Source organism: Candidatus Hydrogenedentota bacterium (assembly GCA_019695095.1).
Lineage (GTDB): Bacteria > Hydrogenedentota > Hydrogenedentia > Hydrogenedentales > SLHB01 > JAIBAQ01.
Genome location: JAIBAQ010000026.1, coordinates 1 through 46,397, shown reverse-complemented (window position 1 = coordinate 46,397; position 46,397 = coordinate 1). Strand labels below are relative to the sequence as shown.

Below are 46,397 nucleotides of genomic sequence, written 5' to 3'. Positions count from 1 at the left end.
GTTCGCTCAAGGCGCTGCGCGCGCGCTGCAGCCGCTTCTTAACGGTTTCGCGGGATAGGCCGGTCCAGTCCGCGATTTCTTCCGTGCTAAGCCCTGCATGGTAATGGAGGGTGAGCACTTCCCGGAAGTCGGGAGTCATCGTGGCAATCTGGGCCCACAGCGCGCGGTGTATGTCTGCGTTTTCCATACTTTCACGGAAGTCCACCACCAGCGTATCTCCCACTTCTTCCAAGGAGCTTCTGCGCCACCGGTTGCGTCCGGCATTCACACTGACGTTGCGCACGATAATCGCCAGCCACGCGGGGAATCGTTCCGGATCGCGAAGACGGTTCAAGGTCGAGAAGGCCTGCAACCATCCTTCCTGAGCGGCGTCTTCCGCGTCCTGATGGTTGCCGAGGCGCGCGAAGGCCACGGCATACGCCATCCGGTTGTATCGCTGAATCAGCGCCTCAAAAGCATGGCGGTTGCCCGCCAGTGTTTTTCGAATGATCTCCGCATCCGATTCCCCGCGTAGCATTGCGATGCGCTCACTTCCCTGTTTGTTGCTTGATGTCGTACTGTCCCTTGGTCATGGATTTCCGTAGCGCTTTCCAGCGTTGCGGGTCGGCAACCTGGTTTGCCTGATCGCTGTTGGTCTTGCCGAGGCTTTCCAGTTTCTGGCTATTGTACTTTGCCGCATTCTCCCGCAGCACACGGGCGTTTTCTTCAAGCACCTGCCGGCTCTGCTGAACTTGTCCCGTGTCGCGAAGCCGGACCGCAGACTCGTTCGTCTCCGTCGCCAACTGAGCCACGACGCATTCCATGACGTCCGCGTTTTCGCCGGCTTGCGCCAACTCGCGCGAGTCCGTGACAGCCACTTGGGTAGTCGCGCGCTTGGTCTCCAGAGTCTTTGTAAGCAAGTCAACGTACTCGACCTTTGCGGCGGCGAGGATGTGTGAGTCGCCAGCCGCAACCTGAAAATCGATACCAGCGAACGCCACACCCGCAACCAGCATTTGGAGCGTTGCACACACACCCAGAAGCCAGTACGTTCGGCCATTGACAATTCCGTGCCTGCTCATACTCTTGATCCTTAGCGTATACGCTTCATCCGAGCGTCTCTGGAAGGGAGTCAACGTGGGGCTGCGTCTGGGGACAATGCACTGTGGATATGCCCCAAGCGGGAGGCTATTCATGGAAAGCATAGTAATCGTAAGCCATTACGCATCAGTTACATGCGGGTATAGAGACATCTTTCCCGTGGTCTCTCCTAAGAAACAGACAGCGTAAGTTGCCTACGCCCTTACAGGGTTCACGTTGGGTGTGGTTGGATCCTGGGGTCTCGATTGGCGTCTGAGGCACGAATCTCACCCCAGGCTAAAGTCTGCACTCAAGAGAGGGGGCTGTTCGCCTGACTACTGTTTCTACCGCTGTAGCCCGCGCTCCCGCAGTTATTCGCTCAGTACAACGCCAAACGGCCGGGGAACAAATACGACAGAACGAGAACCCTGCCTTTTAGGCGCGGCCCCTTGACAGAAACAGGAAGATTTCATATTATGACAGTTGTCGGATTCTTACATATGTATCTAAAGTGACGCCCGTCGCAAGTGGGGAATGAATGTCCGAACCAGAAAGCATTGAGAGTCAAGGGAAGCCTGTCCGTGGCAAGCAACGCGAGTTGCTTCAGCGCGACGCGATGTTCTTTGAGGTCGCGCGCCGAATCTTCCTTGATGAGGGAATTCACGAGCTTACGGTGAGCCGTTTGGCCGACGTCACGGGGTTCAGCCGGGCCACCCTCTATGACCGGTTTGGGTCGAAGGAGGGTCTATTGGTCGAGTTGGGTATTGCGTGCCAGCGGGAACTGCTTGCATCCATGCAGCGGGCGCTTCTATTTCCTGGCCACCCCCGCGAGCGATTGATGGCGGTAAGCGAGGCGATGGCCATTTACAGCGAGCGCTATTCGGACAACATGCGGATTCTGGCCACAATCGGTGACGAATCGATTGCCAAGCGCGTGTCCGAGGTCCAGCAGGCGCAGATGAGGGCCATTGACGCGGACATGTTTCGCGTCCTGTTGACGATTACCCAGGATGCCGTTGCGAAGGGCGATCTTGTGCTACCCGAGGGATTTCGTCCTGAGTCGCTTTGTTTTCTTTTTTGGACCATGGCAGATGGTATAGCCGCGGCAATGCGCGGATCGGCGCCTCTTGAGGAGTTCGCCATAACGGAACCGGTGAAAGAGTTGCTGAAGTGCGCCCAGTGGTTCCTTGATGGATGGGGATGGCGGCCACTTGCGACTGAGTGGGACTACGCCGCCACGATGCGTCGCGCTTACGAGTTCCTGGAGCAGGAGACCCAGACCGAGGCAATTGAATCTTCGCAGCCAGGCTAAGCGAAGACCACGCAATACGGGGGAAAGGGGGATAGGACATTAACTCTGCATTTCGACGCCAGCATTTCTGATTTAGAAGTACCAAGCAGTAACTGGAGGTGTTAGTGATGCGAAAGAGGGGTTTCACGTTAATTGAATTGCTTGTGGTGATTGCCATTATAGGCATCCTGGCGGCCATCTTGCTGCCTGCGCTTGCGCGGGCGCGTGAAGCGGCCCGCCGCGCCAGTTGCCAGAACAACCTGAAGCAATTGGGCGTCATCTTCAAAATGTACGCGGGCGAGTCAAAGGGCGAAAAGTATCCGCATATGCACAGCTATTCGGGGGCGAATTGCGACGAGTTCAATGTCGGGACGGCAGATTGGCCGATCGACACGCAATTCCAGGGGAATGAGTTGTACCCTGAATATTTGACAGACATCAACGTGCTTCTGTGCCCGTCGGCATCGGGAAATAACAGCGTCGAGTGGTATTTGAACAACGATCCGACCACCGACCAAATCCTGCCCTGCAACATCCGGTCCCACGATTATAACTACTGGGGTTGGGCGCTCAGCGACGAACTTGTGTTCGCCGACCCGGTCAATGGGCCGAGTCTCACGACCGTGACCGTCGGGGACGTCAACACGGCCAACGCCGATGTTGTGGATTTCATGACGTTTATCTCGACGGTGCCGAAAGTGGAAGCAACGGATGCCGACAAATTCGACGAAGACTTTGGAGCGGTCCGCCGCCTTCGGGAAGGCATCGAACGGTTCTTTATCTCCGACATCAACAATCCGGCAGCGTCCGCCAAGGCGCAGAGCGACATCTGGATTATGTGGGACGACGTGTCCACCCGAGTGCCCGGTTTGATGAATCACATTCCCGGCGGGAGCAACGTGCTGTACATGGACGGTCACGTGACGTTCTTGAAGTACGGAACCGAATCGCCGCTGTCGGCGGGAATGGTTCAAGTTGTCTCCGGCAATATTCAGTTCTAGTCCAAAAGTCTACGCCGGCGCTTACCGGTGGTGGTCTAACACGCGGACAATCCGCTCAATACTTCGTATGCTCCGGTGAATTCACCGAGGCATCGAGGGGGGGCTGACGGGAGCGAGCAAAAGGGCAGTACGCATTTGCTCGCTCCCGATGCTTTGTAGCGAGCGTGATGCTCCGCTCCTTAGAGCGTCCTTTGGGTGGGGGCTGCGTCTTTGCCTGGGGCGGCGTCCTCATTGTTTCCGCGACTGCATCTTGGGACCTCGGAGGGCTCTGCGGAGGAGCCGGAAGAGGCTTTGCAGGTTTTACGGTTTATGGTATTCTTCGCGGTGTGGCCAGCTTCGCCGGATGGGGCGGTGCTGGCTCTACGCTGCTTGTAGGGTTCTGGGGAAGAACTTGCGGGCATGGAGCGGATATGCCGTAGGGAATCCGGCAGGGGATTGCACCGTTTCATTTGTATTGGAACGCACGGACGCAGGGACCTCCTGGCGGTGCTGGCGAGGTTTTCGCGATGGTGACAGCGCAGGCGAAATGCGTGGGTAACTCTATATTCGTCAAAGAGTTTCACAGCTCGATTGAGGCCTTGGGCGATACGCTTAACGGAGCGCTCGCCAAACTTATCGAACGCGGGTGGATTACGCGCGACCAGATATTCTACGCGCAGTTGTGCCTGGAGGAAGCCCTGGTCAACGCGGTCACCCATGGCAACCACTGCGATGAGCGGCTTTCGGTGCGCATTGAAGTCACTGAAGAAAATGAAGTCTGCGTGATCCGGGTGTATGACCAGGGAGCAGGATTCAATCCTGATTCGGTCACGTTGCCTGGTTGCGATCATATGAACGGCCGGGGCATCTGTCTCATCCGTTATTGCATGGACGAAGTGAAGTACGACAAGAAGGAACATTGCCTGGAGATGCGGATGCGTCGAAAGGCGTTGTGTAAGGAAGGAGCGCCTCATGAGTGAGCAACAGTTGTTGCGTTTTGAAGAGCGAGGCGTGATCACGATTGGCCACATTGACGCAGCGAGCGTCTTGGATGCCCTTAACGTGACGCAATTCGGCAAAGAGGTCCTGGAGTACGCAACCGCGCACCCGGGGCTCAACTTGCTGTTGGATTTCCAGCGGGTGCAGTACCTGTCGAGTACCGTGCTGACGGAGCTTCTGCGGATCCATCAAGTGTGCAAGGATTCCGGAGGCGGTTTGCGCCTGTGCGGGCTCAACAAGGACATACAGCGCGTGTTCGAGATCACGAACCTGGACAAGATGTTCACCATGTACGGGGCGCTCGACGATGCAATCCTCCGGTATGCGCGTTCACTCACGATTGAAGCCGAGGAGCAGGCCTGGTCGCATCTGACTAAGGACGTGTAATGGCGTTGCGGTTCCAGACGCGTTTGAGCATTGCGATGAGCATGCTCATCGTGGCGGCCGTGAGCGCCATGGCCTTCATCGTTCTTCTGGCATCGATAGCCTCCATCGCGGAACACTATCGCCGGTTTGGTCTGACGGTGACCAAGCTTTCGACGCGCAACATCGAGTATGGGGCGTCGCTGCCGGGGCGCGTGATGGACCGGGTGGGTGAGCAGATGGTGGTGAGCGCGCTCATGCTCGCGGAGCTGGTCGATACGGCGGAAAACCAAGCGAAGCTGTCGCCCGAGGCGATCTCGGAGAAGCTGAAGCGGGTGGTCACGGACTCGAAGAGGCTCAAAGGGTATCCACTGATCGACGATCTGTGGGTAACCGACGAGAGTGGGCGCATCTATATCGGCGCGAATCCCGTGCCTCCGCTTCAGATCACGCCAGACCCCGCGCTTAATCCGCAGAGCCACGTTTTTTACCCGCTGCTGGAACCCGGCGCGATGCCCATTGTTCAGGACTTTCAGCCACGCGACTCGGACGGCAAGAAGTTCAAGTATGTGGGCGTCAGCGGCGTCGACAAGCCCCGCATTATCCAAGTGGGCGCAGGTGAGCAACTCGTCGAAGGGATACAATCCGAATTCTCGGTCCAGAATGTACTCGACCGATTCTTCCCTGATTTGGATGTGGCCAGCATGCTTGTCGTGGATTCGTCCGGGACGGTCCTTGCTTCCGTGGGAGAGCAGGATATGCCACGTGAACGTATCGCCGACTCTGGAGTCATTCGGTTTTGCGTTGAATTCCTCAACGACAAGGAGGAGACGCGGAGTTTTCAGACGCGCCCCATCGGGTATGAATTTGGCGTGGTGACCCGGTTGCGGGGAAACGAAGGCGAAAAGCCACGCGCTTTGTATATTCAGCACCGCACCGATGAGGGTCGGCAGCTTATCCGCAGCACGTTTGCCTACTTGTTCGCGCTCAGTGCGATCACCATTCTTGTTGCCGTACTGGTCATCATGTTGCTCAGCCGCGGTTTGTCGCACCCCGTCAAGGTCTTGGCGCAGGGAGCGCGCGAGTTCGGCAAGGGCAACCTCGATCACCGGGTCTCGCTGGACACACGGGACGAGATGCAGCGGCTGGCGACGGCCTTCAACACAATGGCCGATTCGCTGCAGCGTCAGATGCGGGAGATTGAAGAACAGACCTCCGCGAGGGAGCGACTTGAAAGCGAACTCGCCATTGCCGCGGAAATGCAGCGGTCCCTGTTGCCGGAGCAAGCTCCCGCCGTCGAAGGCCTGGAGGTGGCGGGGTGGTCTCATCCCGCGCGCGAGGTGGGGGGCGACTTTTACGATCTTATACCGCTGGGTCCGGGTCGTATTGGCGTTGCCATTGGCGACGGCACGGGCAAGGGATTGCCAGCGGCCCTTCTCACCAGCGAATGTTGGAGCATTTTCCGCGCAATTGCCGAAGATCTCGAATCGCCCGCGGCCGTGCTCTCGAGAACCAACAATGCCTTGTGCAAGCGCGTGGGCGCAAGCGGCCGTTTCGTTACGATGTTCTACATGGTCATTGACGCCAACAACGGTGTATTGCGGTATGCGCAGGGAGGGCACAACCCGCCCATGATCGTGGGCGCCGATTCCGGGCGCATGCAGGCGTTGCGAAGCAAATGGGGTATGCCGCTTGGCGTCGAGGCGGACTGCCAATTTGAGGACCGGGAGGTCCTGCTCGATCCCGCCGACACCATCGTGTTGTATAGCGACGGCATCACGGAGGCCAGAGGAGCGGATAATCGGCTCTACGGAGAGGCGCGGTTCTGCGAAGTCCTGAATGGGTGCACGGGGTTCAGTCTGGAAGAACTCATCGCGCGAGTGCGCAGCGACGTGCAACTGCACACCCAGGACATCGAAATTGCCGACGACATGACCTTGGTTGCCCTCCGGTGGCGCGCTCAGGACGCCCTGCGCGGCGACCCCCCGGATGCAGGCGAGGCGGCCTGAAGACCCAATTGGCCATGCGCGATCGGGAAGGTCTCCTTTTCGCGTCACCCCTCGCTATCGACACGGTCCCCACCACACCGCGCGGGGTAAAGGCTCGATCTATGCTGTCAGGCAATTCATGGCATCTGGCATTGCCGCAACCCCACGTTATGGGTATAGTACGCCCTAATCCGCAATTTGCATCGGCGCGATTGAGCGCCGACGCAAATTGCTCACTTGCAGGACTTTGAGGTTATGCCATAAGGATTTCTCGCGAACACACTCTATTTTGGGAGAACCGCTTTGCTATTCGCCGCAAGTCTCGCAAGCACACCGGTTACGAAATAGGCTAGAGTGTGTTCGTGAGAAATCCGGACTAATGCATTGCGCGATGGGTCCTTCGCTGATGTGCGTTGTCGTTGTACGGGGTTGATGACGGCCTGATTCGCAACGTGGGAAGATGGGATGTCTCTGCGACTGGTAAGCCTACTGGGTCTGTTTGTTCTGATTGGCATGGCGTGGGCGATGTCCGAGAATCGCAAGGCCGCACCGTGGCGCTTGGTGGTATGGGGTGTAGTACTTCAATTCGGAATAGGCATTCTCATACTTCACACATCGTTGCACGACGCTGTATTTCGCGGCATGAAAGTCGTCACCACCGTATTGACCGAATGCACGACCGTCGGGTCGCGGTTTGTGTTCGGGAATCTGGTGGAAGACACGAACATCAACGCGCTGATGGCATTTCAGGTACTGCCGGTAATCATCTTCGTGTCTGCACTCGCGGCAATCCTTCAGCACCTGAAAGTCATTCAAGTCGTGGTGCAGGCCATTGCGTGGCTCATGAAGCGCACGTTGAAAACATCGGGCGCGGAGACCTTTGCCGCCGCGTTGCTCATCTTCACAGGGATTGAGTCGGTTACGGCGGTCAAGGCATACCTTGGCAAGATGACGCGGTCGGAATTGTGCACCGTGATGACCACATTCATGGCGACGATTGCGGGCAGTGTATTGATCATTTATGCCACGTTCGGCGCGGAGCCTGGCCATTTGCTCACGGCTTCATTGATGAGCGCGCCGGCTGCCATTGTCATCTCGAAACTCATGGTGCCGGAAACCGGTTGCCCCGAAACGTCGGGCAATGCGCGCGTGCGCATCGAGACATCCAGCCGAAACGTAATTGATGCCGCGGCGCAAGGCACGTCACAAGGGTTGGCGATGGCATTGCAGGTGGCAGCCATGATCATTGCCTTCATCGCATTGGTACACTTGCTGGACTTGATGTTGTCGGTCACAGGATATACATTCGTCGATGTGCTGGCTGTCGTCTTTCGTCCGTTCGCCTATTTGCTGGGTGTGTCATCCAGCGATGCGGCTACGCTTGCCCAGCTGCTGGGCAAGAAGACGGTGTTGAACGAATTCCTTGCATACCTTGATTTGAAGACCTGTATTGAACAAGGCACGTTGTCGCCACGCGGCGTCGTGATTGCCACGTACGCTCTGTGCGGATTTGCCAATCCTGGAAGCGCGGGAATCATGATTGCCGGGCTTGACGTGCTGGTTCCGGAGCGGCGCGGCGAGGTGTGCGAATTGAGCGTGAGGGCCTTCATCGGCGGCACGCTGGCGTGTTTCATGACCGCCTGTGTCGCGGGAGTTCTTATTCGTGGGTGATGTGCGTATTCCAAAAGCGATGACCATTGCCGGAAGCGATTCGGGCGGGGGCGCGGGTATTCAGGCCGATCTGAAGACCTTTACGGCCCTGGGCGTGTACGGCATGTCGGCGATTACCGCGTTGACGGCTCAGAATACGCAGGGAGTTGCGGGCGTTCATGATGTGCCCGCGGATTTTGTGGCGCTGCAGATCGATCACGTGGCACGCGATATCGGAGTGGATGCCGCCAAGACGGGGATGCTGTCGAACGCCGAGATCATCGAGGCCGTGGCCGAAAGCGTGCGGTGCAATCACATCGATTTGCTCGTGGTCGATCCGGTGATGGTGGCCAAGAGCGGCGACTCATTGTTGCAGGAATCCGCGCGAGAAGCGCTCATTCGCCATATTCTGCCGCTGGCGTACGTGGTGACGCCCAACACGTCGGAGGCTGCCGTGCTTACGGGCAGTCCCATCGAGACCGCGGATGCCATGCAGGATGCGGCCCGCGAGATCTACGATCTGGGGCCGCGTCACGTGCTGATTAAGGGCGGCCACATGAGCGGCGACGTTGTCGAGGATCTGTTGTATGACGGACGCGCGTTTCACACGTTTCGCGCGTCACGCATCGACACCAAGAACACGCACGGAACGGGATGCACGCTGTCTGCCGCGATTACGGCATACTTGGCGAAAGGCAGCAGTACCGTCACAGCGGTAGAAGCCGCGAAGTCTTATGTAACCGAGGCCATTCGGCGCTCGTTGGCATTGGGCTCGGGTCACGGGCCGCTGAATCACGTTTGGCAATTCGGATTATTGGGATAGAGAGCTGCATTCAATGGGAGGGAGCTGGCAGATGAAATACCGTTTGATTCTCGCCGCGGTTGCTATCGCAGTTGGCGTAGCCGTTGGTTCGGCCGCGCAGGAAACCAAATATGAACCGACATGGGAATCGTTGGACACACGTCCACTGCCCCAGTGGTTCGCCGATGCAAAGTTCGGCATTTTCATTCATTGGGGTCTGTATTCGGTGCCGTCGTGGGGACCGAAGGACCAGTACGCCGAGTGGTATTGGAATCACATGCAGGACAAGAATGGGGAGACCTGGAAGTTCCACGAGAAGACATACGGCGCGGACTTCAAGTACCAGGACTTTGTGCCGATGTTCCAGGCGGAACTGTTCAATCCGGACGAGTGGGCCAACGTATTCAAGCGGTCGGGGGCCAAGTACATCGTACTGACGTCGAAGCACCACGAGGGATTTTGCCTTTGGCCCAGCGCGCAGGCGTGGAACTGGAACGCGGTTGACGTAGGTCCTCACCGAGATCTAGCGGGCGATCTGATTGCTTCTGTGCACAACGCGGGCCTGCGCATGGGCTTCTACTACTCCATCTATGAGTGGTACAACCCGCTGTACCTTTCGAATGTCGATCAATATGTCGATCAGCACATGCTTCCCCAGCTCAAGGACCTGGTGCAGCGTTACAAGCCGGATATCGTCTGGCCGGACGGTGAATGGGATCGGCCGAGCGCGGAGTGGAAGAGCACCGAGTTCCTGGCGTGGTTGTATAACGAATCCAACGCGCCGAAAGACGTCGTTGTGAATGACCGCTGGGGCAAGGAATGCCGTAACGTTCACGGCGGTTTCGCGACGCCGGAGTATGGGCACTTGCCGAAAGGCCGCTTGACCGACATGCAGCGATGGGAAGAGTGCCAGGGCATGGGCAAGTCGTTCGGTTACAACCGCAACGAAAGCGCCGAGAACTACCGTTCGGCAACCGAGCTGCTTCATTTGCTCATCGATTGCGCGAGCCGCGGCGGGAACCTTCTGCTGGATATCGGCCCCACCGCCGACGGACGAATCCCCGCCATTATGGAGCAGCGCTTGCTCGATATGGGCAAATGGCTTGACGTTAACGGCGAGGCCATCTATGGCACCACCAAGTGGCGTGAAGTGAGCGACGGAGAATTGGTTCGCTATACGACCAAGGGAGGCGCGGTCTACGCGATTTGCCTGCAGTGGCCGGGGCAGACGTTGACCTTGGCCAATGTGAAGCCCGGCGCGGATGTGAAGGTATCGATGCTGGGCGTGGACTCGCCGGTTGCGTGCAAGACCGCAGACGGCAAGCTAGTGATCGACGTGCCACAACTCACGCCGGACAAGGTTCCGTGCGCGCACGCGTACGTGTTCAAGCTAACGGGAGTCGAGTAACAGCGGAAGGGTCTGCTGTGGGGGGACACAGAGTAGAAGAAGGCTGGCGCGAGTTCCGGGAGCGAAGAGACGAGGATTTGCCCGGGCTCGCGCCGCTGGATGCTGAAACACTGCGGTTTGTCCGTTCGTGGCACAAGCACCCTGCGATAGCCGAAGCGCTCTGCAAAGACGGCCTGAATCTGGGCGAAGCAATAGAGTTCGATCTATTGCAGGAAGTTGTCCCGATTCTTCTTGCGGCCCGAGCAGAACAGCCGTGAAACCAAGCGTACTTTTAAACTTGATTCAAGGCGAGCTTGATTTGAGTGAAGCGCTGTGCGCTCGCGCCGACTTGGAGATCGTCTTGCCGGGGGAGACTCCAAGCACTGAATCCCTGGCGGGCGTCGCAATCGATAGTCTCAAGAAGCGTATGACCGAAGCTCTGGCAGGGGCGAACGGAAAGGCCCTGGCAAACGTGTTGCGGCACGTCTTGGATGAAACACTGCGGCTGTCGTTTGAGGGAGATTTTCCAGAGATCCCGTCCGTCGCGTGGAGGCCGTTGCGCGAAGCCATCGCGCGGATCATGCGCGAGCACGGGTTCATGGTGACCATGCTCCAGTCTGCATTTCATCAGCGTTTGGCTGAGCGCGGCCTCGACTTTCTGGTTACATCCGATGACATGCTGCCTCAAAGCCGTGCTTTGATCGAACTTGCGCATCAAGCGCAGATTCCCACGCTTTGCCGCCAGCACGGCATCATGTGTGGCACCCAGCTGGCATTGCATCATGGACTTCGCACGAAGTACGTTGCCGTTTTCAGCGAGCGCGAGAAGGAAGTGCATGCTTCTTTCAACTTCGACATGGAGCGCATCTTCGTAACAGGGAACCCGCGCTGGGATCGCCTGTGCCGTCCGCCACTCCCGCATGTGCGCGAATCGGCGCGCCGCGCGTGGGGTCTCGATGCAGATCGCCCCGTATTTGTGTACGCCATGACCGATGCAAGCCGTATCTGTGCAACCGCGGCGAAATATCCGTTACATCACATCGACAACACGGCAGGCGTTCTACAGGCGTTTGCCGAATCGGCGCGAAAGCACCCCGAATGGCAGTTCGTTATTCGTCCTCGCCCGACGCCATTCAGCGACATTCGGCCACTGCAGTATTTGTTGAGCGAGGCGACAGCGAATGGATTGTCCCACATTGTTGTCGATCGCCTTCCCGTCTACGAGAGCCTGGCGGCGGCGGATGTGTATCTGTGCACGCAGTCGAACATCGGAATCGAAGCGATGCTGCTTGGACTGCCCGTGATTAACGTGGACTTGGAGGACGCCGGCGCGTGCCTCTATCGGGAGGGGCTGGGACCGCTTTTCCGCGGAGAGGATGCCGTCCTTATCGCTTCGGCAACTGGCGAGATTGCGGAGTGCATGGAGGCGGTATTAACAGACGAAGCGACCCGCGCAACGCTGCTTAAACGGAGGGTGGATAGCGTGCGGCGCTTCAACCATTCCTTGGATGGGAGAGCAACGGAGCGCACGGTCGACCTGATTCTGCGCCTGTTGAAAGAGCACGGAACCAGTCCATGCGCGCGCACACGATCGGATTCCAACCGGGAGAGGGCGCGCCGGGCTGTCGCGCTGGGTGAGGAGCAATTCGGCGCCTCAAAATTGGGGGATGCTCTTCACTCGTTTGCGGCGGCTACCGCGGTTTGCCCCGATTGCGCCGAAGCGTGGAACGATCTTGGAACTGTTCAATGTTCGCTCGGAGAAACGGAGAAGGCCTGGACCTCTGTCCACCGAGCGTTTCACCTTGACCCGTTTATGGAATCGACCCGCGAGAACTTGCGCGCCTTGTCCAAGATTCGCGGAAACGAAGCGGAAGCCGAAAGACTGTTGATGCTGTTTGGCATAGAAGTGTCTACGCTTTCCGCGGGGAGGGGCGTCTGCTCGTCGCCTGCACAGTAGGTCTACTTGGCGCAAGCGGCAAAGACCTCTTCGAGGTTCGCCCTTGCATTCTCAAACTCCTTTGGCGCTGGATCGCCGTTGTCGTCAGGCCAACGAACGAGCTGGATTGAACCGTCGCAGATTTCGATCCCGGTAATATCGCCGTCCGAGAAGCAACAGCATCCACTGTTGAAGTAACAGGGCTTGATGTTCTCTATCTCTGCGAAGGAGTCGGGATGTTGTGCTTGCGCCCAGTTTAGCTTCGCGGAAGCGAGGGCTATTTTCTCTTGCTGCTGAGCCAGTTTGGCGCCTTTCAGCCCTTTCAATCCTGCCTTCAGTTCCTGGAGTTCTTTGGACCGGGTTGCCGACAATGAAGTGGACTCGAACACCGGATGGTGGGTATGGCCGGCTATCATTACGACATCCTTCTTCGTTCTGGCCCACTCGTACATCGCAAGTTCGTGTTCCTTGCGGAGGTTGAAGTCGGTGGCCGGCGTCGCGGACTTGGTTCCAGTGAGACGTTGCCATGTTCCCCACGCGTACCGTACGACGTACTTGCTGAAACTGGCGAAGTCGTCGCTTGCGGGATCTCCCTGATGTCCATGAACGAAGAACAGAGTCCCCAGCGGTTTGCCCTTCTTGAGTACACGAAGTTTCAGTCCTTCTACGACCTCCAGGCCGTCTCCCAAGATGGGTTTGAGGAACTTCATAACCTCGACGTCCTTGCTCCATTTCAGGTCGTGGTTTCCAAAGAACCGGACGTATCGGTTGCCTTCGCTCGCAAACTTCCGCTCCAATTCCAGGGTGTCTCCGTAACGCGCGATTACGTCTTGCGCCTTGCATTCCCAGAGTTCTTCCGCATCGCCCAGAATGAATAGGCTATGTCCTTTTTCAAGGTAGTAGCCGAGGGCGGCATGGTAGGCGCGTTTGCAGTCCCGGAAATCGTCCGCGCCGTCGCCCTTGCCTTTGTGTTGATCGGAGAACACGATGATGCGGGCCGTGTTCAAGTCAATATCGAGCGACTTCGCTTCTACGTAGGCTTTCTCGAGCCGGGACTCCACGTTTGCTTGAGGCATAGTTCCCCCTCCGTCGTTTGCCCTGCAGTAAGACACCCGAATAGGCTACTGCATTTATGATGAATTGGCAATATACGTGATTGGACGAGTACCAGACGACTGGCGGAGGCTCCGTTTCGAGAATTTGACGCGACTGGAGAACTTCGACTGAGCCGTGCGCGGACGTAGCGGTGTGCAGAGACCGGACGTTACGCCGCGCCGCGTGCTTGATGCATTGCGTTCTGCACCATGATGAATTCGCTGACGTTGTGCGGCGTGAGAAGACCCACGAGGTGTCCGTCTTCTATCACGGGCATGGCAGGACAATTGCACTGCTGCAATTGCTGAAAGACCGATTCCAGGGAATCGGTTGGCGCTACAGTCTCAAACGTCGTTTCCATGACGGAACCCGCGGGCGTTGCCGACCCTTCTTCAGCCAGCGCTTTGACCATACCCGCGTACGTCAGGATGCCCAGAAGGCGGCCGTCTTCGACAACGGGGAAGTCCTGTTGAAAGCTCGCAAGGACGTGTTCCACCGCGTTGCTTAGGGGATCGGACGAACGCAAAGTCTGAAACTCGGTGATCATTGCCTGACTAACGGGAAATCCGCCCAGCGAGGATTTGATTTGCGCCATGGACGCCTCGCCCTCCGCGCCGAGCCACACGAAGAGCGCGATGAAGACCAGGAGAAAGTTCTGGGACAACAGGCCCACCAGCCCGAACAAGAGGGCCATCGCTTGACCAACGTTTGCAGCGATACGGGTCGCTCTCGCGTAGGGCATGCGTGTGGCCAGGAGAGCGCGCAACACGCGGCCGCCGTCCATGGGAAATGCAGGCAGCATATTAAATACGACCAACGAGACGTTGACCATTGTGAGCCACGGAAGGAGGTCTCCGCCAACGAGCTTCGGTAAGTGCATGGACTCATCGGCAGGGCCCTGAAGCAACAACAGGGCAAAGCACACGATGGCCAGAACGACGTTGACGGCGGGGCCGGCGATGGCGACGAAGAACTCTTGTTTGGGGTCTTCGGGCATGCGCTCCAATCGCGCCAAGCCGCCGATGGGCAGGAGCGTGATGTCCTTTGTACCGATGCCGAAGTAGCGGGCCATCAGTGAATGGCCAAGCTCGTGCAGGAGCACAATGCCGAATAGAAGCAGAATGGTGGCGATTCCCGCTGCGGCTTTAACGGCGTCGCCGCTCTGGTAAAGGTTCGCGAACCCTATTCCGGCGAGCAAGAGCAGGAACGTCCAATGCAGATAGACGCCGATTCCAAAGATGCGGCCTAATCGCCACGACCATTTCATGGGGCATGTCTCCTTACTTCCGAGTACTGCCCAATTTCAACCATTGAGGATTGGTACGGTATTCCCACCGTCTTTTGCGCGATGCGGCGCCGTTGTCTCGCTTGATTTTACCACACCGATGCAGCGAACCTGCGCTCGTCAGGAAGCGAACAATTTCGTGACAATTTCCGCGATTGCCGAGTATTTTGACAGATAGTCTTCCCGGCTCCGGCGGATAACTTCGAGCGCTTCGGCGCGGTCGTAGACGTGCGTGATTTCGCAGACGGCTTCTTTCGAGTCCGGCGCCTGCTTGTAGGTGAGGAAATAGTGGCGCAGGCGCTCCAGCAGCCGGGGCGGGCACTCGTTAATGTTGCGCAAATCGCCGAAGGCCTCGTCGTTCACCATCACGGCCACGATTTTGTCGTCCGCTTCGTTACCGTCCAGCATGCGAAGTCCGCCAATCGGGATGGCCTGCAGCAAGATGTTGCTCTTGCGAATGGGCTTTTCCGTCAACACACAGATATCGAGCGGGTCGCGGTCTCCCACGATGTCGGGCCGGCCGGTCTTCTGCGAGCAGAAATCCGCCGACCGCGCGCCGCAATACGTCTGCGGGACAAAGCCGTACAGTGTGGGGCACACACTGGAATAGCGCTGGGGGCGATCCACTTTGAGCAATCCGGAATTCTTGTCTATCTCGTATTTCACGGGGTCGGTCGGCGTCATTTCGATATACGTGGTGACGACTTCCGGGGCTTTGTCTCCGATGGGTATGCCGTGCCACGGATGCGAAGTAAAGAGATGTCCCATGACATTGGTGAAATCATCGACAGAAATAGCGGAATGCATGAAATACGGTGTCCTTTGTTGAAGTCGCCTTGCGCGGTTTTCCCCGTTCCGATACAACGCGCGGAGAGGCGGTGGTTATTCCATCGCCGTTTCGCGCTGGCCCGGGGTGTCGTGTATTGCGTAGAATATTCGTCCTCTACAGGCACGGGGAAAGGAATCGATGATGACGCGTATATTCGTGGCGATGCTCCTGCTGGTTGCAGTGTTTGGGGAAGTGGAGGTGGCTTCGGCGCAAGATGCCACGGGGTCTTTCGAGTTGACGGTTCTTCCCGCCGAACATAAGAAGATGACCGATCCCGTCACCGGCGCGGAACTGATCTTCCTGACTTCGAGTCCCGCGAGAGACATTAACCTCTATTTCCACGAACGCTCCTGGTTGTCCGACAGTTCCATGATTTTGTTCACGTCGGAGCGCGAAAACGGCGGGGCCATGGCGTATATCGTCGCCACCGGCGAATTGGTCCGGCTGCAGACGCCCAATGGAGGCATCGGCGCGATCAACGCGGCCAAGGATCGCCCGAGTGTGCTGGGCATACGCGAAAAGTCCATCGTCGAACTTGCGCTGACACTCGAAGTCTCGCCGACACCGGAGACGGTTCCGTCGCGCGTGACGGCCCGCGAGCGAATTATTACGCAGTTGCCGGATCTCAGTCCGCACACGCCCCCTTCGGAAAGTTGCGACGGACGTCACCTGGCGGTGGGCGTCAATTTCCCTGATGGAACTCCGGGGATCATGCTCATTGACGTCGCCTCCGGGGAGGCGCGCGAGTTGTGCCGGGTTGGCACGCCGCCCGGTTACGGAGGCCATGTACAGTGGAGTCAGAGCAACCCCAATCTCCTGAGCTTCGCGGGTAGAACTCCTCGCCTCATGGTTGTCGACATTCGCGACGGGGTCCCCAAGGGTATCTACCACGAGCAGAAAGCCGAACTGGTGACGCATGAGCACTGGTGGATCGCCGACGAACACGGCGATGATCGGATTGTCTTTTGCGGCGGCACGCACCCGAAGCCGACCGAAAACGCGGACGTGAAGGTTATCAACGTGCGAACGGGCGAAGTCCGCATCATTGGTTCGGGTGCGTGGTGGGCCGAAGGCACGCCGGAACAGATCGCGAAGTGGAACTTCTGGCACTGCGCGGGCAGCGCCAACGGCAAGTGGGTCGTCGCCGACAACTGGCATGGCGACATCACCGTCTTCGAGGCGGATACGACCCGTCCTCATCTGCTTACGACGGGCCACCGCACGTACGGAAAAGGTGACCATCCGCATGTAGGGTGGGACCGCAACGGCAGCCAAGTCGTGTTTGCTTCTTCGATGTCCGGCAATACGGACGTGTGTGTCGCGACGATTCCTCCGGCGTGGCAGAAGAAGTGATTGGTCAGCCGCCGGCCTCTTCGACGCCATCGACGATCACGGTGTAGTAATGGTCCTGCTCCTGAACCTCGCCGGTAATCAGGTACGGTCCATGGCTAGCCAGAAGATGTCCAAATAGCTGGTAGGTTTCCGGCCATAAGACGGCTTCGAAGATACCGGATGGATCTTCCAGCGTCAGAAACTTCATGGCCCCGCGTTCTTTCACGGGGGCGCGGCGTTCGGCGACCAGCCAACCGATCAGAGTGACGCACGTGCCTGCGTAGTGGGGCATATCCGCGCAGAGAATCAACGTCCGTTCCGTGAGCAAGGGCAGGTAGTACTCGAGCGGATGCGTCGAAGCGAGCATACCCAGCGTGGTCCATTCCCAATCCATGCGGCGCTTGCGCGAATAGTCCGGCTGTTTCGGTACGAGCACATGCACCCCCGCGTCGGCAAACAACAGGCCGGACTCGGCGTGATGTTCGCGCACGGTTGCAGTGATGTTCGCGGGTGGATTGTCGCGACCCGCGCGGTATTGAAACGAGGAGACGTAGCGGTCTTTCGTGTCCAAGGAATTTCGCACACTCGTCATGCGCGGGTTCTCACCGGTTAGCAGTTTCAACTCCCACAGCAGCGCGGGACGTGTCCGCCCGAAGGAATCGCACGCACCGGATTGAATCAGGATTTCGGCGTCGGCATAGCCGATACCGGTGCGGTGAATGAGAGCGCCCAGCCCGGAGAAGGGCGCTTCATTGCGCCGCGCAAGAATCGCCTCAACGGCGGCGTAGGAAAGGTTGCGCACTTCGACGAAGCCCACGCGAATGGCTTCACCTTCGACGGTGTAGCCGAAACGGCTTCGGTTGACGTCGGGCGGGAGTATCGGAACCCCGAGCCGCTTGGCCTCTTCGAGATATACGGCGGGATGGTAATAACCGCCGCGATTGCTCAACACGCTGGCGAGAAACTCGGCGGGGTAATGCGCTTTGAGGTAGGTGCATTGATACGCAATCTCGCCGTAGGTGCAGGCGTGGGCCTTGCAGTAGGAGTATTTCGCGAAGTTGGCAATGAGCCCCCAAATCTCTTCGGCCACCTCGCGCGATACGCCGTTGGCCGTTGCCTTCTCGATGAACAGTTTCATGTTCTTGGCCATCGCGACGGGATGGCGCTTTTTGGTCATGGCGCGGCGCAACGCGTCGGCCTCGGCGAGGTCCATTCCCGCGATGACGCTCGCGACCTTGAGGATATCCTCCTGATACAGCATCACCCCGTAGGTGTCGCCCAGCACTTGCTCCAAGGAAGGATGCAGGTAAACCGTCGGCTCTTTGCCAAGATGCCGGTCGATGAACCGCTTTTTCATGCCGCTCCCGGAAGGCCCCGGACGCACCAGCGACAGCGTCTTGATCAGCATGTCGGTGTTGTTGGCAAGTGTGTGGCGCAGCAAGGCGCGCATCGCCGGCGACTCGATCTGGAAGCAGCCGATGGAGCGGCCCGCGCGAATGAGATTGGCTGTAAGCGGATCGGGATCGGGAAGGCGCTCGACGTTTACGCGAATGCGCCGGTTGTCCCACACCTTCTGAACGGTCTCGTCGATTACGGTGAGGGAGCGGTGGCCGAGCAGGTCCATCTTCACGAGGCCAAGTTCTTCGATGGGACCCATGTCGTACTGCGTGATGAGGATGCCCTTGGCCGCGCGCTGCAGCGGCACGAAATCGGTGATCGTATGCGGCGCGATCACGAGTCCGCCGGAATGAATCGACAAGTGGCGAGGGAATCCGTCGATAAACTCGCTCATCGCGATAATCGATTTGAGCGGTTCCTCGTCGATGCGCAGGCCGCGGCTTTCGGGCAAGTGCTTTACGACCGCCCGGATGTCCCCCGCATGATAATGCGGCAGTTGCCGCGTCACGGCGTTGGCCTGTTCTTCGGGCATGCCGAAAGCTTTTGCGATTTCGCGCACCGCCGACCGCGCCTGAAACGTGTTGAATGTGGCAATCATCGCGACGCGATCCGCCCCGTAGCGCTTGTACACGTAATCGATCACGTCGTCGCGGCGCCGCCAACAAATATCCAGATCGATGTCGGGACAATCCGTGCGCGACAGGTTTAAGAAGCGTTCGAAGTACAGGTCGTATTTGAAGGGATCGGCCCGGGTGATGCCCAGCGCGTATGCGACCAGGCTGTTTGCCGCCGAACCGCGTCCGACGATGGGGATACCGTGTTCGCGCGCGTGGCGGACGATGTCCGCGACGATTAGAAAATACGGTGCGAATCCCAGCCGGTGAATCACGTCGAGTTCGTAATGCAGCCGCTGGGTCAATTCGGGATTCAACGGCTGGTACCGCGACTTCAACCCGTCGAACGCGAGCTTCCACAAATACGAGAACGGGGTTTCGTTGTCCGGCAACTCCATCTCGGGAAAACGCGGCGTGCCAAATTCGAGTTCGAGGTTACACTGCTCCACGACCCATTCGATGTTGTCGAGCGTCTCCGGCCACTCGCCGTAGAGGTGTTCCATCTCCGCGGGCGACCGGAACCATGCCCCTTCCGGAGCCGTGTCGCCGGGACGCAAAGTGTCGACGGTGGCGTTCAACCGGATCGCCGCGAGTACGCGGTGCGTTGAGATATGACTGCGTTCGAGGAAGTAGACCGGATTGACCGCCACGGGGCGCAACGCGTTTTCGTGGGCAAACGCACGGACCCGCTCCGCCCGATACCGGGAACGCGCATCGCCGTAGTGCGTCACGGCGACAAGGGGGCGCACCCCATGCTTGGTCAACTCCTTTGCCAGCCCGAGGTCCGCCGTCAACACAAGCACGCTGTCGTCGAAGATCTGGTCCGCGAGATCGAAGTCGGGTGTCAGGTGATACGCCGTGACGATCCGGCAGAGTTGGGCATAGCCGCCCCGGTTCCGGGCGATTACTACCGCGTCGCCCAGCGCCGCCCCCAGCAGCGGCTTTATACCTGCCTCGGCCGCCGCCCGGTAAAACGGGACGGCCCCGTACAACCCGGCGGTATCCGTCAGGGCCAGCGCACGCAGACCGTATTCGACCGCGCGGGCCACCAACTGGCGGACCCCTGCGGTGCCTTCCATGAGAGAAAATGTGCTATGTACTTGCAAATGAGTCATTTAAGTCAGATCGCCGAGAGTTTTCGTCTAAACCGCAGTCCAATACTGAATAATAATTCAGTTTTTTGGAATTTTGCCAGTGATTTTTGGCGGCAACGGGTAATGCCGTGCCAGCCCGTGCGTTGTGAGGTGCGCCGCGTGCAGCAGCTCGCTAAAGACCACCCTGAGAACGTGGCGTTATCCGGCTCAAGTACGTACAATCGACACCAACGACAACCTACCGGGCGGCGGGAGAAGAGAATGGCGCGAACGGGATATGTCTTCCGTAAGGAAGGGCTGCTGCACGACACCGGGCCGGGGCACGTGGAGCGGATAGCACGGTTGGAGGCCGTCCGCGATGCGTTTGCCGCCGCAAAGCTGAATCCGCCCGAAATTGCCAGCGGACCGGCCAGTCGCGAGGACTTGCTGCGCATCCACCGCGAAGATCACATCGCGGCCATCGAAAAAACCTGCGCCGAGGACGGCGACTATCCCGATGTGGACACCACCATGGGGAAAGGCTCCTGGGAAGCGGCATTGACGGCGGCGGGAGCGGCCATCGGGGCATGCCGGGCCGTCGTGGACAATGAGGTGGACAACGCCTTTGTGGCGGTGCGTCCGCCGGGGCACCACGCGGAAGCGGACCACGCGATGGGGTTCTGTCTGTTCAACAACGTGGCGATTGCGGCACGGTGGCTGCAGGTCGAAGCGGGTATCAAGAAGATTGCCATTCTCGATTGGGACGTGCATCACGGCAACGGTACGCAGCATTCGTTCTACGAGGACGACACGGTGTATTACGCGAGCATCCACCAGCACCCCCTGTTTCCCGGAACGGGATTCCCAAGCGAGCGTGGAAAGAACAATACGAACCTTAACGTGCAGATGACGTGGGGAAACGGGCCGGGGGAATGGATTGCGGCCATGGAGAAGCACGTCCTGCCGGAGTTCGCGCGATTCGATCCGGATTTTCTGCTGATATCGTGCGGGTTTGACGCGCATCGCCTGGACCCGCTCGCTTCGCAGCGGCTGGATGTTGCCACGTTTGTGCACCTGACAGAGATGGTGAAACCAATCGCAGGCGGAAAGATCGTGTCGGTGCTGGAAGGCGGTTACCACCTTGAAGCGCTCGCCGAATCGGCAGTGGCGCATTTCAAGGCGCTTCAGGCTTGAAGAAATTTGAAATCTCAAATTTGAGATTTCAAATTTCTTCCAAGGGGGAGATGTGAACCAACTGGACAGTTACTTTGGCATTCGCGAGTCCGGGTCCACGATTCGACGCGAGGTCATCGGCGGACTGACTACCTTCGCGACGATGAGTTACATCATCTTCGTACAACCCACCGTCTTGAGCGCAGCAGGCATGCCGTTCGGCTCCGTGCTGATGGCGACGTGCTTATCGTCGGCATTTGCGTGTTTCCTGATGGGGCTGTACGCGCGCTATCCCTTCGCGCTCGCGCCCGGCATGGGCGAGAACTTCTTCTTCGCGTTCACGGTGTGTTCGACGTTTCCCGGCGCGATGGGTTTTTCGTGGCAGGCGGGGCTCACCATCGTGCTGATTTCCGGGTTGTTGTTCATGGCCATCTCCATCTTCGGCATTCGCGAGAAGGTGCTTGTGGTCATGCCGGATTGCCTCAAGGACACCATAGGCCCTGCAATCGGGTTCTTTATTACGTTCGTGGGTCTGCAGTGGGCGGGCATTGTGAAGCTCAGCCCCACCACGATGGTCACTCTAGGAGACCTAACCGCGGGTCCGCCGTTGATTGCGCTCGCGGGGCTCTTTCTTATCGCGGCGTTGATGGCGAAAGGCGTGCGCGGCGCGATACTCATTGGCATTGTGACGACATGCGCGCTCGGGCTATTAACCGGTGTAATGCCGAAGCCCGAAGGAACGTTTTCGCCATCGTTCGAGACGTTCTTTAATCTGGGCTTTCGCGAGCTGATCGAACAGTGGGACAAAGCGCTCATTGCGATTCTGTTGTTCTTCTTTATGGTGTTGTTCGATACCGTGGGCACGCTTGTCGGCGTGGGGCGTCAAGCCGGGTTCATCGGAGAAGACGGCAACCTGCCGCGCGCGCCACAGGCTTTTCTGTCGGACGCCATCGCCACGAGCGTGGGCGCACTATTCGGCACGTCGACGGTAACGAGTTACATCGAAAGCGCGGCGGGCGTCGCAACGGGCGCGCGCACGGGGCTGGCGGCGGTGGTGACGGGGATCTGCTTCATCGCCGCGATAGCATTTGCGCCCATCGTGCATATCGTTGGCGTCGACATCGGCCCAGCGTACTACGGCCTCAAGCCAACCGATCTGCACGTGGCGATGTATCCCGGCGTGGCTCCGGCGCTGATCGTTGTGGGGCTTCTCATGATGGCGCCGTTGCTGCGCGTCAAGTGGGACGATATCACCGAGAGTCTGCCCGCATTTGTGACGATTGCGATCATGGTGTTCGGCTTTGCGATTCACGAGGGCATTTCGGCGGGGTGCGTGTCGTATGCGGGGATCAAGCTGTTCACGGGAAAGGGCAAGGAAGTCCACCCCGTGATGTACGTCATCGCGGCGGCGTTGATCGCGCGCTACGCCTTCTTGCGCTGAAGGTCCCAGAGTTTCGCGTACTTCGTGAACACGCTGAACGCCGCGAGTCCGCAGAGTACGACACCGTGCATGCCGTCGCGAAACCCTTGCCGCAACACGAACATCTTGATGAAACGCAGTATCGGGCGGAACGTGAGATCGGTAAACCGCGCGCGCTTGCCGCGTTCCAGCAGATCTTCCGCGGACCATGTCGTGAACCGCTGAAAGGTCCGGAAATACTCCTCGAAATTGCGCTTCTCGTCGTGGTACATCACTTCATCGATGCGGCCCATCGTGCCGTCGACGTCGATGGTCGCATGCACGCGTTGCACGCGATAGCGGCCCTTCTTCGTGCGAAACAAACGGACGTTGTAGTCGTGGTCCCAGCCGCAATGCATGATCAACTTGCCGAAGAAATACGAGAGGCGCTTGATCTTGTACCCGTCGCAACTGTCCGGCGACTTGATGACTGCCTGAATGCGCGCCGCCAACTCAGGCGACACCCACTCGTCCGCATCCAGCACCAGCGTCCACTCCGTTTCGATCTGCGGGATGGCCCAATTGCACTGGTCTGCCTTGTTCACATACTCGTGCGTGACCACGTGCGACGAGTATTTCCGAGCGACCTCATCCGAGCCGTCCGAAGTCTTCGGGTCAACTATACAAAAGATGTCGTCCGCCCACTGCACACTTTCCAAGCAGCGCGCTAGGCGGTCTCCCGCATTGGGGATGAGGGTCAAGACGGTGATGGTGCTCATGGCGGTATAGTAGCCGAAATGGGATGGGGTTATGGAGTTCTGCGTTTGCGGGGGAGCGCGTGCATGTGTTCCTGTTGTTCTCCACGTGCCATACGTTCATCATGATGTAAGGGCAAGAGTAGAGGAATCGTTCATGAGCGTGCGTGTTGGTCCTGCCGGGTGGTCGTACGACGACTGGAAGGGAGTCGTGTATCCGCCGAGGATGCCTCGCGCATTGCATCCGCTCGAGTACCTGAGCGAGTACTTCGATACCGTGGAGGTCAATTCTTCGTTTTATCATCCGCCGGTGTCGAGGAATTGCATGGCATGGTTGAAGAAGGTGCAAGGCAACCCGCGTTTTATGTTCACGGCGAAGTTGTGGCAGCGGTTCACGCACGAGCGCGGTGCGTGGCCGGGCGAGGCGGAGGTACGGCAGTTTTGCGACGGCATCGCGCCGTTGCACGAGGCGGGTAAGCTGGGTGCGTTGCTCGTGCAGTTCCCGTGGAGTTTCAAGCGCACGCCGGAGAACCGTCAATGGCTGGCGCGGGTGTTGGACACGTTTACCGTGTATCCGCTGACCTTGGAGATCCGGCACGCGTCGTGGAACCGGCCTGAAGTATTCGACGGGCTTGCACAGCGCAGGGTCGCGTTCTGCAACATCGACCAGCCGCTATTCTCGGATTCGCTTGCGCCGACAGCGAAGGTCACGGCGCGCGTGGGATACGTTCGGTTGCATGGGCGTAACGCGGCGGATTGGTTCCGTGAAGATGCGAGCCGGGACGATCGTTACGACTACTTGTACAGTCACGACGAACTTGGTCAATGGCTGAAAAAGATCGAGCGCATTCGGGAGATGGCGAACGATCTCTATGTCATCACGAACAACCACTACGCCGGGCAAGCCATCGTGAATTCGTTCGAACTTCTTGCCGGGTTAGGAAAGAAGTTTACGGCACTGCCGCCCACGCTCGTGGAGCGGTATCCGCGTTTGAACGATTTGCTCGCGTGAGAGCGCGTGGCAGACCTCTTGCCTGCCTCTTCTTCTTTTTTCCAAAAGGCAGGCAAGATGCCTGCCACACACTTTTGGCGCCTGAAATCTCTAGTCGCTGGTCGTGCCGCAGACCAGTTCGCTTTCGGGGATGGCAACGTTGATCTGTGGTTCGTAGACGACAACGGAAGGCGTTCCATCCGGGGCTGAGGCGCGGCGCGTTTCCACCTTGCGCAACAAGTAGCTAGTCTGATCGATCCAGAGCGTCTTGATGGAGCCGTTTGGTGTCTGCCCCTCGACGACATAGCAGTACGAGCGTTCGTACATTTCACTTACCAACAAGCGCGGGTTCTGAAGATCGGTCATGCGTGCTCCGCCGATCAATTCGGGAAGCAGCATTGCCGGGACGATGTGCGCCGAGCCACCCGATACGCCGGTGGCCGCGCCGATTGCCATGTTCAAGCTCATCCGGAAGCTGTCGGTCTTATGCGAATTGGGGACGGTCGCGTCTTTCGCGAGGGCGTCTTGGATAAGTTGCGCGAGCGGGCCATTGTGGTCAACGGTCTGTACTTCTTCACCCGAGACCCACACGATGCAGCAGCGCCACCGGGCGCTTTCGTCGAACCGGAACCGCAACTCGAAGCGGAACCGGTCGGGCCGCACGAAGGCCGTGCGAAACACCATTTCGTCGTGACGCTCGCGACCGTCGTCGGCATAGACCGAGGTCGCCTGCCCCTTGTCTCGGTACGTCTGGCACGTCTCGTAGACGCGCGCCATCTCCGCGAGCACGTCGCTTGCGGTTCGTTCGGTACGGTCCATGAGTTGAGTCCCCCCTTACTTCCTGAGGATTCGCGCGGCAACGGCATCGAGCTTGGCGACCGCTTCGGGATCGCGCGCCTCGGGCGATGTAATCAAAGCATATTCGAGGGCCGTGCGGCACCCGTGCGCGCACGCTCCTCCGCTCTTGAGAATCGGCACAAGCCGTTTGACGAGATCCCGCGCATTGTCCGCGTTGGCGCGCAGCACACCGATGATCTGGTCGACGGTCACGTGATCGTGATCGGGATGCCAGCAGTCGTAGTCCGTGACCATCGCCACGGTCGCATAGCACATCTCCGCTTCGCGCGCGAGCTTCGCTTCCGGCATGTTCGTCATGCCGATGACATCGCACCCCCATTGGCGATAGAGGAACGATTCCGCCTGCGACGAGAATTGCGGGCCTTCCATGACGATGTACGTGCCGCCGCGCTCGGTCTTTACGTCGAGGCCCGAGGCAGCCTTCTCGATGCAGTCGCCGAGGTGCGTGCAGACGGGGTGCGCCATGGAAACATGCGCCACCATGCCCGTTCCGAAGAACGACTTCACGCGCGCGAACGTTCGATCGATAAACTGGTCGACGATGACGAAATCACCGGGATGCAGATTCTCGCGCAGGGAGCCCACGGCGCTGATAGAGAGGATTTGATCGACGCCCACTCGCTTCATCGCGTCGATGTTCGCGCGGAAATTGATCTCCGACGGCGGGATGCGATGGCCCCGGCCGTGGCGCGGCAAGAACACGAGGAGGCTGCCCTCGAACTCGCCAAACAGCAACTCGTCCGACGGCGCGCCGAACGGCGACTCGACTTTCACCCAGCGGCGATTCTCCAGCTCGGCGATGTCGTAGACGCCGCTCCCTCCAATCACACCCAACAGCGGTTTCGTATCGGCCACGGTATTCCCCTTTATGCGAGTTCGGTGCCTTCGTTGATAAGGGCGACATACGCCCCGTACGAATAGCGTTTATTGTAGCGGCGACCGGTCACCTCTTGCACAATTCCGGCGGATTCCAGCATCCTCATGGCCGAGGCTGCGGTAGGCGCAGTCAAGCCCGTGAGACGCACCAGCTCGGGAAGCCCAACTATGGGTCTCGTTTGCAGCGCTTTGAATGCGCGTAGCGCGGTTTCGGCGCGGCGTCCGGCCTCGGATTGAATGCGGATGTTGTCACTTTCGAACAGAGATAGTATCGAGCGCGATAGTTGAACGCAGGAATTGGCTGTTTCGACGATTCCCCGTCCTGCGAAGTGAATCCAGGACTCCCAGTCTCCCTCAAGCCGGACACGTTGCAGCAGTGCGTAATACTCCTGTCTGTTCCGCTTGAAGAAGAGACTCAGGTAGAGCATCGGCTGCGACAATATTCCTGCGCTGCACAATATCAGCGGAAACAGTAATCTGCCGACGCGTCCATTGCCATCGAGAAAGGGGTGGATGGTCTCGAATTGAACGTGGGCCATTGCTGAGCGGACGATGGCCGACACTCCTCCATTCTTTTGACTGATGAAACCCTCCAAGTCCGCTATGAGGCGCGGTACCTCGCGGTTGGGCGGGGGAACGTATACAGCATCGCGTGGTCGGCTGCCGCCAATCCAATTGGGTTCTATTCTGAACGAGCCTGGGCCTTTCTCGCTACCCCTGCCGCTACGCAGCAGAACCGCATGCAGGTCCCGAAGAAGGCTGGCCGTGATGGCTTCCCCTGCGCGAATCCGGGTCATGCCGAGTTCCAGCGCGGCCACGTAATTCGATACCTCGGTCACGTCCACGAGGGGCACGCCCGGCTGAGCATCGCTCTCAAACAGGAGGAAATCGGACAGCGAGGACTGGGTGCCCTCGATTTGCGATGAAAGGACCGCCTCGCGCCGAACGTAGCAGTAGAGGAACAAGGACGAGTCCGACAACTGCGCCACCGCACCGTCCAATCGTCCCAAGGCTACGTGTGCCTCGTCGAGTATGGCCTGCAGGCCCGAATCGATTGAGAGAGGCGGTTCTGGCGGGAGCGGGAATGGAACAAAAGCACGGCACTCATCACCATAGATGACGGTATCTACGAAATTGCCAGTGATTCGTGAGGGCATGGCCGATTGCTCTGATTAGTAAGTTTCTTTAATTTGAAACGGAGCAATTTAAAATATACGCTAAAATTTTAATTTAGACAAGGGACGAAAAGAGTAGGGGTGCATCTTCTGCGTGAAACCGATTTGCAGGACATGGGCTGTGGTTCGACCTGCGTCTAAGAAGAATCAGACCGATCCGCCGGATCTGACTGATCGGTCCTATTCTAAATTTATTACTGGCAAGATTTTAAATGGCTCAGATCACTTCCAGGTAGTCCTTGTCCGGCAGCGCGGGGAACGGCGCGTGCGGTTCGGCCTGGTACCAGTAAGCGACGCTGGCGATGTCGTCTTGGTTGGGAAGGTAGCGGCGGCCGCTGCGCCAGCCGAGTGCCTGGATCGTCACGCGCAGGTCTTGCTCGAAGCGGACCGGGTCCATGATGTGCCAGCGATAGAGGCCGAAGCGTTGCTGCGACTGGTAGGTGCCGTCGGGCCGGATGACCTGGTGCAGCCCGGCGTAGGGCGTTGAGAACTCGGTGTATTTGCCTTCGCGGTCGAAGTTATACGATCCGCAGAAATAGTCCTCCGTGCCGGTGCCGCAGATGGTCGGCCAATCTTTGTCGCCGTCCATGTAAAACTTGATCTCGCCTTCGCCCCACCAGCCGGTGTTGTTCACCTGCCACGCCATGTACGTGCCGACATACTGGCCATGCCCCTTCACGCCGTCGAGGATCGTGTAGACCGACTTGTACGGCAGCGGATTGGTCCGGCGGAACTGCGCGTGGAAATACGCCGCATCCGCAGGCACCTCGGTGAGCGTGTAGTTGATTTGGTAGTAGAGGACCATCTTCTCTTCGTCGATGTTCTGAAACGTCATGCGGCACCGCTTGCGAAACGGCATCTCCCAATAGCAGTTGAAGGCGCTGCCGGGGTTGACGCATACGGGAAGCGAGTTCAGGGGGGCGTACTTGCCCCAACCCATGCCAAAGAAATCGCCGATGGGCACTTCCACACTCGGGGTTTCTTCGTCGTCCCAGTAGATGCGCAGGATGGAATACCGCCAGTTGCCGGTCGGGGTCATCCAAATCTGCTGGATCGCGCCGGGGCCGCCGATGTCGGCGAGTTCGAAGACCTGGCCGGGTTGGATGAATACACACGGGGATATCTTCCAGCCTTGGCCGAGGTCGCGCGCGCACTGCGCCCCTTCGCCCTCCGCCGCCATGCCGCCCTTGCCTTTCTCGCCCGCGAAATTTTCCGGCGAGATCGACCGTGTCTTTGCCTTCGACAACAGCGACAGATTTCCCAGATGCATGCCCAGCCCGTTAAACATGAAGCGGCTCTCCTACGTGAAATGTGGATATCCCCGAGACAAAACGAAGGATATCATAGCGGAATCGGGGAGGGAAATGTAATTACAAGTTCGCAAATACACCGAGGCAGTTGCGCGGGCACGCTGCCGTCTCTGATATTTCTATGGGAACTTGAATTCGACCTTGGTCTCAGCGCCGGACGAGAGTTGAACCTCATGCATTTCGGGAGGACTGGTCCGCCCAAAGCAACTGACCTCGGCCTTCCCCTCGGGAAGTCCCTCAAAGTGGACCTGTCCTTGTGGGTCGACGTCACGCGACGACGTCAAAAATACAAAACCGGAATCTGACTTACATCCGACCAGTACCCTGGAATTATCGACCTCTTCCGGACTGCCCTGGACTAGGACGTTCAATTTCGCGGGGGCGCTTAGCTCAACAGTAAATGGAGTCGAAGCGTCCGCGGGTAGATTAACGCACTTTGGGCCATAGCCTTTCGCGCAGAAGACCACATTCCTGAACTCCGTGGGAAGATTCTTCACGACACACTGTCCGGACTCGTCAGTCCGATACCAACCCTCGCTGAATTCGACGGGCGAGCGAGCATCGGTCAGAGGTGTCAAGCGCCCGATGAAGACACTACATCCCGAAACTGGCCGGCCTTCGGCAACGACGGAACAGGGAATATCCTTAGCCATATCCAAGGCTACAGGTGTGGGCTCTTTGGGAGACCTCTCTTTGACCGTCATGCGCGTGAGAGCATGGCCTTCGGAAAACACAAACAAGGTGTATGGAATAGGTGTCGCCTCGGACAGTCGATATACACCATCCTGACTCTGGAGAGTCTCAATGGTCTCTGGCATTCCCGTGAGCGCGAAAGCGCCGTTGTTACCGGTTTTACCTTCAGTGAACCAGAAGTCGGCAGCATCTCCGATTCCTTCTTTGACACCTACAGAAATTGAGCGAATAGGATCGTTCGAGGCGGTGTCGAAGACTCGAAATTCGGGATATACTTTTGACCAAGAATCTGTAAGGCCACACCCAGCGGCGAGCAAGACCGAAGAAGTCACCAGCGCAATGATCGCTCTCGATGTTCTGCGCGAACGAGCACGTACCGGCGAGGCAGGACTCTCCATAAAACGCAGGTTCTGACCGACTATCATCATTCTTCCCACCGACCTTTACACTTAATGCTCGAATCGCACAATAACACTCATAGAATAAAGGATTACAGATGAAGGAACAACGCCGCGCTTCGGTCCGAGCTACTCCTTACGTTGGATGAGCGGGCGGAGCTTTCTGGTTTACCAGAGTGAGCCCTTCGAGTGTGTTGGGCTTGCGCGGATCGATCAGGCTTCCGACCAAGACTATCGCCCCTGCCGCGAGCATGCCGGGGATGCCGATCCACAGGAAGCTGATGCGTTCCTCGGGCGGGGTACCGTAGTAGAGAATCCAGGGGAGGGTGAGGTTGAGGGCCATACCGACGAGCAGGGCGGCGGTGGCGGCGCGGGCGGTGGCCCAGCGGGTGAGGACGCCGGCGAGCATGACGACGAGCAGCACGCCCCAGAGGGTGCTCCACATGAGGGTGAGTTCCATGACGGTGCTTTCGACGCCTTCGCTGACGCGGGCGAGCGTGGCGGCGAACGCGACCATGACGAACCCCCAGGCCAGGGTGAGGCCTTTCCCAAACCGGATGCGTTTCGATTCGTCTTCGGGCAGCCAGCCGACGCGTTTGAGCAGGTCCATGCACGTGACGGTCGAAAGCGAGTTGATCGTGGCGTCGATGGTGGACATGAGCGCGGCGAGGAGCGCGGCGACGATAAGCCCCGGCAGTGGCGAGGGCAAGTGCCGGATGATGAAGTGCCCCATGACCTGATCGGGTTTGATGCCTTCCGGCAAGGTTTCCCTCGTGTGGTAGTAGTAGAACAAGAGCAATCCGACGGCATAGAACGTGCCCATGATCGGCAGCACCGCGATGGTCTTCAGCCAGATGGCGCGTTTGGCGGCATCGTAGGACTTGCTCGCGAGCAGGTTCTGCACGACGAGTTGATCGGTGCCGTATCCCACACAGGGACCGGTGAGCGCGGTCAGCAGCCAAATCCATAGCGTGTAGCGGACGTGGAGATCGAGGCTGTAGAACTCGGGTTTGGTTACAAGTTCGAAGGTGCGGCCTTGCGCATGGGCATAGCGCCACACCGCGGAAAAGTCGAAGCCGATCAGGTAACTCGCCTTGAAGAAGACCGCCCCGAGTCCGGTGAGGATGACGGCGGTCTGCATGCAGTCGGTGAGCATGACGGCGCGCATGCCGCCAATCATGGTGAAAAGCACCGAGAAGATGCCGACGGCAACCACGCTGAACGTCTTGTCCCAACCGATTAGCGATTCGAAGATGACGGCGGCGGCGTAGAGAGCCGTAGCGGCGGTCAGGGCGCGCATACAGAGGAAGAGGAGGCTGCCGAGTGTGCGCGTTGCGCCGTTGAAGCGGCGTTCGAGGTATTCGTAGCAGGTGAAGCTGTCGGCTCGGTAGAAGAAGCGGAGAAAGAGGTAGACGGCGAGCGGCGTGAACAGCGCGTAGCCGAGCGAGTTGAGGCTGAGCAGGATGCCGTTCTTGAAGGCCTCGCCGGGAACCGCGACGAAGCTGATGGTGCTGAACAACGCGGCGTAAAGGCTGACGGCAACGACGATCCAATGCATGCGGCGTCCGGCGAGAAAGTAGTCGGCGGAAGTGCTGTGGCCGCGGCGAGCGCGCAAGGCGATGAAAACGACAATCGACAAGTAGGCGGCGATGATGAGCCAGTCGCTTGTCGATAGGGTCATCTGAGGCATCAATTCACCTTATTGGCAAGTCGGGGACAGACACGTCTTCGCTGCGCTTGCTTAATTCGCACAAGTCAGGGACAGTCCCGTCTCGCTGCGCTCGCTTGGGACAGTCCCTGAGTTGCGCTCTTCGTCCTCGTTCGCTTCGCTAACGCGATTTGCCCCCATTTGCGTCCCGTGGGTTGTCGCTGTTTCGTGTCGGCGTTGCGCGAGTATACTCTGCTACGGGACCGCAATGCTTTGGAGCCGCGATGGGAGTAACTGGCTGATGACAACTTCATTTAACACGCCTCGCGTCATAGCCGCCATGCTGACGCCGTGCTCGCAACCAGGGCAGCCGGACCTTGACGAATTGGGGCGTTTTGCGCAGGCGCTTGTCGAGAAGGGTTGTGACGGGCTTTTCATCTGCAGTTCGACCGGTGAGTTGCCGTTGTTGGGACGAGCGGATCGCCGCGCGATGATATCGACGGTGAAGCAGGCGGTGGGCAATCGCGCGGCGGTGTACGCGGGCATCAGCGCGATGGGTGTCGCCGACGTGATAGCCTGCGCGCGCGAGGCCGCCGAATCGGGCGCGGACGTGGGTGTGGCGATGGTTCCGTTCTTCTGCAAACTCGCGCCGCGCGAGGTGGAAGCCTACTTCACGGAAATCGCCGACGCGTCGCCGATCCCCGTGGCGCTGTATCACCATGTGCGGATGCCCAGCGAGATCGACTTGGAGACCGTCGCAAGTCTAAGGAAACACCCCAACATCGTCGCTATCAAAGACACTGCGCGCGACGTGACACGAATCGGCACACTCGCGAAAGCAGGCGCTGACGGGTGGGACGTGTACCAGGGATCGGAGAGCATCATTCTCGATAGCCTCGAATGCGGCGCGACGGGCTGCGTAAGCGCTCTGGCCAACGTCGCCCCCGACTGGCATCGCGAGTTGGTCGAGTCTTGGTTGCGAGGCGACTGCGCCGCGGCAGAAGCCGCGCAGAAGAAGATCAACGCTCTGGGTGAGATGTTCTCGTTTGAAGCCGTAGGCCGCAGCTTCGACAACTTTGCACACTCGATCCGGCGTGCCGCCACTCGCAGAGGCTTCCTTAGCGCCAAACACGGTATGATTACGGGTGGAGAGGCTTGCCCCGAGTTTGAGCGGCAATTGGATAAGCACTTCGAGCGGATTGGACTTGCATAACCGAGAGACGTTGAACGTTAAGTCAAACCGAAAGTGAACTATGAGCAACGTGACGACGCAATCGTTAACCTGTGACGTCTTCGTCGCTGGCGGCGGACCCGCCGGGATCGCCTGCGCGCTTGCCGCCGCGCGCAACGGAGCGCGCACCATCTTGTGCCAGGACCGGCCCGTTCTCGGAGGCAACGCATCGAGCGAAGTCCGTATGCACATCGTCGGCGCGGATTGCAGCGGAGGCCGCGGCGTCGAACTCGCCACGGAAGCGCGCGAGGGCGGGATCGTCGAAGAAATCCGCCTCGAAAACGCCGTGCGCAATCCGCAGCGTAGCGCGTCGATGATGGACCTGATCCTCTACGAAAAGTGCCGCGCCGAATCGAACCTTACCCTGCTGCTCAATACGACGGTTGCCGGCGCGCGCACGGAAAACGGGCGCATTGTTGAGGTGCAGGCCGAGCGCCTTTCCACCGAGACGCGGTTCACCATCGCCGCGCAGGTCTTCGTTGATTGCACCGGCGACGGACGCCTCGGCGCGGAGGCGGGTGCGCCGTTTCGCGAAGGACGAGAGGCGCACGATGCGTTCAACGAATCGTTGGCGCAACCGGCGCCCGACCAATTCCGGCTGGGTTCCACGCTGTTGTTCCAGGCGCGCAAACACGACAAGCCCATGCCGTTTGTTGCGCCCGCGTTTGCGCGGAAGTTCACCGAGGAAGACCTCGCGCTGCGTCCGCACGCGACGGCTGTCGACGATTACGGCCATGAATACGGCTACTGGTGGGTGGAATGGGGCGGCACGCTCGACACCATCAAGGACAACGAAGCGATTCGCGACGAGTTGCTCGCGATTCAGATGGGCGTGTGGGACCACATCAAGAACGGCGGTGATCACGGCGCGGCAAACTGGGCGCTCGAATGGGTGGGCTTTGTGCCGGGCAAACGCGAGAGCCGCCGATTCGTCGGCCTGCGCACCCTGACCGAAAACGACGTGATGCAGTCGCATGCGTTTGACGACGCGATTGCATACGGCGGTTGGCCCATCGACACGCATCCGCCACAAGGCATTGACGCGAAAGACGTGCCTCCGTGTGACCAGCATCCAGTGCCCAATCTCTATGACATCCCGCTGCGCTGCTGCGTCAGCCGCGACATCGAGAACCTGATGTTCGCGGGACGCAACATGTCAGCCACGCATATCGCCTTTGCCTCCACGCGCGTCATGGCAACGTGCTTTGTCGTCGGGCAGGGAGTGGGCACGGCTGCCGCGCATGCGAGTGAGACGAAGCAGACCCCGCACCGATTGTTGGATGAACCCAAGGCCATCCGTGCGATACAACAAAGGCTGCTGCGCGACGACTGCTACCTGATTGGACGTATCAACGAAGACGAGTCCGACCTCGCTCGCCGCGCGCGGGTGACCGCGTCGAGCGAACAACCCGATGGACCGGCTATCAACGCTCTTAGCGGGCAGACGCGCTCCGTGCATGGCAAGGGCGGCGCGCCCACGAATCGCGCCCGGTCGGGTTCCCATCGCTGGATGAGCGATCCCGCCGCGGGAATTCCCGCGTGGCTCATGCTGGAGTGGGAGAAGCCAGTGTCCGTGCGCGAAATCCGTTTAGTTTTCGACACCGGACTCCATCGCGTGCTTACATTGAGCCACGCCGACGCCTATACCGCCCGCATGCTGTGGGGGCAACCTCAACCCGAGACCGTCTGCGACTACACGATCGAAGCCCGTGCCGGCGGGCAATGGCGCGCGCTCGATGACGTACGCGGCAACTACCAACGCCTCCGCGTCCACCGACTGACTGAACCCCAATCCATCGATGCACTCCGCATCACCGTCCACCGCACCAACGGTCTCGACCACGCGCGGATCATGGAAGTGCGCGTCCGCGAGTCGTAATAACCGATTCCTCAAGCTTGATTTACTTGCATTTGGGCGTTACGGAGTAACAAAATACCTATTATTCTAGAAGTATGAGTGAATGCATATTGCCCGAATGCCGTGTCTGTCAAGCGAGCATGAGGATGCGCCAATTGATAGGAGCCCACCGCCATGCAACTCGAATCGGCAAGAGACCTGAAGGTGGAACTATCGCAAGAGATCCTCGCAGATCTGGCTGAGGTTGTGCACGCCCGGCCACTCTTTGGTATCTCTGCGCGGGCATGGAGTGTAAGGCCAAGTCCACCCAGCACACTGGTTCTGGGTGTGGCAATGCGCGGCGAAGAGGACTTTGCGTTGGCCGTGCGAGTTCAGCACCGTGCCATGGAAGCCAGTCCCGAAGTCAAGCGAATTGAGAAGAAAGCAAAAGGCGAGGTCGATGTTCGCTATATCGGTTCTGTTCGCAAAAGGACGTTGCCCTGGCATCAACAGCGGCAGCGTCCTCTGAGTATTGGGTGCAGCGTGGGACACTTTGGAATTACTGCAGGTACACTGGGCGCATTCGTCATTCCGCGAGGTGGCGGGGCGGTTGCTCTCCTCTCGAATAATCACGTGCTCGCCAACGAAAACGAAGCTCATAGAGGCGACGCCATTCTGCAACCGGCAAAATTGGATGGCGGCAAGAAAAGGACGGATACAGTTGCCTTGCTCGACAAATTCGAGAAGTTGAAATTCAAAGGCAGCAACTATGTGGATTGCGCCACCGCCATGGTTAGGAGTGGAATTGAAGCGAACCTTGCGAAGCTTACCGGTCTCGGTAAGCTGAAAGGCGTTGGCAATGTCTTTGTGGATGAAGGCCTACGGGTAGCAAAGATTGGTCACACAACCGGTCTGACACGGGGACGCGTGACGGCAATCGAACTGGACAATGTCGTCGTGGGGTATGACAACGGCGATGCCCGCTTCGATAACCAAATCGAGATCGAGGGCGCGGGAAACGAAGCATTTAGCGACGGGGGCGACAGTGGTTCGCTGATAGTGGGAAGCGACCTGCGGGCTGTGGCTCTGTTGTTTGCGGGCAGCGACCAAGGTGGCTCCAACGGCAAAGGCCTGACTTATGCAAATCCGATCCACGAGGTTTTGGATGCGCTGAAAGTGGATTTGGCGCTATAATTGATGCAGAGAACTTCAACAATGAATACATGTTCCCTTGAAGAAGCCCGGAATGCCAAAGCTCGGGTGAGCGATATGTTGCGCGGCGAACGCGACTTGACCGGCGTGGGTATCACACGCGTGGGAAAGGGTTATGCCGTTAAAGTCAATATTGCTTCAGCTCAGAGTGGCAAAATCGTCATCCCGCCTGAAGTTGACGGTGTTCCCGTGTGCGTCGAATTCACTGGACCCATTAAGGCTCGTTCGCGCTAAACGAGAGTAGGCCGGTCACGGGTTTCGCGCTGCCTGGATCTCGCTATACCCTTTTCCGCAAGTAGAGAATCCCTCTACCCTTCAGTCACGAAGCGTGTACTCACTTCTCCTGCCTCTCCGTATTCTCTTGACGCAACCACCACAAGCGTGGTACCATTACCACAGAAATAGCGAAAGGGCCTGCCGTGGCGAAGGAACTCGATGATCTTACGAAGGCCGAGTGGGTCGTCATGAAGTGTTGCTGGCGCAGAGGGAAGTGCACGGCGCGCGAGGTGTACGACGAGGTCGGCCCGAAGAAAGATTGGCAGTATCAGACGGTCAAGACGATGCTGGACCGCTTGGTTCAGAAGGGCTACCTCAAGCTCGACAAGGTCGGACCCATCTGCGTGTTTGCGCCCGCCGTCCCACAATCGAAGGTGGCGGTCCGCGCATTGGACTCATTCGTATCCAATGTACTCGACGGAACCTTGGCGCCCTTGTTCGCGCATTTAGCTAAAGGCCCAAAGCTGAGCGACGAAGAAGTGGCGACGCTGAAGAAACTGTTGGAGCAACACGAAGAGGACATTTAGCGATGGAGACCGTTCAAGGTTTCGCGTCCGAATGGCCACAGTATCTTTGGAGCATGAGCTGGCAAGTCGCGGTACTCGCGGCGTTCGTGTGGGTGGTGTCGTTGCTGTGCCGGCGCGCGAGTCCGAGTTTTCGCTATTGGCTGTGGATGGTCGTGCTGCTGCGTCTGTGCCTGCCCGTGCATATCGGCGTTTCCTTAGGGATCGGCGACGAGGTGCGTTTGGCCGCCGAGCACACGGCGACGACAGTGCTCTACGAGCCCGTTATCGCAACGATTCTGCAGCCGCATCCTGTCAGTTCTCCAGCGGCTTCAAACCTCACCGCCGCTGCCGAATCGCCGCACGATTTCCCGTGGCACACGTTAGTCGCATGGGCATGGTTAGCGCCCGCGGCAGGATTCGCGATGCTCGTGCTGTATCGGCGGTATCGCGTTCAAGGGCTTTTGCGTGCATGCGCTCCCGTTACTCGCCCGGAACTCATCGCGCTTCTGTTGGAATGCGCCCGCAGACTGGGTGTGCGCGGGCAGATAGGACTCGTGACGCTGCCGGAGTCGCGCGGAGGCGGGCCCGCGGTAATCGGCGTGTGGCGTCCCACGATCGTGCTGCCGCCATCGATGGCGAACACGTGGGACATCGAAGACCTTGAACCCATCCTGCTGCACGAACTCGCGCATGTTCGCCGCAACGATTTACTCATCAATGTTCTTCAAATCGTTCTTCAAACGGTCTACTTCTTTCATCCCGTGATTTGGTACGCAAATGCCCGGATCCGGCACGAGCGTGAACTGGCGTGCGACGACCTCGCCGTCCTGCATTCCGGAGGCAGGCAGCGGCGATACGGGCGGAGCATGTTGCGGGTGATTGAGGAGACCCAGGTCACGGCGCCGGCGCTGTGGGTTTCCGGCGCCGGCATAACGGAGCGACGCAATTCGCTCTCCGGGAGGATCCTACGAATGACCGAGAAAACGTATCGGGCCCATAAGCCTCTTGGCCGTCTGTCACTTGCCGCGTTGGCGGTTGTGGCCCTGCTTGGAATCGCCATCGCGGGCGAGAACGCCGTGCAGGCGTCTGCGCCGCTCGAAAAGGCCAAGGCCGAGATGATGGGGCGTGTGGAAGACTTCTTCCTACACAACTTTCGCGACGTGACGAGCCGCAAATCGCTCGAATGGGGCGATGTGACGGCCGACGACAAGGGTAACTCGTCTATCCGGTACAAGTATCAGGCGAGTATCTGGGACAAGCAGACGAAGATCATGAACCAGGTGTTCACGTTTGACGCGAAGGGTGAGTTCGTGGCCGTGAAGGACGAGAAGGGGTTTCCGCAGGACGTTGTGAAGCAGGCGGCTGATACCAGTACAAAAGACGGCCTGCAGGCCCTCGTGGAAGACTTCTTCAGCAAGAACTTCCGAGACATCACGGCGCGAAAGTCCATTGAATGGGGCGAACCCACGAAGGGAGACGCCGGCAACGTTTCCATTCGCTACAAGTACGAGGCCACGATTTGGGATAAGGACAAGATCGTCCAGGACAAGGTCTTTACCTTCAACGCCAACGGGGAATTTGTCTCGGTTGAGGACGCGCAACCGGCAAAGTAAATTCCGCGAAGAAATGCACGAGAAAACCTTCGCTTGCAGGCAGGGGTGAGCTTCGATAGCTCATCCCTGCCTATGTGCAAATACAGATTCCATAAGAACATACTTACTTGGGACTTATGGGCTGGCAGCCTTTTGGAGGCGTCACACATCTTTGAGAAAACCGCCAAAACGCCCGTTTTGTCAAAAGTAAGCTTTCCCGCCCCTATCTCCCAAGGTCAAGCTTTTCCGCAAGAATTCGTGAATGTCCCGCCCGCAGACTCGTCCAACTATACGAGCGGAGCAAAAGAAACCTTGGAGGATTCAACCATGCACGCGACATTGAAACGCGTATTTACTGGGCTTGCCGCAGTTACGGCGCTCCTTTGGAGCCAGACTGCCCAAGCGGATCAGCTCCTCCACGCCCGCGTCAGCTACGAGTCCGGGGGGGCGATGGTCAAGGGCTCCAGCGACGCAGACTGGAGTTATGCAACAAACAACACCCTCATCATGCCGGGCGATACCCTATGGGTAGACAACGACGGCTTGCTTGAACTCGAAATGGCCGGCGGCACGTTCCTGCGCATGGCCGATGGCAGCAAAGCCGAAATTACCCAAGTGCCGCCGAGCGCTCAAGTACGCGGTTGGATTGGCTCGTTTTATGTGCAACGCGTCAACCGCAGCAACGGCGACGTCTCCTTCCGTACCCCGGCCGCAACCATCACGGTAGAAAACGATACCCACGTCCGGTTCGACATCGTCGGCGAAGGCGCGACGACCGTCAGCGTACGCTGGGGCCGCGCCATTGTCCGTGCCGAGGGCGGCGCGCCGGTTACCGCTTCCGCGGGCCAGCGTGTTTATGTTGACCCGGGCCTGCTTCCGTCCGCGCCGGTACCTTTTGACAAGAGCATTGAAGACGAATTTGACGCATGGAACCGTGAGCGAGCCAAGCAATTGGCCCTGGGCGACCAGGCATTGCCGACCTCGATTGCGTCGTCCGCGCCGCCGCTGGGCTATTCTGACCTTGGCAACTACGGCGAATGGGTCAATGTCGATAACCGCCAGTACTGGCGCCCGACCGTTGTCGTCGATTACGTCCCGTACCGCACCGGTTACTGGAGCTATGTTCCCGCGTACGGGTACGTCTGGAACGGCTCGTATCCGTTCTGCTACGTGACGTCGCACTATGGCCGCTGGAACTATATGCCGTCCTACGGGTGGATGTGGTGCTACGACCCCGTGTGGTCTCCGGCGTGGTGCGCGACCGTTCGTTATGGATCGTACTTCTGCTGGACTCCGTATGACATCTACAACCGGCCCTGCACCTATGGCAGCGCGTACTTCAGCGTGGGCGGCATCCGGTTTGGCGTGTTCGGCACCAGCTTCAGCTATGCCGACGAGTTCTTCTACGGGCCGTGTTCGGTGTACCCGGCGACTCAGAACATCTTTGTGAACATCAATATCAACTCTGACGACGTTCATTTCTGGGACATCTATTCGCCCACGTACCACCGGCCGTACCCGAATTATTACGGCGTGAATGCCCTGGCGCGCGAATACAGTCCGCGACGTGTCATCCGTGGGCTTGACGTTTACGGCGACCGCCAAATGCGCGCCTCCGAACGCATAGGTACCTTGGAAGCGCGGTCTGGCCGTGCTCAGTTCCAGACGGTCGATTCTTCGCGGTTCCGCGCGGTTCGCACGTCGTATGCGTCTGCCGACCGGAATGCGCGCACCCGTGAGGTTCGTCTGCCCGAGAGTACGCCTGCGGATTCCAGGACCATCGTTACCCGTGCGCAGCGCGACAGCCAGTACATACGCGCCACGAGCGACCTGAATGCCCGTACGCGCGGCCGGAGCACCAATGCCGATATGGCGGTCGCGCCCGGTACCGGCTCCACCGCGACCAATCGCACCAATCGCACCATGCGGACAAACCGCGAAACGTCTGTCGACACGCGCAGCACCAGCCCAACCGGGTTGGACGAGGCCCTCACGCGCCGGGGCCGCAGCGTGGATGCCAATGCCCCGCAGCGGACCACCACACCGGCTGACGGTGGCGCCGGTAGTGTTTCGCGCAACAGCGTGCGCCAGCGTCAAACAACGCCGCCGGTAGGCGACATCATTGGCGGCGGCTCCTCGGCCACGACGCGTCAACGGCAGACGACGCCCCCAGTCAGTGGAATCACGAATGGTAGCGCGGGCGGCAACAGCGTGCGCCAACGCCAGACGACTCCGCCCGTAGGCGACGTAATCAGCCGTGGAAACGGGAACAGTGGGCGTCAACGCACGACCATTCCGCCGGTGAGCGGCGCAATCGGAAACAACTCAAACGCCGGTGCATCGCAACGGACTCCGATCCGCGACACCACCGCGCCGATTACGAACACGCGCGGCCGGGCGTATACGCCGCAGACAACCACGAGCGCGCCGCAGAGTTCTTCCCGCGTGATGACGATGCCGCGTAACCCGATTCAGTCGACACCGGTTCAAGATTGGTCGCGTCCGGAATCGCGGGTACAGGCTCCCACGCCGCAACGTTTTCAAACGAGCGTGCCGCAGGCGCCGGTAACTCAAGCGCCGCAGTCGATTGCGCGGGAACCGCGTGTCTACACGCCGCAAATCCAGCGCAGGGAAGCGCCTACGTACACGCCGCAGGCCGATAGTCCGAGCTATACGCCGCAACGGTTCGAGGCTCCGCGCAGCATAGAGCGTCCATCGTACCAAGCCCCCGCGCAGCGTTTTGAAGCGCCGCAACGGGTCGAGCGGCCCGCGTTCACGCCGCCGTCGATTTCGAACCGCGTCGAATCCGCGCCGCAACGCCAGGCTCCGTCATTCGAATCCCACGACAGCGGCGCAGGCCGCAGCTTTGACCGTGGCGATAGCGGCCGTGGCCGTGGCCGATAACCATAGAGGAGCAACGAGTCATGCATACGCCCAAGAACTTACTAAACGCGACCCTACGCACCGGCGCGGCGCTCCTGCTCGCCTTGGCGACTCTCGGCTGCCCGGTCGATAGCGGTGACTCCGAATACGACATCGGCTTCGCGGCGGGATTTGCCCAGGATGGCCGCTATTGGGATGGCTACTGGGATGGATGGGACATGATCGACTTCACGCCCATCTACTACGACACGAGCGACATTCCGTATGTCGAATCGCCGCCCTACGACGCCGGGTATTACGATGGAATCTGGTACGCCTACAACGACGGGTATTTCGTCGACTACCACTATGCGTTCATCGTGGGATTCAGCGAAGGCTACGACAACGCATACTGGTCCGACTACCTCGCGTTCCTGGCCTTCGACGAGCACACCGAATTCGAACACGGTGGCTGGGTTGACGGCTACTTCGATGGTTACTCCGAAGGCCGCGTCTTTGGCGCTGCCGACTACGAGCAAGGGTTGCCTTTCGATTGGCTCGATGCCTTGCTTGACTACGAGTCCGGCACCGATCTGTATTTCGACGAAATCGACGTGGGAACCGGAATCTACGGGCCGGTCATCCTGTACGAATACGGCCTCGACCCGAACACGTTGAAGGCGCAAGCCAAGGCCGCGTTGCGCGCGAAGCGCGAACCGTTAACCATCCGGCACAACGGCGAGAAGGTCCGGAAAGCCGATCCTCTTGGCGACTACTTCCGTCCGTTCAGCCAGGAGGCGGCGAACGAGCTAGACGTGGTGCCGTCGGAGAGCCTGCGAGACAGTACCCAATTGCGTCTGACGACTAGCTGGTTGCAGCGCGTCAACGCATACATCAACGCCACGAAGTCTCTGGAGAAACGCACAATCGAACCGCGAGACCGACGCGTAGATATCTAGGACTTTGCTGGTCTTCCTCCCGACAACGCGCCTCCGTCCACCCCGCGGACGGGGGCGCGCCGCTGTCTCAGCTCCCCGAAGTGAGTCTTGACGTATGCATGCTCAGTGCATACACTCATTGGGCGATTCAGACGCATTTCGGTTCCGGGCAAGAAACCGAGTGCAGAAGTCTTTCCGACCTATCAGGGGGAGCAAAACATGTCGTATGCAGATTCCGTTTTTGATCTGGTTCAGCGCCGCGATCCCGGCCAACCCGAGTTTCATCAAGCAGTCAAAGAAGTCCTTGAAAGTCTTGGACCTGTGCTTGAGCGTCACGCGGAGTACGAAGAGAACCACATTCTCGAACGCCTTGTTGAACCCGAACGCGCAATCGTATTTCGTGTGCCGTGGTTGGACGACAAGAACCAGCCCCAGGTAAACCGGGGGTTCCGCATCGAATTCAACAGCGCGATAGGACCCTACAAGGGCGGTCTCCGTTTTCACCCCACGGTGAACCTCGGCATTCTGAAGTTTCTTGCGTTTGAACAAATTTTCAAGAATTCTCTCACCACCCTGCCAATGGGCGGCGGCAAAGGTGGTTCCGATTTCGATCCGAAGGGCAAGTCCGACGCGGAAGTGATGCGCTTTTGCCAATCGTTCATGACTGAACTCTGCAAATACATCGGACCCGATACCGACGTGCCAGCGGGCGACATCGGCGTGGGTGGACGAGAGATTGGCTATCTCTTTGGGCAATACAAGCGCATTCGCAATGAATTCACGGGGGTGTTGACCGGAAAGGGCATCAATTGGGGCGGTTCGTATATTCGCCCGGAAGCAACCGGATATGGCTGCGTCTACTTTGCCCAGAACATGCTCTCGACGCGCGGCGATTCCATCGAAGGCAAAGTCTGCGCCGTTTCCGGCTCGGGGAATGTAGCCCAGTTCACGGTCGAGAAGATCAACGAGCTTGGAGGCAAATGCGTCACGCTTTCCGATTCCAACGGCACGATCTACGATCCCGACGGCATCGACGAGGAGAAACTCGATTTTGTGATGACCCTCAAGAACTACCGTCGCGGCCGCATACGTGAATATGCCGAGAAATTCACCGGCGCGAAGTACATAGACGGCGCGCGTCCCTGGTCCGTCAAATGCGATTGCGCATTTCCGAGCGCGACGCAGAACGAAATCAATGGCGAGGATGCGGCCACTCTGGTGAAGAACGGCTGCACGGTTGTGAGCGAAGGGGCCAACATGCCGACTACGCCCGATGGCGTGAAAGTCTTCCTGGACGCCAAGATTCTTTATGGCCCGGGCAAGGCCGCCAACGCGGGCGGGGTTGCCGTTTCGGGTCTGGAGATGGCCCAGAACTCACAACACACGGTCTGGACGCGCGACGAGGTCAATCGCCGCCTGCAAGACATCATGAAGGCTATCCACGAGCAGACCATGCAGGCCGCACTCGAGTACGGCAAATCGGGTAATTACGTGGCTGGCGCCAATATCGCCGGATTCGTCAAGGTAGCCGACGCCATGCTCGATCAGGGACTGGTGTAATCCCGGTCAGGCTTTTTGGGGCCCGTGGGTGCACGCGACTCACGGGCCCCAATGCAAGGATTGCCGAGATGCCTCATTCCGAAAAGCACTACAGCACGGGAAGTCCCGGTCTGGACCGTGTGCTCCACGGGCTTAGGGCTGGCGACAACATCGTGTGGGAAGTGGGTGGTGTCGATGATTATCGAGCCATGATACTCCCCTTCGCCGCGCAATCCATGGCCCAGGGTAAATCTGTCACCTATTTTCGATTTGCGCGGCACGCCCCGGTACTCGACACGCAAACATGCTCGTGCGTGTACCCACTTCACCCGCAAGCCGGATTCGAGGTTTTTCTTGACGCTATACACATGGTTATCGAGAAGAATGGGCGGGGTGCTTTGTACGTATTCGACAGCCTATCCGACCTCACCGTTGATTGGTACTGCGACCAGATGGTCGGCAACTTCTTCGAACTGACCTGCCCCTATCTCTATGAACTGGATACCATCGCGCACTTCGCCCTGATCAGAGGGGTTCACTCCCACTATGCGCTGGCGCCCATTACCGAGACTACCCAGGTCTTTCTGGAAGTCTATTCGCGCGACAGCAAGATCTTTGTGCATCCGACCAAAGTACAGGGCCGGTCTTCGCCGCATATGTACATGTTGCACCAAATCAGCGGCGACAAGGCGTACCCTATCAGTGAAAGCCATACGGTTTCGGAGATTATGCGCGCGAGCCCGCGCTCGGCGCTTGGGTTGTCCCAATACCAGCTCGGCGTCTGGACACGTACCTTTGTTCAGGCCGAATCGATTCTCGAGCAAGAACGGCTCGGACGCGGTTCTATGGCGGCCGTGCAGGACACCTTCTCCCGCGTGCTGCGTATGGCGATTTCGCGCGATGAGCGCGTTCTCAAACTGGCCGAGAAGTATCTGAATCTTGCAGACATGGTCGCCATAGGAAAGCGGCTGCTTGGCACGGGGCTCATTGGAGGCAAGTCCGTCGGCGTGCTACTGGCGCGAGCGATCCTCATGCGCACGGAACCGCGTTGGGAGTCCCTGCTGGAAGCCCACGACTCGTATTTCATTCCCTCCGACGTGTTCTATACGTTTCTTGTCCGCAACAAATGCTGGGGAATCCGCAAGCAGCAGATTAAGTCCGAGCACTATCTCGACCTCCACGGCGTTCAGGAGGCGCAGCGCCGCGTGCTGGAAGGCCAGTTCCCCCCCCATATGATGAAGCGCTTTGCCGACATGCTCGATTATTTCGGACAGGCGCCCATCATTGTCCGCTCCAGCAGCTTGCTCGAAGACAACTTCGGAAATTCGTTCGCGGGCGAATACGAGAGCGTCTTCTGCGTAAATCAAGGCTCTCCAGAAGTGCGGCTCGACGCATTTGTCGCCGCCGTCAAACAGGTGTATGCCAGCACGATGAGCGCATCCGCGCTCAGCTATCGCGCCCGCCACAATCTCCTGGATCGCGATGAGCAAATGGGATTGCTCGTTCAGCGTGTCTCTGGAGACCTGCATGGCCACTTCTATTATCCGCACGTTGCGGGCGTGGGATTTTCCGTCAATCCCTATGTCTGGAACGAGCACATTGACCCCGAAGCGGGGGTGCTGCGGCTCGTATTCGGCCTGGGCACGCGTGCCGTCGACCGATCCGACGACGACTACACGCGTCTCGTCGCGCTCAACGCGCCGGAACGCTCCCCCGAAACGCAGAGCGATTCCGCCGCGCGCTATTCTCAACGGCGCGTTGACGTGCTCAATATCGAGACCAACGCGCTTGAGACGCAGGAATTCTCCGCCGTCGCCTCCGTCGCGAAGGATGTTCCTCTTTCACTCTTTTCGGCACAGGATCGCCGCCAAGTCCGCGAGGCGCGTGAGCGCGGCCTCACCGCCAAGCCGCCCCCCATTGTGCGCTTCGACCGATTGCTGTCCGAGACGAATTTCGTGCAAGACATGCGTGACATGCTTCGAACCGTGGCCGACGCGTACGAGTATCCCGTCGATATCGAATTCACCGCCAACTTCCGCCCGGACGGAACCTATCGAATCAACCTGGTTCAGTGCCGTCCTTTTCAGGTGCATGGCGCAATCGGTCTTGACAATGCCCCGGAGCAAGTGCCGCCCGAAGATCTGCTTCTACAATCTTCGGGGCCTGTGATCGGCCGCAGCCGCATCGATACCGTGGACTGGATTGTCTGCGTATCACCGGCGCTCTACGGTCATCTGCCCATCAACACGCGCTATTCGGTGGCGCGGCTCATCGGTCAAGTCATGCGCGCTCTGGGAGACCGTAGAACCGGGCCCATTATGTTGCTTGGCCCCGGACGCTGGGGCACGACCACGCCGTCGCTCGGCGTCCCCGTCTCATTCGCGGAGATCAATGCCGTTTCCATTCTCTGCGAAATCGTTGCCATGCGCGAAGACCTGGTGCCCGACGTTTCTCTCGGCACGCACTTCTTCAGCGAACTGGTTGAAATGGATATTCTTTACCTGGCCCTATTCCCCCAGCATGAAGGGCACGTTCTCAATTTGGGCCTGCTTGAGCAGTATCCCAGTCTCCTCGCCGAGTTTGCTCCAGATTCCCAGGAGTTCGCCGATATCGTGCAGGTATACGACGTGTCCAAGCTTGGGGCCAACGCCAGATATCGCGTCGTTGCCGACACGCTTAGGCAGCAGGCAGTTTGCTACCTCGAAAAAAGCTGACGGTCCGCGCTAGCGCAGTGAATCGCAAGATCGAGTCAGTAGCGGCCGAAAACAGGGTCTGACACAAGCGCAGCGAAGCGTAGACGTGTCTGTCCTTGCTTTCCGCCCACTCCGCTAGCGCGTTCTTGCGTAGACAACCCTGAACCGTCTGACGGGCGGGTCGATTTCTTCGACATAGTCTTCGAAGGATTCTTCCACCAATCCTTCAAGGGTGCAGAGTTGCAGTTCTTCGCGTGTCAACGGCCAGGGTATGCTTCCTTCCGGCTCGTGCGCGTCGCGTCCTCGCGCCACGATCAAGACGCGTCCGCCGGGCGCCACGAAGGATGCCACCTT

Annotated in this window: 38 protein-coding genes; 24 read left to right on the top strand and 14 right to left on the bottom strand. The window is 58.9% G+C overall.

Features of this window, described 5'->3' with window-relative positions:
* On the bottom strand, positions 1-517 hold a 517-nt coding region (locus K1Y02_06835), incomplete at its 3' end, for a sigma-70 family RNA polymerase sigma factor (GenBank protein MBX7256061.1).
* 10 nt (positions 518-527) lie between these two features.
* Positions 528-1,061, bottom strand: a complete 534-nt coding sequence (locus K1Y02_06830) for a hypothetical protein (GenBank protein ID MBX7256060.1) — start codon at positions 1,059-1,061, stop codon at positions 528-530.
* Positions 1,062-1,597: 536 nt separating this feature from the next.
* Here K1Y02_06830 and K1Y02_06825 point away from each other — a divergent pair.
* The 10 genes from K1Y02_06825 (at position 1,598) to K1Y02_06780 (ending at position 12,476) form a co-directional block, all read left to right on the top strand.
* The gene (locus K1Y02_06825) at positions 1,598-2,371 is read left to right on the top strand and encodes a TetR/AcrR family transcriptional regulator (GenBank protein ID MBX7256059.1); all 774 of its coding nucleotides are present in this window, start codon (positions 1,598-1,600) and stop codon (positions 2,369-2,371) included.
* Between the two features lie 107 nt (positions 2,372-2,478).
* Positions 2,479-3,351, top strand: a complete 873-nt coding sequence (locus K1Y02_06820) for a DUF1559 domain-containing protein (protein ID MBX7256058.1) — start codon at positions 2,479-2,481, stop codon at positions 3,349-3,351.
* A 530-nt stretch (positions 3,352-3,881) separates the two neighbouring features.
* Complete coding sequence (locus K1Y02_06815) at positions 3,882-4,310, top strand: ATP-binding protein (GenBank protein MBX7256057.1); 429 nt, start codon at positions 3,882-3,884, stop codon at positions 4,308-4,310.
* Positions 4,303-4,716 (top strand): STAS domain-containing protein, encoded by a 414-nt coding sequence (locus K1Y02_06810; GenBank protein MBX7256056.1) that lies wholly within the window; start codon positions 4,303-4,305, stop codon positions 4,714-4,716. The genes K1Y02_06815 and K1Y02_06810 overlap by 8 nt, the downstream gene beginning before the upstream one ends.
* Positions 4,716-6,701: a PP2C family protein-serine/threonine phosphatase gene (locus K1Y02_06805; protein MBX7256055.1), complete on the top strand. Its 1,986-nt coding sequence runs from the start codon at positions 4,716-4,718 to the stop codon at positions 6,699-6,701. Before K1Y02_06810 ends, K1Y02_06805 begins: the two co-directional genes overlap by 1 nt.
* Positions 6,702-7,145: 444 nt before the next feature.
* A complete protein-coding gene (locus K1Y02_06800; protein MBX7256054.1) occupies positions 7,146-8,351 on the top strand; it encodes a NupC/NupG family nucleoside CNT transporter in 1,206 nt (401 codons plus the stop codon).
* A 19-nt stretch (positions 8,352-8,370) separates the two neighbouring features.
* Positions 8,371-9,153, top strand: coding sequence for a bifunctional hydroxymethylpyrimidine kinase/phosphomethylpyrimidine kinase (gene thiD, locus K1Y02_06795; GenBank protein ID MBX7256053.1), 783 nt, complete (start codon positions 8,371-8,373; stop codon positions 9,151-9,153).
* A 31-nt stretch (positions 9,154-9,184) separates the two neighbouring features.
* Positions 9,185-10,540 carry an alpha-L-fucosidase gene (locus tag K1Y02_06790; protein ID MBX7256052.1) on the top strand — a complete coding sequence of 452 codons (1,356 nt, stop codon included), beginning with the start codon at positions 9,185-9,187 and terminating at the stop codon, positions 10,538-10,540.
* A gap of 17 nt (positions 10,541-10,557) precedes the next feature.
* On the top strand, positions 10,558-10,797 hold the full coding sequence (locus K1Y02_06785; protein ID MBX7256051.1) for a hypothetical protein: 240 nt from the start codon (positions 10,558-10,560) through the stop codon (positions 10,795-10,797).
* The gene (locus K1Y02_06780) at positions 10,794-12,476 is read left to right on the top strand and encodes a hypothetical protein (protein ID MBX7256050.1); all 1,683 of its coding nucleotides are present in this window, start codon (positions 10,794-10,796) and stop codon (positions 12,474-12,476) included. Before K1Y02_06785 ends, K1Y02_06780 begins: the two co-directional genes overlap by 4 nt.
* 2 nt (positions 12,477-12,478) lie before the next feature.
* On the opposite strand, the gene K1Y02_06775 is transcribed toward K1Y02_06780, so the two are convergent.
* The 3 genes from K1Y02_06775 to K1Y02_06765 all read right to left on the bottom strand — a co-directional run bounded on the left by K1Y02_06775 (position 12,479) and on the right by K1Y02_06765 (position 15,642).
* Positions 12,479-13,531: a metallophosphoesterase gene (locus K1Y02_06775; protein MBX7256049.1), complete on the bottom strand. Its 1,053-nt coding sequence runs from the start codon at positions 13,529-13,531 to the stop codon at positions 12,479-12,481.
* 188 nt (positions 13,532-13,719) lie between these two features.
* On the bottom strand, positions 13,720-14,817 hold the full coding sequence (locus K1Y02_06770; GenBank protein ID MBX7256048.1) for a site-2 protease family protein: 1,098 nt from the start codon (positions 14,815-14,817) through the stop codon (positions 13,720-13,722).
* 138 nt (positions 14,818-14,955) lie between these two features.
* Positions 14,956-15,642, bottom strand: coding sequence for an inorganic pyrophosphatase (locus K1Y02_06765; protein ID MBX7256047.1), 687 nt, complete (start codon positions 15,640-15,642; stop codon positions 14,956-14,958).
* A 160-nt stretch (positions 15,643-15,802) separates the two neighbouring features.
* Here K1Y02_06765 and K1Y02_06760 point away from each other — a divergent pair, with 160 nt between their 5' ends.
* Positions 15,803-17,017: a hypothetical protein gene (locus K1Y02_06760; GenBank protein MBX7256046.1), complete on the top strand. Its 1,215-nt coding sequence runs from the start codon at positions 15,803-15,805 to the stop codon at positions 17,015-17,017.
* Positions 17,018-17,021: 4 nt separating this feature from the next.
* Here the strand turns inward: K1Y02_06760 and K1Y02_06755 are convergent, their stop codons facing one another.
* Complete coding sequence (locus tag K1Y02_06755) at positions 17,022-20,087, bottom strand: DNA polymerase III subunit alpha (GenBank protein ID MBX7256045.1); 3,066 nt, start codon at positions 20,085-20,087, stop codon at positions 17,022-17,024.
* A gap of 276 nt (positions 20,088-20,363) precedes the next feature.
* On the opposite strand from K1Y02_06755, the gene K1Y02_06750 reads away from it, so the two are divergent.
* Together K1Y02_06750 and K1Y02_06745 are read left to right on the top strand one after the other, a co-directional pair.
* On the top strand, positions 20,364-21,275 hold the full coding sequence (locus K1Y02_06750; protein ID MBX7256044.1) for a histone deacetylase: 912 nt from the start codon (positions 20,364-20,366) through the stop codon (positions 21,273-21,275).
* A 142-nt stretch (positions 21,276-21,417) separates the two neighbouring features.
* Complete coding sequence (locus tag K1Y02_06745) at positions 21,418-22,695, top strand: NCS2 family permease (protein ID MBX7256043.1); 1,278 nt, start codon at positions 21,418-21,420, stop codon at positions 22,693-22,695.
* Here the strand turns inward: K1Y02_06745 and K1Y02_06740 are convergent.
* Positions 22,677-23,432, bottom strand: coding sequence for a glycosyltransferase family 2 protein (locus K1Y02_06740; protein MBX7256042.1), 756 nt, complete (start codon positions 23,430-23,432; stop codon positions 22,677-22,679). The genes K1Y02_06745 and K1Y02_06740 overlap by 19 nt on opposite strands.
* Before the next feature lie 133 nt (positions 23,433-23,565).
* Between K1Y02_06740 and K1Y02_06735 the strand changes: the two genes are divergently transcribed.
* Entirely contained in the window at positions 23,566-24,420 is an 855-nt protein-coding gene (locus tag K1Y02_06735; protein MBX7256041.1) for a DUF72 domain-containing protein, read from the top strand.
* 90 nt (positions 24,421-24,510) lie between these two features.
* Here K1Y02_06735 and K1Y02_06730 read toward each other — a convergent pair whose 3' ends face one another.
* The 6 genes from K1Y02_06730 to K1Y02_06705 form a co-directional block, all read right to left on the bottom strand.
* Complete coding sequence (locus tag K1Y02_06730) at positions 24,511-25,218, bottom strand: outer membrane lipoprotein-sorting protein (GenBank protein ID MBX7256040.1); 708 nt, start codon at positions 25,216-25,218, stop codon at positions 24,511-24,513.
* A 15-nt stretch (positions 25,219-25,233) separates the two neighbouring features.
* Positions 25,234-26,112 carry an S-methyl-5'-thioadenosine phosphorylase gene (locus K1Y02_06725; GenBank protein ID MBX7256039.1) on the bottom strand — a complete coding sequence of 293 codons (879 nt, stop codon included), beginning with the start codon at positions 26,110-26,112 and terminating at the stop codon, positions 25,234-25,236.
* Positions 26,113-26,123: 11 nt separating this feature from the next.
* Positions 26,124-27,290, bottom strand: coding sequence for a Fic family protein (locus tag K1Y02_06720; protein ID MBX7256038.1), 1,167 nt, complete (start codon positions 27,288-27,290; stop codon positions 26,124-26,126).
* 235 nt (positions 27,291-27,525) lie between these two features.
* Positions 27,526-28,578 (bottom strand): DUF2961 domain-containing protein, encoded by a 1,053-nt coding sequence (locus tag K1Y02_06715; protein ID MBX7256037.1) that lies wholly within the window; start codon positions 28,576-28,578, stop codon positions 27,526-27,528.
* Between the two features lie 159 nt (positions 28,579-28,737).
* Entirely contained in the window at positions 28,738-29,739 is a 1,002-nt protein-coding gene (locus K1Y02_06710; GenBank protein MBX7256036.1) for a hypothetical protein, read from the bottom strand.
* 106 nt (positions 29,740-29,845) lie between these two features.
* Positions 29,846-31,399: a sodium/solute symporter gene (locus K1Y02_06705; GenBank protein ID MBX7256035.1), complete on the bottom strand. Its 1,554-nt coding sequence runs from the start codon at positions 31,397-31,399 to the stop codon at positions 29,846-29,848.
* A gap of 259 nt (positions 31,400-31,658) precedes the next feature.
* On the opposite strand from K1Y02_06705, the gene K1Y02_06700 reads away from it, so the two are divergent.
* From K1Y02_06700 to K1Y02_06655, 10 genes are all read left to right on the top strand, one after another.
* Positions 31,659-32,570: a dihydrodipicolinate synthase family protein gene (locus K1Y02_06700; GenBank protein MBX7256034.1), complete on the top strand. Its 912-nt coding sequence runs from the start codon at positions 31,659-31,661 to the stop codon at positions 32,568-32,570.
* 40 nt (positions 32,571-32,610) lie between these two features.
* Positions 32,611-34,467 (top strand): FAD-dependent oxidoreductase, encoded by a 1,857-nt coding sequence (locus K1Y02_06695; protein ID MBX7256033.1) that lies wholly within the window; start codon positions 32,611-32,613, stop codon positions 34,465-34,467.
* Positions 34,468-34,620: 153 nt separating this feature from the next.
* The gene (locus K1Y02_06690) at positions 34,621-35,619 is read left to right on the top strand and encodes a S1 family peptidase (protein MBX7256032.1); all 999 of its coding nucleotides are present in this window, start codon (positions 34,621-34,623) and stop codon (positions 35,617-35,619) included.
* A gap of 21 nt (positions 35,620-35,640) precedes the next feature.
* Positions 35,641-35,871 (top strand): hypothetical protein, encoded by a 231-nt coding sequence (locus K1Y02_06685; protein MBX7256031.1) that lies wholly within the window; start codon positions 35,641-35,643, stop codon positions 35,869-35,871.
* A gap of 185 nt (positions 35,872-36,056) precedes the next feature.
* A complete protein-coding gene (locus K1Y02_06680; protein MBX7256030.1) occupies positions 36,057-36,440 on the top strand; it encodes a BlaI/MecI/CopY family transcriptional regulator in 384 nt (127 codons plus the stop codon).
* Positions 36,441-36,442: 2 nt separating this feature from the next.
* Positions 36,443-38,032 carry a M56 family metallopeptidase gene (locus K1Y02_06675; protein ID MBX7256029.1) on the top strand — a complete coding sequence of 530 codons (1,590 nt, stop codon included), beginning with the start codon at positions 36,443-36,445 and terminating at the stop codon, positions 38,030-38,032.
* A gap of 306 nt (positions 38,033-38,338) precedes the next feature.
* Complete coding sequence (locus tag K1Y02_06670; protein ID MBX7256028.1) at positions 38,339-40,915, top strand: hypothetical protein; 2,577 nt, start codon at positions 38,339-38,341, stop codon at positions 40,913-40,915.
* A 20-nt stretch (positions 40,916-40,935) separates the two neighbouring features.
* A complete protein-coding gene (locus K1Y02_06665; GenBank protein ID MBX7256027.1) occupies positions 40,936-41,832 on the top strand; it encodes a hypothetical protein in 897 nt (298 codons plus the stop codon).
* Positions 41,833-42,030: 198 nt separating this feature from the next.
* Positions 42,031-43,371, top strand: coding sequence for an NADP-specific glutamate dehydrogenase (gene gdhA, locus K1Y02_06660; protein MBX7256026.1), 1,341 nt, complete (start codon positions 42,031-42,033; stop codon positions 43,369-43,371).
* A gap of 68 nt (positions 43,372-43,439) precedes the next feature.
* Positions 43,440-46,064 (top strand): PEP/pyruvate-binding domain-containing protein, encoded by a 2,625-nt coding sequence (locus K1Y02_06655; GenBank protein MBX7256025.1) that lies wholly within the window; start codon positions 43,440-43,442, stop codon positions 46,062-46,064.
* Positions 46,065-46,178: 114 nt separating this feature from the next.
* On the opposite strand, the gene K1Y02_06650 is transcribed toward K1Y02_06655, so the two are convergent.
* On the bottom strand, positions 46,179-46,397 hold a 219-nt coding region (locus tag K1Y02_06650), incomplete at its 5' end, for an SAM-dependent methyltransferase (protein ID MBX7256024.1).

What these genes read in the sequence shown, in the direction of transcription:
- K1Y02_06705 (MBX7256035.1), bottom strand. Translation starts at nt 31,399, where the DNA reads ATGCCTCAGATGACCCTATCGACAAGCGACTGGCTCATCATCGCCGCC.
- K1Y02_06710 (MBX7256036.1), bottom strand. Translation starts at nt 29,739, where the DNA reads ATGATGATAGTCGGTCAGAACCTGCGTTTTATGGAGAGTCCTGCCTCG.
- thiD (MBX7256053.1), top strand. Translation starts at nt 8,371, where the DNA reads ATGACCATTGCCGGAAGCGATTCGGGCGGGGGCGCGGGTATTCAGGCC.
- K1Y02_06735 (MBX7256041.1), top strand. Translation starts at nt 23,566, where the DNA reads ATGAGCGTGCGTGTTGGTCCTGCCGGGTGGTCGTACGACGACTGGAAG.
- K1Y02_06675 (MBX7256029.1), top strand. Translation starts at nt 36,443, where the DNA reads ATGGAGACCGTTCAAGGTTTCGCGTCCGAATGGCCACAGTATCTTTGG.
- K1Y02_06800 (MBX7256054.1), top strand. Translation starts at nt 7,146, where the DNA reads ATGTCTCTGCGACTGGTAAGCCTACTGGGTCTGTTTGTTCTGATTGGC.
- K1Y02_06720 (MBX7256038.1), bottom strand. Translation starts at nt 27,290, where the DNA reads ATGCCCTCACGAATCACTGGCAATTTCGTAGATACCGTCATCTATGGT.
- K1Y02_06770 (MBX7256048.1), bottom strand. Translation starts at nt 14,817, where the DNA reads ATGAAATGGTCGTGGCGATTAGGCCGCATCTTTGGAATCGGCGTCTAT.
- K1Y02_06830 (MBX7256060.1), bottom strand. Translation starts at nt 1,061, where the DNA reads ATGAGCAGGCACGGAATTGTCAATGGCCGAACGTACTGGCTTCTGGGT.
- K1Y02_06760 (MBX7256046.1), top strand. Translation starts at nt 15,803, where the DNA reads ATGATGACGCGTATATTCGTGGCGATGCTCCTGCTGGTTGCAGTGTTT.
- K1Y02_06765 (MBX7256047.1), bottom strand. Translation starts at nt 15,642, where the DNA reads ATGCATTCCGCTATTTCTGTCGATGATTTCACCAATGTCATGGGACAT.
- K1Y02_06665 (MBX7256027.1), top strand. Translation starts at nt 40,936, where the DNA reads ATGCATACGCCCAAGAACTTACTAAACGCGACCCTACGCACCGGCGCG.
- K1Y02_06715 (MBX7256037.1), bottom strand. Translation starts at nt 28,578, where the DNA reads ATGCATCTGGGAAATCTGTCGCTGTTGTCGAAGGCAAAGACACGGTCG.
- K1Y02_06755 (MBX7256045.1), bottom strand. Translation starts at nt 20,087, where the DNA reads ATGGAAGGCACCGCAGGGGTCCGCCAGTTGGTGGCCCGCGCGGTCGAA.
- K1Y02_06745 (MBX7256043.1), top strand. Translation starts at nt 21,418, where the DNA reads ATGAGTTACATCATCTTCGTACAACCCACCGTCTTGAGCGCAGCAGGC.
- K1Y02_06685 (MBX7256031.1), top strand. Translation starts at nt 35,641, where the DNA reads ATGAATACATGTTCCCTTGAAGAAGCCCGGAATGCCAAAGCTCGGGTG.
- K1Y02_06730 (MBX7256040.1), bottom strand. Translation starts at nt 25,218, where the DNA reads ATGGACCGTACCGAACGAACCGCAAGCGACGTGCTCGCGGAGATGGCG.
- K1Y02_06775 (MBX7256049.1), bottom strand. Translation starts at nt 13,531, where the DNA reads ATGCCTCAAGCAAACGTGGAGTCCCGGCTCGAGAAAGCCTACGTAGAA.
- K1Y02_06670 (MBX7256028.1), top strand. Translation starts at nt 38,339, where the DNA reads ATGCACGCGACATTGAAACGCGTATTTACTGGGCTTGCCGCAGTTACG.
- K1Y02_06825 (MBX7256059.1), top strand. Translation starts at nt 1,598, where the DNA reads ATGTCCGAACCAGAAAGCATTGAGAGTCAAGGGAAGCCTGTCCGTGGC.
- K1Y02_06790 (MBX7256052.1), top strand. Translation starts at nt 9,185, where the DNA reads ATGAAATACCGTTTGATTCTCGCCGCGGTTGCTATCGCAGTTGGCGTA.
- gdhA (MBX7256026.1), top strand. Translation starts at nt 42,031, where the DNA reads ATGTCGTATGCAGATTCCGTTTTTGATCTGGTTCAGCGCCGCGATCCC.
- K1Y02_06690 (MBX7256032.1), top strand. Translation starts at nt 34,621, where the DNA reads ATGCAACTCGAATCGGCAAGAGACCTGAAGGTGGAACTATCGCAAGAG.
- K1Y02_06805 (MBX7256055.1), top strand. Translation starts at nt 4,716, where the DNA reads ATGGCGTTGCGGTTCCAGACGCGTTTGAGCATTGCGATGAGCATGCTC.
- K1Y02_06695 (MBX7256033.1), top strand. Translation starts at nt 32,611, where the DNA reads ATGAGCAACGTGACGACGCAATCGTTAACCTGTGACGTCTTCGTCGCT.
- K1Y02_06655 (MBX7256025.1), top strand. Translation starts at nt 43,440, where the DNA reads ATGCCTCATTCCGAAAAGCACTACAGCACGGGAAGTCCCGGTCTGGAC.
- K1Y02_06700 (MBX7256034.1), top strand. Translation starts at nt 31,659, where the DNA reads ATGACAACTTCATTTAACACGCCTCGCGTCATAGCCGCCATGCTGACG.
- K1Y02_06820 (MBX7256058.1), top strand. Translation starts at nt 2,479, where the DNA reads ATGCGAAAGAGGGGTTTCACGTTAATTGAATTGCTTGTGGTGATTGCC.
- K1Y02_06810 (MBX7256056.1), top strand. Translation starts at nt 4,303, where the DNA reads ATGAGTGAGCAACAGTTGTTGCGTTTTGAAGAGCGAGGCGTGATCACG.
- K1Y02_06750 (MBX7256044.1), top strand. Translation starts at nt 20,364, where the DNA reads ATGGCGCGAACGGGATATGTCTTCCGTAAGGAAGGGCTGCTGCACGAC.
- K1Y02_06740 (MBX7256042.1), bottom strand. Translation starts at nt 23,432, where the DNA reads ATGAGCACCATCACCGTCTTGACCCTCATCCCCAATGCGGGAGACCGC.